This is a genomic window from Bradyrhizobium cytisi, from assembly GCF_008123515.1.
Classification (GTDB): domain Bacteria; phylum Pseudomonadota; class Alphaproteobacteria; order Rhizobiales; family Xanthobacteraceae; genus Bradyrhizobium; species Bradyrhizobium cytisi.
On sequence record NZ_VSSR01000047.1, the window covers coordinates 115,344 to 171,159 of the forward strand.

Annotated in this window: 56 protein-coding genes and 1 other RNA gene (2 of these 57 only partly in view); 41 read left to right on the forward strand and 16 right to left on the reverse strand. The window is 63.9% G+C overall.

Annotated features, from left to right (window positions below; translation table 11 throughout):
- Positions 1–1,126, forward strand: partial view of a di-heme-cytochrome C peroxidase gene (locus tag FXB38_RS27990; RefSeq protein WP_148754154.1) — the 3' portion only. Its footprint begins 557 nt before the window's first position; only the last 1,126 of its 1,683 coding nucleotides appear in the window; its start codon lies off the left edge, out of view; the stop codon is at positions 1,124–1,126.
- Positions 1,127–1,135: 9 nt separating this feature from the next.
- Here FXB38_RS27990 and FXB38_RS27995 read toward each other — a convergent pair whose 3' ends face one another.
- Entirely contained in the window at positions 1,136–1,975 is an 840-nt protein-coding gene (locus tag FXB38_RS27995; protein ID WP_210250954.1) for a class I SAM-dependent methyltransferase, read from the reverse strand.
- A gap of 161 nt (positions 1,976–2,136) precedes the next feature.
- On the opposite strand from FXB38_RS27995, the gene FXB38_RS28000 reads away from it, so the two are divergent.
- On the forward strand, positions 2,137–5,520 hold the full coding sequence (locus FXB38_RS28000) for an AAA family ATPase (protein WP_187435189.1): 3,384 nt from the start codon (positions 2,137–2,139) through the stop codon (positions 5,518–5,520).
- On the forward strand, positions 5,499–6,047 hold the full coding sequence (locus FXB38_RS43070; protein WP_187435190.1) for a sterol desaturase family protein: 549 nt from the start codon (positions 5,499–5,501) through the stop codon (positions 6,045–6,047). Before FXB38_RS28000 ends, FXB38_RS43070 begins: the two co-directional genes overlap by 22 nt.
- Before the next feature lie 34 nt (positions 6,048–6,081).
- Here FXB38_RS43070 and FXB38_RS28010 read toward each other — a convergent pair whose 3' ends face one another.
- Positions 6,082–6,444: a hypothetical protein gene (locus FXB38_RS28010; protein ID WP_148754157.1), complete on the reverse strand. Its 363-nt coding sequence runs from the start codon at positions 6,442–6,444 to the stop codon at positions 6,082–6,084.
- A gap of 259 nt (positions 6,445–6,703) precedes the next feature.
- On the opposite strand from FXB38_RS28010, the gene FXB38_RS28015 reads away from it, so the two are divergent.
- Entirely contained in the window at positions 6,704–6,967 is a 264-nt protein-coding gene (locus FXB38_RS28015) for a cupin domain-containing protein (protein ID WP_246230204.1), read from the forward strand.
- A gap of 97 nt (positions 6,968–7,064) precedes the next feature.
- On the opposite strand, the gene FXB38_RS28020 is transcribed toward FXB38_RS28015, so the two are convergent.
- Entirely contained in the window at positions 7,065–7,298 is a 234-nt protein-coding gene (locus FXB38_RS28020; RefSeq protein ID WP_148754159.1) for a hypothetical protein, read from the reverse strand.
- A gap of 54 nt (positions 7,299–7,352) precedes the next feature.
- Between FXB38_RS28020 and FXB38_RS28025 the strand changes: the two genes are divergently transcribed.
- A complete protein-coding gene (locus FXB38_RS28025) occupies positions 7,353–7,889 on the forward strand; it encodes a response regulator (RefSeq protein WP_347340243.1) in 537 nt (178 codons plus the stop codon).
- Positions 7,890–8,205: 316 nt separating this feature from the next.
- Here the strand turns inward: FXB38_RS28025 and feoB are convergent, their stop codons facing one another.
- The 7 genes from feoB to ssrA form a co-directional block, all read right to left on the reverse strand.
- Positions 8,206–10,077, reverse strand: coding sequence for a ferrous iron transporter B (feoB, locus tag FXB38_RS28030; RefSeq protein WP_148754160.1), 1,872 nt, complete (start codon positions 10,075–10,077; stop codon positions 8,206–8,208).
- A gap of 24 nt (positions 10,078–10,101) precedes the next feature.
- Positions 10,102–10,377 (reverse strand): FeoA family protein, encoded by a 276-nt coding sequence (locus FXB38_RS28035; RefSeq protein WP_148754161.1) that lies wholly within the window; start codon positions 10,375–10,377, stop codon positions 10,102–10,104.
- Between the two features lie 113 nt (positions 10,378–10,490).
- Positions 10,491–10,745 (reverse strand): ribbon-helix-helix domain-containing protein, encoded by a 255-nt coding sequence (locus FXB38_RS28040; RefSeq protein ID WP_148754162.1) that lies wholly within the window; start codon positions 10,743–10,745, stop codon positions 10,491–10,493.
- Positions 10,742–10,930: a DUF4169 family protein gene (locus FXB38_RS28045; RefSeq protein ID WP_148754163.1), complete on the reverse strand. Its 189-nt coding sequence runs from the start codon at positions 10,928–10,930 to the stop codon at positions 10,742–10,744. The genes FXB38_RS28040 and FXB38_RS28045 overlap by 4 nt, the downstream gene beginning before the upstream one ends.
- A 279-nt stretch (positions 10,931–11,209) precedes the next feature.
- On the reverse strand, positions 11,210–12,643 hold the full coding sequence (fumC, locus tag FXB38_RS28050; protein ID WP_148754164.1) for a class II fumarate hydratase: 1,434 nt from the start codon (positions 12,641–12,643) through the stop codon (positions 11,210–11,212).
- An 88-nt stretch (positions 12,644–12,731) separates the two neighbouring features.
- Complete coding sequence (locus FXB38_RS28055) at positions 12,732–13,250, reverse strand: SspB family protein (RefSeq protein ID WP_148754165.1); 519 nt, start codon at positions 13,248–13,250, stop codon at positions 12,732–12,734.
- A 114-nt stretch (positions 13,251–13,364) separates the two neighbouring features.
- Positions 13,365–13,740: a transfer-messenger RNA gene (gene ssrA, locus FXB38_RS28060) on the reverse strand.
- 84 nt (positions 13,741–13,824) lie between these two features.
- Between ssrA and FXB38_RS28065 the strand changes: the two genes are divergently transcribed.
- The 12 genes from FXB38_RS28065 (at position 13,825) to FXB38_RS28120 (ending at position 24,542) form a co-directional block, all read left to right on the forward strand.
- A complete protein-coding gene (locus FXB38_RS28065; RefSeq protein WP_148754166.1) occupies positions 13,825–14,433 on the forward strand; it encodes a chromate transporter in 609 nt (202 codons plus the stop codon).
- Complete coding sequence (locus tag FXB38_RS28070) at positions 14,430–14,960, forward strand: chromate transporter (RefSeq protein ID WP_148754167.1); 531 nt, start codon at positions 14,430–14,432, stop codon at positions 14,958–14,960. The genes FXB38_RS28065 and FXB38_RS28070 overlap by 4 nt, the downstream gene beginning before the upstream one ends.
- 95 nt (positions 14,961–15,055) lie before the next feature.
- The gene (locus FXB38_RS28075; protein ID WP_148754168.1) at positions 15,056–15,817 is read left to right on the forward strand and encodes a tripartite tricarboxylate transporter TctB family protein; all 762 of its coding nucleotides are present in this window, start codon (positions 15,056–15,058) and stop codon (positions 15,815–15,817) included.
- Positions 15,818–15,824: 7 nt separating this feature from the next.
- On the forward strand, positions 15,825–17,339 hold the full coding sequence (locus FXB38_RS28080) for a tripartite tricarboxylate transporter permease (RefSeq protein ID WP_148754169.1): 1,515 nt from the start codon (positions 15,825–15,827) through the stop codon (positions 17,337–17,339).
- 124 nt (positions 17,340–17,463) lie between these two features.
- Positions 17,464–18,447 carry a tripartite tricarboxylate transporter substrate binding protein BugD gene (locus tag FXB38_RS28085; protein ID WP_148754170.1) on the forward strand — a complete coding sequence of 328 codons (984 nt, stop codon included), beginning with the start codon at positions 17,464–17,466 and terminating at the stop codon, positions 18,445–18,447.
- A gap of 170 nt (positions 18,448–18,617) precedes the next feature.
- A complete protein-coding gene (locus tag FXB38_RS28090) occupies positions 18,618–19,412 on the forward strand; it encodes a thymidylate synthase (RefSeq protein WP_148754171.1) in 795 nt (264 codons plus the stop codon).
- Between the two features lie 5 nt (positions 19,413–19,417).
- Entirely contained in the window at positions 19,418–19,903 is a 486-nt protein-coding gene (locus tag FXB38_RS28095) for a GNAT family N-acetyltransferase (protein ID WP_148754172.1), read from the forward strand.
- On the forward strand, positions 19,903–20,418 hold the full coding sequence (locus tag FXB38_RS28100; RefSeq protein WP_148754173.1) for a dihydrofolate reductase: 516 nt from the start codon (positions 19,903–19,905) through the stop codon (positions 20,416–20,418). Before FXB38_RS28095 ends, FXB38_RS28100 begins: the two co-directional genes overlap by 1 nt.
- Positions 20,419–20,578: 160 nt before the next feature.
- Complete coding sequence (gene hflK / locus FXB38_RS28105; protein ID WP_148754174.1) at positions 20,579–21,715, forward strand: FtsH protease activity modulator HflK; 1,137 nt, start codon at positions 20,579–20,581, stop codon at positions 21,713–21,715.
- Complete coding sequence (gene hflC / locus FXB38_RS28110; RefSeq protein ID WP_148754175.1) at positions 21,712–22,608, forward strand: protease modulator HflC; 897 nt, start codon at positions 21,712–21,714, stop codon at positions 22,606–22,608. Before hflK ends, hflC begins: the two co-directional genes overlap by 4 nt.
- A gap of 71 nt (positions 22,609–22,679) precedes the next feature.
- Positions 22,680–22,886: a DUF2065 domain-containing protein gene (locus FXB38_RS28115; RefSeq protein ID WP_057747247.1), complete on the forward strand. Its 207-nt coding sequence runs from the start codon at positions 22,680–22,682 to the stop codon at positions 22,884–22,886.
- A gap of 144 nt (positions 22,887–23,030) precedes the next feature.
- Positions 23,031–24,542 carry a Do family serine endopeptidase gene (locus FXB38_RS28120; protein ID WP_148754176.1) on the forward strand — a complete coding sequence of 504 codons (1,512 nt, stop codon included), beginning with the start codon at positions 23,031–23,033 and terminating at the stop codon, positions 24,540–24,542.
- 125 nt (positions 24,543–24,667) lie between these two features.
- Here the strand turns inward: FXB38_RS28120 and serB are convergent, their stop codons facing one another.
- Entirely contained in the window at positions 24,668–25,573 is a 906-nt protein-coding gene (serB, locus tag FXB38_RS28125) for a phosphoserine phosphatase SerB (RefSeq protein WP_148754177.1), read from the reverse strand.
- Between the two features lie 11 nt (positions 25,574–25,584).
- Between serB and miaA the strand changes: the two genes are divergently transcribed.
- The 11 genes from miaA (at position 25,585) to FXB38_RS28175 (ending at position 38,937) form a co-directional block, all read left to right on the forward strand.
- Positions 25,585–26,526 carry a tRNA (adenosine(37)-N6)-dimethylallyltransferase MiaA gene (gene miaA, locus FXB38_RS28130; RefSeq protein ID WP_148754178.1) on the forward strand — a complete coding sequence of 314 codons (942 nt, stop codon included), beginning with the start codon at positions 25,585–25,587 and terminating at the stop codon, positions 26,524–26,526.
- A 330-nt stretch (positions 26,527–26,856) separates the two neighbouring features.
- A complete protein-coding gene (locus tag FXB38_RS28135) occupies positions 26,857–28,632 on the forward strand; it encodes an acetolactate synthase 3 large subunit (protein WP_148754179.1) in 1,776 nt (591 codons plus the stop codon).
- 72 nt (positions 28,633–28,704) lie between these two features.
- Positions 28,705–28,845 carry a hypothetical protein gene (locus FXB38_RS43075; protein ID WP_187435191.1) on the forward strand — a complete coding sequence of 47 codons (141 nt, stop codon included), beginning with the start codon at positions 28,705–28,707 and terminating at the stop codon, positions 28,843–28,845.
- 11 nt (positions 28,846–28,856) lie between these two features.
- Entirely contained in the window at positions 28,857–29,399 is a 543-nt protein-coding gene (gene ilvN, locus FXB38_RS28140; RefSeq protein ID WP_148754180.1) for an acetolactate synthase small subunit, read from the forward strand.
- 3 nt (positions 29,400–29,402) lie between these two features.
- The gene (locus FXB38_RS28145) at positions 29,403–30,098 is read left to right on the forward strand and encodes a class I SAM-dependent methyltransferase (RefSeq protein WP_148754181.1); all 696 of its coding nucleotides are present in this window, start codon (positions 29,403–29,405) and stop codon (positions 30,096–30,098) included.
- A gap of 45 nt (positions 30,099–30,143) precedes the next feature.
- A complete protein-coding gene (locus tag FXB38_RS28150) occupies positions 30,144–31,019 on the forward strand; it encodes an EamA family transporter (RefSeq protein ID WP_148754182.1) in 876 nt (291 codons plus the stop codon).
- Between the two features lie 7 nt (positions 31,020–31,026).
- A complete protein-coding gene (locus tag FXB38_RS28155) occupies positions 31,027–31,629 on the forward strand; it encodes a LysE family translocator (RefSeq protein WP_187435192.1) in 603 nt (200 codons plus the stop codon).
- Positions 31,630–31,761: 132 nt separating this feature from the next.
- Positions 31,762–32,781 carry a ketol-acid reductoisomerase gene (ilvC, locus tag FXB38_RS28160; RefSeq protein WP_028145443.1) on the forward strand — a complete coding sequence of 340 codons (1,020 nt, stop codon included), beginning with the start codon at positions 31,762–31,764 and terminating at the stop codon, positions 32,779–32,781.
- A gap of 422 nt (positions 32,782–33,203) precedes the next feature.
- A complete protein-coding gene (locus FXB38_RS28165) occupies positions 33,204–36,530 on the forward strand; it encodes a bifunctional diguanylate cyclase/phosphodiesterase (RefSeq protein ID WP_246230207.1) in 3,327 nt (1,108 codons plus the stop codon).
- A 51-nt stretch (positions 36,531–36,581) separates the two neighbouring features.
- Complete coding sequence (locus FXB38_RS28170) at positions 36,582–37,682, forward strand: DUF2336 domain-containing protein (protein WP_148754185.1); 1,101 nt, start codon at positions 36,582–36,584, stop codon at positions 37,680–37,682.
- Positions 37,683–38,085: 403 nt separating this feature from the next.
- Positions 38,086–38,937, forward strand: a complete 852-nt coding sequence (locus tag FXB38_RS28175) for an SDR family oxidoreductase (RefSeq protein ID WP_148754186.1) — start codon at positions 38,086–38,088, stop codon at positions 38,935–38,937.
- Positions 38,938–38,946: 9 nt separating this feature from the next.
- Here the strand turns inward: FXB38_RS28175 and FXB38_RS28180 are convergent, their stop codons facing one another.
- On the reverse strand, positions 38,947–39,567 hold the full coding sequence (locus FXB38_RS28180; protein ID WP_187435193.1) for a hypothetical protein: 621 nt from the start codon (positions 39,565–39,567) through the stop codon (positions 38,947–38,949).
- Positions 39,568–39,672: 105 nt separating this feature from the next.
- Here FXB38_RS28180 and FXB38_RS28185 point away from each other — a divergent pair, with 105 nt between their 5' ends.
- Together FXB38_RS28185 and FXB38_RS28190 are read left to right on the forward strand one after the other, a co-directional pair.
- Complete coding sequence (locus tag FXB38_RS28185; RefSeq protein ID WP_246230209.1) at positions 39,673–40,341, forward strand: TetR/AcrR family transcriptional regulator; 669 nt, start codon at positions 39,673–39,675, stop codon at positions 40,339–40,341.
- 189 nt (positions 40,342–40,530) lie between these two features.
- Entirely contained in the window at positions 40,531–42,243 is a 1,713-nt protein-coding gene (locus FXB38_RS28190; RefSeq protein ID WP_148754189.1) for a sulfatase-like hydrolase/transferase, read from the forward strand.
- A 99-nt stretch (positions 42,244–42,342) separates the two neighbouring features.
- On the opposite strand, the gene FXB38_RS28195 is transcribed toward FXB38_RS28190, so the two are convergent.
- On the reverse strand, positions 42,343–43,902 hold the full coding sequence (locus FXB38_RS28195) for a glycine betaine ABC transporter substrate-binding protein (protein ID WP_148754190.1): 1,560 nt from the start codon (positions 43,900–43,902) through the stop codon (positions 42,343–42,345).
- Positions 43,899–44,681 (reverse strand): ATP-binding cassette domain-containing protein, encoded by a 783-nt coding sequence (locus FXB38_RS28200; protein WP_187435194.1) that lies wholly within the window; start codon positions 44,679–44,681, stop codon positions 43,899–43,901. Before FXB38_RS28200 ends, FXB38_RS28195 begins: the two co-directional genes overlap by 4 nt.
- A gap of 134 nt (positions 44,682–44,815) precedes the next feature.
- Between FXB38_RS28200 and FXB38_RS28205 the strand changes: the two genes are divergently transcribed.
- Positions 44,816–45,634, forward strand: a complete 819-nt coding sequence (locus FXB38_RS28205) for an ABC transporter ATP-binding protein (RefSeq protein WP_148754192.1) — start codon at positions 44,816–44,818, stop codon at positions 45,632–45,634.
- The gene (locus FXB38_RS28210; protein ID WP_148754193.1) at positions 45,634–46,419 is read left to right on the forward strand and encodes an ABC transporter permease; all 786 of its coding nucleotides are present in this window, start codon (positions 45,634–45,636) and stop codon (positions 46,417–46,419) included. The genes FXB38_RS28205 and FXB38_RS28210 overlap by 1 nt, the downstream gene beginning before the upstream one ends.
- A 45-nt stretch (positions 46,420–46,464) precedes the next feature.
- Here FXB38_RS28210 and FXB38_RS28215 read toward each other — a convergent pair whose 3' ends face one another.
- The gene (locus FXB38_RS28215) at positions 46,465–46,914 is read right to left on the reverse strand and encodes a cupin domain-containing protein (protein ID WP_148754194.1); all 450 of its coding nucleotides are present in this window, start codon (positions 46,912–46,914) and stop codon (positions 46,465–46,467) included.
- Between the two features lie 138 nt (positions 46,915–47,052).
- Between FXB38_RS28215 and FXB38_RS28220 the strand changes: the two genes are divergently transcribed.
- From FXB38_RS28220 to FXB38_RS28250, 8 genes are all read left to right on the forward strand, one after another.
- Positions 47,053–48,078: an ABC transporter substrate-binding protein gene (locus FXB38_RS28220; RefSeq protein WP_187435195.1), complete on the forward strand. Its 1,026-nt coding sequence runs from the start codon at positions 47,053–47,055 to the stop codon at positions 48,076–48,078.
- Between the two features lie 29 nt (positions 48,079–48,107).
- A complete protein-coding gene (locus tag FXB38_RS28225; protein ID WP_148754196.1) occupies positions 48,108–48,812 on the forward strand; it encodes an NUDIX hydrolase in 705 nt (234 codons plus the stop codon).
- A 133-nt stretch (positions 48,813–48,945) separates the two neighbouring features.
- Entirely contained in the window at positions 48,946–49,350 is a 405-nt protein-coding gene (locus tag FXB38_RS45090) for an ATP-binding cassette domain-containing protein (RefSeq protein WP_246230211.1), read from the forward strand.
- The gene (locus FXB38_RS45095) at positions 49,313–49,717 is read left to right on the forward strand and encodes an ABC transporter ATP-binding protein C-terminal domain-containing protein (protein WP_246230213.1); all 405 of its coding nucleotides are present in this window, start codon (positions 49,313–49,315) and stop codon (positions 49,715–49,717) included. The genes FXB38_RS45090 and FXB38_RS45095 overlap by 38 nt, the downstream gene beginning before the upstream one ends.
- A complete protein-coding gene (locus FXB38_RS28235; RefSeq protein ID WP_148754209.1) occupies positions 49,717–50,421 on the forward strand; it encodes an ABC transporter ATP-binding protein in 705 nt (234 codons plus the stop codon). The genes FXB38_RS45095 and FXB38_RS28235 overlap by 1 nt, the downstream gene beginning before the upstream one ends.
- A 16-nt stretch (positions 50,422–50,437) precedes the next feature.
- Positions 50,438–51,319 carry a branched-chain amino acid ABC transporter permease gene (locus FXB38_RS28240; protein WP_148754197.1) on the forward strand — a complete coding sequence of 294 codons (882 nt, stop codon included), beginning with the start codon at positions 50,438–50,440 and terminating at the stop codon, positions 51,317–51,319.
- On the forward strand, positions 51,316–52,335 hold the full coding sequence (locus FXB38_RS28245) for a branched-chain amino acid ABC transporter permease (protein WP_148754198.1): 1,020 nt from the start codon (positions 51,316–51,318) through the stop codon (positions 52,333–52,335). Before FXB38_RS28240 ends, FXB38_RS28245 begins: the two co-directional genes overlap by 4 nt.
- Positions 52,295–53,212 (forward strand): polyphosphate kinase 2 family protein, encoded by a 918-nt coding sequence (locus tag FXB38_RS28250; protein WP_148754199.1) that lies wholly within the window; start codon positions 52,295–52,297, stop codon positions 53,210–53,212. The genes FXB38_RS28245 and FXB38_RS28250 overlap by 41 nt, the downstream gene beginning before the upstream one ends.
- A gap of 574 nt (positions 53,213–53,786) precedes the next feature.
- Here the strand turns inward: FXB38_RS28250 and FXB38_RS28255 are convergent.
- Positions 53,787–54,410, reverse strand: coding sequence for a hypothetical protein (locus tag FXB38_RS28255; RefSeq protein ID WP_148754200.1), 624 nt, complete (start codon positions 54,408–54,410; stop codon positions 53,787–53,789).
- A 256-nt stretch (positions 54,411–54,666) separates the two neighbouring features.
- Here FXB38_RS28255 and FXB38_RS28260 point away from each other — a divergent pair, with 256 nt between their 5' ends.
- Positions 54,667–55,816: the 5' portion of a mechanosensitive ion channel domain-containing protein gene (locus FXB38_RS28260; protein ID WP_148754201.1), read on the forward strand. 1,187 nt of this gene lie beyond the right edge of the window; 1,150 of the gene's 2,337 nt are visible here — the first part of the coding sequence; it begins with the start codon at positions 54,667–54,669; its stop codon lies beyond the right edge, outside the window.

Here is a 55,816-nt window from a genome sequence, read left to right on the forward strand (position 1 = left end):
GCGGGTGAAGGCGCCCCCTGCCGATGTGCAGAGCGGATTGCAATGCTTCGGCGGCGTCTTGCAGGCGGCCGCGAAGTTCAACCAGGACGTCGGTGGAAACTCCGGCGATACGGCGGGCGGGGCGGCCAGGCTGGACGCGCACGGCGCCGGCTTGAACCAGCTTCTCGCCGGACCCTTCAGGCTGATGACCGACCCGTCGGACACCGGCGAGACCAGGAATTATGCGCACCTGACCGCGCCGGTGCGATATCCGGCGCTGTGGGACACGCCGCGCTTCAACTGGGTGCTGTACAACGCCTCGATCCGTCAGCCGCTGACGCGCAACATCGTCGAGGCGCTCGGTGTGCTCGCGCCGATCAAGCATGACGCGACGATGCTCACGCCCGACGTGATGCATGGGGTCCAGATGGAGAATGTCGTCTGGGGGCAGCGGAAGCTGATGGATCTGCGCTCGCCGCGCTGGCCGGAAGCCATTCTCGGTGGACTTGACCAGAAGCGGGCGCTGCGCGGCCAGCTCGTCTATGTCAGCGCGTGCGCGAATTGCCACGATGCCGCCCCTGTCGAAGCGGCTTCCGGGGCCTGCAGCGAGATCCAGGTCCCGCTGGTCGATCTCCGCAAGATCGGCACCGATCCCGAGCAGGCGACGACGTTCAACAGCCGCAAGATCGCGCTGTCGAAGATCGGTGGTCCGGACGCGATGTCCAACTACAAGGCCGCCGAGGTTCTCACCGGAAACATCGCCGCGCAATGGATCGGTCGGTCCAAGGATAACGCGGCCAGCGCCGCCGAGATCAATTGCGGCCGTCCAAACCAGTACAGGGCGCCGCTCGCATACCGGGCAAGGCCGCTCAACGGCATCTGGGCGATGGCGCCCTATCTGCACAACGGCTCGGTGCCGTCGTTGAACGACCTTTTGCTACCGCCAGGGCAGCGGCCGAAGACCTTCTATGTCGGCAATTGGGAGTTCAATCCGGACATCGTGGGATACGACATGAAGGCCGAGATGCCGGGCGCGTTCCTGTTCGATACGACCGTACGCGGTAACTCGAATGCCGGGCATATCTACGGAACTGATCTGACCGAGGATGATCGCAAGGCGCTGATCGAATATCTCAAGACGCTCTGAGCGGCCGCTTTAGTCCTTGCGGCAGGTGAAGCAATAATAAGGACAAGTGCCGTCGGCGAAGGACGCATGCAGCTGCGTGCCCGGAATGCCGGCGAACTCGTGCGACACGCCGAGCAGCACCCGCGGCACGATCTCGTCCGCCAGCGCCGTTCGCCGCGCGCCGTCGAGCTCCAGCGCGCGCGCCACATTGGCGGTGATGTCGTCCTCCCGAACGAGGCGCAAGCGCGACCTGACCAGGGACTCGCGCGGATACACGTCCTTCGACCGGTCTTCGAAGCATGCCATCAGAAAAGCACCGCCCGGCCTGAGCACGCGGTGGACCTCCTCCAGAAAGCGTCCCATGTCGCCATAATGCTGCGCACTCTCGACGTTGACCACGACGTCGAAACTCTCGTCCGCGAACGGCAGGCTGAGCGCATTGCCGACGCGGAATGCGAGATTGTCCTGGCCGGCATAGCGCGCCTTGCTGAAGCGGATCGCCGGCTTGCAGATGTCGAGCCCGGTGTAGCTCTTCGGATGGAGGTACCGCGCGATGTAGGACGCGCCGCCGCCGCGGCCGCTTCCGACCTCCAGCACATCCTTGCCCGCAATCGCAGACCCCGACGCCACGTGATGATAGAGCTGGATCGCATAGCGATCGGACTCGTCGGCGGCTTGCAGCGCGACCTGCTCGCCGTTCAGCGGGGCATAGCCGTAGTTGAGGAATCGGATCGCGGCGTCCCTGTCGAGGTTGCTCAGCAGCGAGTACCAGGCGTTGGTGAAAAGCTGGCGCGCCGCGCGCGAATAAAACAGTTTTACGACGGCCGAATGGATCGGGTTTGCCGCTGTCGGATACGGATCCTGCTTCACGGATGAATACTCTCGCGCGAAAATGGGGAACGCTTCCACCATAAAGCATGAGCCAAGGCCCTCAATGCGTCAACAATGGCGACGCTTGCCTGCCACGATTGACTTCATTCCGAGGGGGGATATACTTTAGGTTTAGTACAATTGATGCTGGACTCCGCGCGATGACTGGGCAGGTTGCTGCCTGGTTGGAGAAGGTCGGCCTCCCTCAATACCTGAAGTCCTTTTCCGACCACGGCATTGATTTCGACATCCTTTCCGAGATTACGGATCGCGATCTCGCTACCATGGGCGTCGTGCTGGGGCACCGGCGCAGGCTGTTGCGTTCGATTGTCGAGCTCGACGTTCCGAAGGCGCGTCTGCTCGCACCGAAGATCGACGCCGGCGCGGAGCGCCGGCAACTCACGATCATGTTCTGCGACCTCGTCGGCTCGACTGCATTGTCGCAGCAGTTCGATCCCGAGGAGATGCGCGAGATCCTGCAAGCCTATCGCGAGGCCGCGACCGCGATCATCGCGCGCTATGACGGCATCGTCTCGCGATTGGTGGGCGACGGCATCCTGTCCTATTTCGGCTATCCGTCGGCCCATGAGGACGACGCCGAGCGCGCGGTCCGCGCCGGGCTCGAGATCACCGCGGCAGTCCGGTCCATCGACGTGCAGCCGGGCTTGCGGCTGGAGGTCAGGATCGGCATCGCCACCGGGCTGGTCGTCGTCGGTGATCTCTTCGCAAAAGGCGCCTCGAGCCGGCTCGAGGTGATCGGCGAGACACCCAACCTCGCGGCGCGGATGCAGGCCTTCGCCGAACCGGGCACCGTCATCATCGCGTCCTCGACGCGCCGGCTGCTCGGCAATCTGTTCGAGCTGCGCGCGCTCGGCACGCGCACGATCAAGGGATTCAGCGAGGCGACCGAAGTCTGGGCGGTGGACCGTCCATCGCCGCTCGGGAGCCGCTTCGAAGCCTACCGCTCCGCAGGCCTCGCTGGGTTCGTCGGCCGCGAGCACGAGCTCGACCGGCTGGCCGAGTGCAAGCAGCGGGCCTGGCGCGGCCAGGGCCAGGTCGTGCTGATCTCCGGCGAGCCCGGCATCGGCAAGTCGCGGCTCGCGGCGCATTTCCTCAATGAGCGGATCGCGGCGGAGCCGCACATCCGGTTGCGCTATCAGTGCTCGCCGCATCATCGCGCCAGCGCGCTCTATCCTGTCATCGCGCAGCTGCAGCGGGCCGCGAAGCTCGGCGCCGGCGACAGCAATGCACAGCGGCTGCGCAAGCTGGAAGCGCTGCTCGGGCGCACTGATCTGAAGACGCCGACGTTGGTGCCGCTGTTTGCGGACATGCTCTCGATTGCCACCGACGGACGCTATCCGCCGCTCGACTGGGCGCCACAGCAGCTGCGGCGCAACACGCTTGCCGCGTTGATCCAGCGCTTGCAGCGCCTGTGCGCCGAGGCTCCGGTGGTCTGCATCGTCGAGGATCTGCATTGGGCCGATGCGACCTCGCTCGAGCTGCTCGGGCTCGCGGTCAGGCTTGCCGACCAGCTTCGCCTGCTGCTCGTGCTGACGTTCCGCGACGAATTCGCGCTGCCATGGATGGGCCCGGCGAATCTGACGACGCTGGAGCTCGGACGCCTCAAGGAGACCGACGTCCAGCGCATGATCGCCGAGGTGATCGGAAGCCGCGCGGTCCCCTCCGAGCTGGTCACGCAGATCGCGACCCGGACCGACGGCATCCCGTTGTTCGTCGAGGAGCTGACGCGCACGGTGCTGGAGATGGGCGTTCTCGAAAAGGGGGCGGGGGGCCGCTACAGGATGGCCGGCAGCCTGCCGCGCCTGTCGATCCCCGCGACGCTCCAGGATTCGCTGATGGCGCGGCTCGACCGCCTCGGGCCCGCAAAGGAGGTCGCGCAGGTCAGCGCTGTCATCGGCCGCGAATTCTCCGACGTGCTGCTGCGTGCGATCTCGGACAAGGACGATGCGGAGCTCGATGCCCGGCTCGCCCAGCTCGAAGCCGCCGAGTTGATTTTCCGCAGCGGGGTCGCCCCCGAAGCCGTCTATACGTTCAAGCATGCGCTGGTGCAGGACACTGCCTATGAGAGCCTGCTCAGGAGCAGCCGGCGGCGATTGCACGAGCGGATCGCAGCCGTGCTCCAGGAGAAATTCCCAGACGCCGCCGCAGCAGCGCCCGAAATCGCCGCGCATCATCTCACGCAGGCCGGTCTCGTCGAGGACGCCGTCGAGTGGTGGGGCAAGGCCGGCGATCGCGCGCTGCGCAGCTCGGCCTATCCCGAGGCGATCGCGCATCTGACCAAGGCTATCGGTCTTGCCGAAGGCTTGAGCGAAAGTCCGGCGGGGCAGAGCCGGCGGCTGCAATTGCAGATCGCCTATGGCAACGCGCTGATCGCGACGCGCGGCTATGGCGCGCCGGAGACGTCGGTCGCGTTCGCACGCGCCCGGGAGCTCGCGTCCAGCCTCAAGGGCGCGCCCGAGCGCTTCGCCGCCACGTACGGCCTGTGGGTCGGAAGCCTCGTTCGCAGCGAGCTCGGATCGATGCAGGAGCTCGCGCAGGCATTCCTGCACGATACCGCTGACCGCCCCGATGCGCCGGAGGCGGGAGTCGCGCATCGCGTCTGCGGCATGACGCGCTGGTTCGAGGGCAATTTCGTCGATGCCAGGCAGCATCTCGAGCAGTCGCTCGCGATTGACCGCGACGAGCACGATCGCAATCTCGCCTTCCTGTACGGCCACGATTGCGGGATCGCTGCGGCGATCTACCTCGCGCTGGTGCTGTGGCCGCTCGGCGAAGTCGATCGCGCCGAGCAACTGGCGCAGCAGGCGATCCGCCGCGCGGCCGATAGCGGCCATGTCGCGACGATGGTCTACACGCATTTCCACAAGATCGTGCTCGAGGCGGTGCGCGGCAACCCTGAAGGCGCCAGGCCGCATGTCGATGCCGTGATCGAGCTCAGCCGCGAGCACGGACTTCTGCTCTACACGCGAGCCGGTAAATTCTGGAACGGCTGGATCCGTTGCCGTCTCGGCGAGCGTGCGGCCGGGCTCCGGGAGATGGAGGACTCCATCGCGCTGCCGCTGGTCGGAAAAATGGCGACCGGGCTCTACGTGCCCTTGACCTGGACGCTGCTCGCGGAGGCCAAGGCCGGCGAAGGACAGTTCGACGAGGCGCTCGCGATTCTCGACGAACAGCTCGTCGAGGTGGAGCGGACCGGACAGGAATGGTTCACCCCGGAAATCCAGCGCCGGCGCGGCGAGCTGCTGCTGCGCAAGGATCCCATCGATATCGTCGCCGCGGAGGCGGCGTTCACGCGGGCCATCGAGGCCGCGCGGGCGCAGCAGACCGCGACGTACGAGCTGCGCGCAGCCCTTTCGCTTGCCAGGCTGTATCAGGCGAGCGGAACGGATGCGCAGGCGCGGAGCGTCCTCGGTCCGGTGATCGGGATGTTCGCCAACGCACAGGAGTTGCCGGAGATTTTCGAAGCACGGGCGGCCATGGAGCGTTCCAGCAAGACCAGCCCATGCGCAAACCCATGCGACTGAAAAAGTTCTTGTACTTTGCCGATTTCGTATTCTATCCGCTGGCAAGTGCCGCGCTGGTCGCGGTCGCTTTGCTCTTGAAGGAGCCGCTGCGCTGGGACGAAGCGGCGATCGGTTTCGCAAGCGGGCTGTTGCTCTGGAGCCTCGCCGAATACGTCATTCACCGGTTCGCCCTGCATGGTCCGGCCTATCTGGCCGCGTTGCACGACATGCACCATTCCGATCCGCGCGCGTTGGTCGGCTCGCCGCTGTGGCTGAGCCTGGGATCGATCTGTTGCGGATCGCTGCTGCCGATATGGCTGCTGGTCGGGTTTGGCAGCGCCTGCACCGTCACGGCGGGGCTGATGCTGGGCTACATCTATTTCGGTGCGCTTCACCACATCATCCATCATCACCCCGTGAAGCGCGGCGGCTATCTCTGGCGCCTGAAGCGCCGCCATACGCGCCATCACTATGGCAAGCGGCCGTGCAATTTCGGCGTGGTCACCAGCATGTGGGATCGCGTCTTCGGAACGTTTTGTTCTGAATAGCCGGCTCGATCCTGATTGAATTGCGACGGACGGATCAGCCGCAATTCCAGATCGCGCCGATCGGCGTCCGGGTCCAGCACGGACCGAAGCTGCCGCCATTGTAGCGGGAGCCGCCGAAGCCGGGCCGGCCGAAATAGTGCCATTCGCCGTCAATGTAGCGGTAATAGCTCGGCACGGGATCGATATACCAGGGGCGCTGGTTCTCGCGCGCGTAGCGACGAAAGCCGTTCTTCTGCATGAAGATCGGCTGGCTGTTGCTGAGCGGCTGGCGATAGCCCGGCAGGAAACCGTAGCCATGCCAGCTTTGCTTGGGCTTTTTGGGCGCCGACGCCGCGGGCGCAACGACCGGCAGCAGCGACAGGATGGCAGCAACAAATAGACATAAGAGGCGCGACATGAGCCGACCATAGACAGTCGATTGCGGGAACGCCATTCAAATTCGAGTGGGACTGTTCCTGTCATTCGCGCCAGGATTTATAGAGAACTACCGTGCGCGCAGCCGGACCTTTGCCGGGCTGCGTTCAAATCTGAGGCCGACGAAAAGGTGCTGTATGGCTGAACGTCCAGACGCTCACGCAAGCGCGCCACTAGCAGGCTTTGCCGGTGTCACGCGCAAAATTCTCGAACGCCTTCCATTGCCTGGCAATCAGGAGCTCATGGTCGTCGAGGTCACCTATCCGCCCGGCGGCGTCGCTCCGCTTCACCGCCATCCCGTTGCAGGCGCGACCTACATCGTCGAAGGCGTTGCCGAGTCCGCTTATGGCAGCGACGCGCCCCGGCAGTATCGCGCGGGGGAGACGCTGCAGGACCGCGCGGATCTTCCACATACGCACTTTCGCAATTGCGACCCGGACCGTCCGCTCCGCTTTCTGACGATCTATGTGCTTGAACCCGGGCGGCCCTACACGCTGGAGCCGTGAAGCGTCGCGCCGTTCTCGGCGGAACTGACAGCTGTTCCGCATCAGATACAAAAAGGCCTCGCCGAAGCGAGGCCTCCTCGTTGCACCGTGGCATGACTTAATCGTCATCCCAGTGATGGCGACGGATCACGAAGCCGCGGTCGTAGTCGCGATCGTGGTGGTACCAGCCATGATGCCAGCCGCGGTCATGCTCGTAGAAGCGTGCGCGCGGGCCATAATAATCGTCGCGGTCGCCGCCGACATAGACGCCGACGCCACCCGCATTGGCGATGGTGGGGGCACCGATTGCAAGCGTTGCGATTGCCGCGATAGCGTAAGTCAGCTTCCTCATCTGTTCCTCCTCCTTCTGCATCGTCGAAAGGTCAACTTCTGCCGCCATCGCCTGTTGCTGGAACTGGCAAGAAACTTTCTTGAATGGCTGTTCAGGTTTCATGCGGTCTGCCGCGAGAATGCCAAACCCACGTGCTGGATTGCGCGCGAATTGGAACATGCGCCGCTTCGGATAACCGGCCAGCAAAAGGCAAACATGTCGGGACAGCCTTCGATCCTGATCGTCGAGGACGAATATCTGCTTCAGGGCGTGCTCGAAATGGCGCTGGCGCAGGCTGGCTTTACGTCCGACATCCTCGCCTCCGGCGAGGAGGCGATCACGGTGTTCATAGCGCGCGGAAAAAATCACAAGGCGCTCGTGACCGATGTCTATCTGGGCGGCAAGCTGAACGGCTGGGATCTGGCCCGGCGCATGCGAGAGAAGGATCCAAACCTTCCGGTCGTGTACATCACGAGCGGCGCTGACGCTGCATTGTGGAAGTCACAGGGCGTGCCCAACAGCGTGCTGCTCGAAAAGCCGTTTCAGCCCGAGCGGCTCGTGGCGGCCCTCATGACGCTGCGAGCTGCCGGCGATTCGAGTATCACCGCCTGATACGGTAGATCGCGACATCCTCGCCATATCGATGAAGATTGATGATGGCATCGTGCGCCTGTTTTGCCCGACGGGTCAAGCGCCGCGTAATCCGTAGCGCGCATCGAGTGCATAGGATGGATAGAGCTCTTGCGAAACCCATCGTTGCCTCCGAGCTGAAGCGTGATGGGTTTCGCTTTCGCTCTACCCATCCTACCGGCTACGTCTATTTCTTCGGACGCATCAACGGCTTCGCAAAAGCCACCGGATAACATCCCGGCGCCCCCAATCTACTGTGCATGGGGTTGTTTTCGCCATTTCAGTTTCGAGTGGGACGCTAGCCGGCCCCTAACGCGACCGCGACGTTGTAGGTCAGGAGGCTCGCCGCATAAGCCAGCACCAGCATGTAGGCGAAGGTCGCCGCCATCCAGCCCCAGCTTCCGGTCTCGCGCCGGATCACGGCGAGCGTCGAGGCGCATTGCGGGGCGAAGATGTACCAGGCGAGCATCGACAGCGCGGTCGCGAGCGACCATTTCGTTGCCAGCACCTGGCCGATCTGCTCGGCCGCTTCCTTGCCGCCTTCGATCGCATAGACGGTGCCGAGTGCCGCGACCGCGACCTCGCGCGCCGCCATGCCCGGGATCAGCGCCACCGCGATCTGCCAGTTGAAGCCGACCGGGGCGAGCAGCGGCGCGAGCGCCTTGCCGATGATGGCGGCCAGGCTGAAATCGATCGCGGGCTCGGTCGCGCCCGCGGGCGGCTGCGGGAACGAGGCCAGAAACCAGATCAGCACCATCATCGAGAAGATCGTGGTGCCGGCGCGCTGCAGGAACATCTTTGCGCGGGTGAAGATGCCGATCGCGATCGATTTCAATCTCGGCATCTTGTAGTCCGGCAGCTCGAGCATGAACGGCGCCGGCGCGTAGTCGCGCAGCATGAAGAACTTGATCACGAACGAGACGATCAGCGCGCTGGCGATGCCGGCCGTATAGAGCCCGAACATCACGAGGCCCTGCAGGTTGATGAAGCCCCATACGTCCTTGGCCGGAATGAAGGCCGAGATGATCAGTGTGTAGACCGGGATGCGCGCCGAGCAGGTCATCAGCGGCGCGATCAGGATCGTGGTCAGCCGGTCGCGCTTGTTGTCGATGACGCGCGTCGCCATGATGCCGGGGATGGCGCAGGCAAAGCTCGATAGCAGCGGAATGAAAGCGCGGCCGTGCAGGCCGGCGCCGCCCATGATGCGGTCCATCAGGAACGCCGCGCGCGCCATGTAGCCGAAATCTTCCAGCAGCAGGATGAACAGGAAGATGATGATGATCTGCGGCAGGAACACGATGACGCTGCCGACGCCGGAGATCACGCCGTTCTGCAGGAAGCTTTGCACCAGGCCCTCGGGCAGGGTGGCGTGGACGATGTCGCCGAGCGCGTCGAAGCCCGATTGCAACAGCTCCATCAGCGGCTGCGCCCAGGCGAACACTGCCTGGAACATCACGAACAGGATGAGCGCGAGCACGATGAGGCCGCCGACCGGATGTAGCACGATCGCGTCGATCCGCGCGGTCCAGGTGTCGGGGCTAGCAGGCAGGCTGACGCAGTCCGAGATGATGCGATCGGCCTCGCGCTGGGTGGCGCGCAACTCGGCGACGCTGAGTGCGCGCCAGCTGTTCTCGGCAGGTTCGGCCGCGAGCTTCGCCGAGATCTCGTCGGTCAGCGCCAACAGGTCGGCCGTGCCGCCCTTGCGCACCGCGATCGAGGTGACCACGGGCACGCCGAGCTCCTTGGCAAGCCGCTCGACGTCGACCGAGATGCCGCGGCGGCTCGCGATGTCGAACATGTTGAGCACGAGGATCATCGGCCGCCCGGTGCGCTTCAGCTCGAGCAGCAGGCGGATGGTCAGGCGCAGATTGGTCGAGTCCGCCACGCACAGCACGAGGTCGGGCAAGGTCTCGCCGGAGGCCTTGCCGAGCACGAAATCGCGGGTGATCTCCTCGTCCGGGCTGCGGCCGCGCAGCGAATAGGTGCCGGGCAGGTCGACGACGGAGACCTGGCGGCCCTGCGGGGTGACGAAAAAACCTTCCTTGCGCTCGACGGTGACGCCCGGATAGTTCGCCACCTTCTGCCGGCTGCCGGTCAGGGCATTGAACAGCGAGGTCTTGCCGCTGTTTGGCGTGCCGACCAGGGCGAGATGCAGAAGGGGTAATTCCATGGGATCGGATGTCCGGTCGCGATCTCAGGCGACGATGATGGCCATGGCTTCGCGGCGGCGCACCGCGATGGTGATGTTGTCTACACGAACGGCGATCGGGTCGCGTCCGACCAGCCCCTCGTGCAGGACCTCCACCCTGGCCCCCTCGACGAAGCCGAGCTCGATCAGCCGGCTCTCGAGCTCGATGTCTGAGAGAGCCGAGCCGGCGTCCTTGGCGGAGAGGTGCTGGATGACGCCGGTATAGCCGCGCTTGGCCAGGCCCAGCGGCATCTCGCGGCGCGTATCATGGGTGTCGGTCATGCCCTGTATTTTCAACGCAGGGCATTGAGGTCAAGCGCGCACGCTCGTCGAAACTGCACCTTAGAGGGATTTTAAAGTGCAGATCACGAAGCCGTGGGCGGAGCGCCCCGGCGCTACTGCGCCGCGACCTTTTCCGGCTGGATGGCGGCCATGGCGCGGCTCTTGAAGTAGTCGAGCACGAACAGGCGGATCGCCGAGGACAGATTGCCCTGCTGGCGGGCGCCGTCGATTTCGCCGACGAGCTCGGACAGCGTCATGTTGCGCAGGCCCGAGATCTCCTTCATGCCGTTCCAGAACGCCTCTTCCAGGCTGACGCTGGTCTTGTGGCCGGCGACCACGATCGAACGCTTCACGACGGGCGATTTCATGGCTGCTCCTCGCGATCGATCCGGCGCTGGTCCAGATGCTCCTTCGCCTGGTCCGCGCGGGTCTCCTCCGCCGACCGCTCCGCCTTCGTGCGGCCGAACTTCGTTCGGTTGGCGTCCGCCTGCTTCGCCGAGGCTTCCCGCTCGGCGCGCTTCCGGAAACGATTCAGGTTGATGACGTTCCCCATGCCGCGTCTCCATCACCCGCTCCTCTTCAGGTTGGATGAAATTTCCAGAAACAGGGCGCCGCGTTGCGCCTCGCAAGACTTGATCGTCATTCGCTCGTCCTCGTCAATCGGCCTCGAGGGGCCATCAAACGATGAATTCCGCCCCGTCAGGGGCAGCGGGGCTTTGCGTAGGACGCGCCCCAATGCCACATTGACGGTAATCAAATCCTGTCCTTTAAGCCTTATAATTATGAGCCTTGGGGCTCCGTATCATTACGGATGACTGTCGGAATTCGGAATTCATCCAGGCCGCGTCATCTTCTCCGGCTGCACCAGGCGGTCGAATTCATCCGCCGAGACGAAGCCGAGCCGCAGCGCTTCCTCCTTTAGCGTGGTGCCGTTGGCATGCGCGGTCTTGGCCACCTTGGCTGCGTTGTCGTAGCCGATCTTCGGCGCGAGCGCGGTCACCAGCATCAGCGAACGCTCCATCAGATCCTTGATGTGTTTCTGGTCGGCGCGGATGCCGCTGACGCAATGCTCGGTGAATGAGCGCGCGGCGTCCGCCATCAGGCGGATCGAGTGCAGCATGTTGTAAGCGAGCACGGGCTTGTAGACGTTGAGCTCGAAATGGCCCTGGCTGCCGGCGACCGTGATCGCGGTGTGATTGCCGAACACCTGGCAGCACACCATGGTCATTGCCTCGCATTGGGTCGGATTGACCTTGCCAGGCATGATCGATGAGCCCGGCTCGTTCTCCGGCAGGATCAATTCGCCGAGGCCCGAGCGCGGACCCGATCCGAGCAGGCGGATGTCGTTGGCGATCTTGAACAGGCCTGTCGCGACGGAATTGATGGCGCCGTGCGCCAGCACATAGGCATCGTTCGAGGCCAGCGCCTCGAATTTGTTGGCGGCGCTGGTGAAGGGAAGTTTCGTGATCCCGGCGACGTGCTTTGCAAACAGCTTTGCGAAGCGCGGCTTGGAGTTGAGGCCGGTGCCGACGGCGGTGCCGCCCTGCGCCAGCGGATAGAGGTCCTTCACCGCGACTTTGAGCCGCGCGATGCCGCTCTCGACCTGCGCGGCATAGCCCGAAAATTCCTGACCGAGCGTCAGCGGCGTCGCATCCTGGGTGTGGGTGCGGCCGATCTTCACGATCTTGGCGAACTCTTTCTCCTTATTGCGCAGCGCGCGGTGCAGCTCGCCGAGGGCGGGGACGAGATCGGCGGTGACGCGGCTTGCGGCCGCAATGTGCATCGCGGTCGGGAAAGAGTCGTTCGACGACTGGCTCATGTTGACGTGGTCGTTGGGATGCACCGGCTTCTTGCTGCCGAGGTCGCCGCCGAGCAGCTCGTTGGCGCGGTTGGCGATGACCTCGTTGAGGTTCATGTTGCTCTGGGTACCCGAGCCGGTCTGCCACACGACAAGCGGGAAATGATCGTCGAGCTTGCCCTCGATCACCTCGTGCGCGGCGCGGATGATGGCGTTGGCGCGGCGCTTGTCGAGCAGGCCAAGCTCGAGATTCGACTGTGCGGCCGCAAGCTTGACGATGCCGAGCGCATGCACGAGCGAGATCGGCATGCGGTCGATGCCGATGCGAAAATTCTGGCGTGAGCGTTCGGTTTGCGCCCCCCAATAACGATCGGCGGGGACCTCGATGGGACCAAAACTGTCGGTCTCGATGCGGGTCGCTGGGCGGGCGGTCTTCGCGCGGGCAGCTTTGGCCATGAGCACATCCATTCTGCCGCACGAACGCCGCGCGGCCTCTTCATGTGCTCTTCTATATAGGGAGTTTGGCCGGGTGCGACGGTCTCGCGGCCAACCTGGATCATTTCTTGCGGAAACGATCGAGCCGCACGACCTCGGCGCCACCCTGGTTCGGCGGGGTCGGCTCTTCCGCGGTCTCCGCAGCTTCAGTGGCCGGTGCGGGCACTGCTGCGGCTGATGGTGCCGGGGTCGCCGGCAAATTCTCGCCCGCCACCTCGGCGACATCTGAGGTCTCGAACTGGAGGCCGAACTTCACGGACGGATCGAGGAAGCTCTTGATCGCGCTGAACGGCACGATCAGTCGCTCCGGAATGCCGCCGAAGGACAGGCCGACCTCGAAGCGGTCCTCGAGCACGGTTAGATCCCAGAACTGGTGCTGGAGGATGATCGTCATCTCTTCGGGATATTGCGCGAGCAGCCGCGGCGAGATCTTCACGCCCTCGGCCTTTGATAGGAAGGTGATGAAGAAATGATGTTCGCCTGGCAGGCCATGGGCCGCGGCATCGGTCAGCACCTTGCGCAGCACGCCGCGCAGCGCATCGCGGGCCAGCACATCGTATCGGATATGATCGGTCGCCATGGTGGTCCTGTTGCATTCCAGGAGGCGGGCCCTGCCGGCCCGACTCGCCAAGCCGCAATAGTACCGCGCCTGACGGGTCAGCAGGAGTCCCCGCCGGGAAGGAAATCAGAGGTAAGTGGAGGCTTCTGTTGCCAGGTGCCTCCGAACCCCGCCTAACGGAGCTTAACCCGTTAGGACTTCAGAATGGTCTTTCAAACTGCGTTACGCAGCCTGAGCAACCGGAGCAAAGTTGTCGTTGGCAACTATTGCATAGCCCGATAACGGCGGAACAATACCGGGAAAAAGTTCGCCCTTTACGCCCTCGTCGATCCTATTTCGCCCCCGCCAAAACCCGCCTCTCGGCAGGCTGAAGCCCGAAAATCGGTGGGCTTTGGTGGAGGCGCCGGGTACCGCCCCCGGGTCCGAATGGTTTATTGCGACGACCGTTTATTTCCATAGCCGGCGAACCGGCACCCCCAATATAGGGGGCAAAGGTTTCGAAAGACAGGGGTTTGGCGCGGCCATGGCGATGTTCCCTTTGGATAGGTTCCGGACGGACTTGGCCGCAAAGAGGTCCACGTTCTAAGCTCCTGACATGTCCCCGGATTCAGCACCGGCCGCCCAAGAGCCGGATATTCCTGCCGCCGTTCATGGCCTTCCGCCTAGCCTGTGGGCGCTGTTTCTGGCCTTTGCCAGGATGTCGCTGGCGGGCTTCGGCGGGGTCCTGGTGTTTGCCCGGCGGGCCATCGTCGAGCAGCACCGCTGGATGACGGCGGACGAATTCAACGAGACCTTTGCGCTCTGCCACTTCCTGCCCGGCCCCAACATCGTCAATCTGTCGATGGTGTTCGGGTCGCGGCTGCGCGGGATCGCGGGCGGCGTTGCCGCATTCGCCGGGCTGCTGTTGCCACCGACGCTGATCATGACTGTGCTCGCGATCATCTACGCCCGGTTCGGCGATGTGGATGTGCTGCGCCGCAGCCTTGCCGGCATCTCCTGCGCTGCCGTCGGCCTCCTGATCGCGGTGGTCTTCCGGATGATGACGCCGCTGCTCAAGCGGATGGATGCCGCCGCGCTGATCCTGATGCTCGCGGTGTTCACAGCCATCGGCGTGCTCCGCCTGCCGTTGCGGGCGGTGCTGCTGGTCGCGATCCCGCTCAGCATCGGCGTCACCTCACTGATGCGACGGAAGGTAGCAGCATGACCAGCGAGAACCCGATCTGGGCGCTGATCTCCATCTTTGGTCTGATGTCGCTGTTCGCGGTTGGCGGCGCGGCGGCGGCGGTGCCCGAGATGCACCGCATCGCCGTTGATGTGCATCACTGGATGACCGACAAGCAGTTCGCCGACGCCTATGCGATAGCGCAGCTCTCGCCGGGTCCCAACGTCCTTATCGTCACGCTAATCGGCTATGCCGTTGCCGGCATCCCCGGCGCGCTGGCCGCAACGCTGGCGATGTGCCTGCCGACGGCGCTGCTTGCCTATTTTGTCAGCCGGCTCCTGAACCGGCCGAGCCAATCGCGCTGGCCCGGCCTGATCCAGGCTGCACTGGTTCCGCTATCGATCGGACTGATGGCGGCGAGTGCCCTGATCCTGGCCCAATCGACCGATCGCACCATTGCTGCACTGCTTCTGACCGCGACCGTTGCCCTGATCGCCTCCGTCTCGCGCATCAATCCGCTGTGGCTTCTGCTCGCAGGGGGGCTGTTGGGTTTCGCTGGCATTGTGTGATGAAAATCGCTAGGCAATGATCCGGGCCGGGGATCCATTTTCCAGCCGATTAGAACAACAGTGCTCGTGACTTAGGAGTCGCGGAGGAGACATGCATGGCCGATACAATGGGCCACTCGGCGACAGCCACACGAAACACCTCGGTGGCGATCGGGTTCTGCCTGCTGGCGCTCGCGCCGCAGATTTTCGAGTTCATCTGGTCGATAGGAACCATCTTCGGCTGGGGCGTGGGCCGCGGCCCGGCCACCGTCGTGATCAGCCATGCCACTGCGCTGCTCGCGGGTGCTCCCGGCGCGTTGCTCGGCGCGGTCGGTGGTGACACCAAGAAGGCGTCATCGGATGTGCTGCTGGCGCTGATCTATTCCTATCCGCTGTTCGCGGTGGCGATCCTGACGATCTTCATGACGATCAGGTCGGCACAGGACTATGTCGGCGGGATCGTTCTGATGGCGCTCGCCCTGTTCGCGCTGTGGGCCTCGAGCGATTTGCAGGGGATGCGCGGCTTCTCCTTTGGCGCAGGCACGGCGCCGCGGATGTTCGGCGGGCTGCTCGTTGCGCTTGGCGCCGGCATCGCATTGACGGGACTGTTGGCCGATGGACCGGCGATGGCGCATTACTCCTGGCGCGGGCCGCTGTTCGTGATGGCCTCGATCGTCTTCTTTGCCTTGGCGATCCGTCCGCTTGGGGTGGTGGTTTCGGCGTTCGTGAGCTTCCTGATCGCGGCGATGGGGACGCATGAGACGCGCTGGGTCGAAACGATCATCGTCGGCGCCTGCCTGACGCTCGGCTGCGCACTTCTATTCCCGTACGTGCTCGGGTTGCCGATGCCGATGTTCCCGCGTTTCCTGGCTCAGTGAGGCTGTCATGGAGCTCTTTGCCAACCTCGCTCACGGTTTTGCCGTCGCATTCTCTCCGATCAATCTGTTGATGTGCCTGATCGGCGCCCTCGTCGGCACGCTGGTCGGGGTGCTGCCGGGCATCGGCACCATCGCGACCGTCGCAATGCTGCTGCCGATCACCTTCGGACTGCCGCCGGTCGGCGCGCTGATCATGCTCGCTGGCATTTATTACGGCGCCCAGTATGGCGGCTCGACCACGTCGATCCTGGTCAACATCCCCGGCGAGGCGACATCGGTCGTCACCGCCATCGACGGCCACGCGATGGCCAAGCAGGGCCGCGCCGGCCCGGCGCTGGCGATCGCCGCCATCGGCTCGTTCTTCGCCGGCTGCGTAGCGACCGTGCTCATCGCGGTGCTCGGTGCGCCCTTGACCAAGCTCGCGCTGGCGTTCGGCCCGGCCGAATATTTCTCGCTGATGGTGCTCGGCCTGATCTTCGCGGTCGTGCTGGCCAAGGGCTCGGTGCTGAAGGCGATCGCGATGATCGTGTTCGGCCTGCTGCTGTCGATGGTCGGCTCGGACATCGAGACCGGCGCCTCGCGCATGGCCTTCAACATTCCGGAGCTTGCCGACGGTCTCGGCTTTGCGACGGTGGCGATGGGCGTGTTCGGCTTTGCCGAGATCATCCGCAACCTCGATGCCGGTGCCGAGATGAACCGCGATCTCGTGCAGCAGAAGATCACCGGCCTGATGCCGACCAAGAAGGATTTGGTCGACTCGGCGCCGGCGATCCTGCGCGGCACCGTGCTCGGCTCGATCCTCGGCATCCTGCCGGGCGGCGGCGCGGTGATTGCGTCGTTCGCTGCCTACACGCTCGAGAAGAAGCTTGCGAAGGATCCGAAGCGGTTCGGCCGCGGCGCGATCGAGGGCGTAGCGGCTCCGGAAAGCGCCAACAACGCCGCAGCGCAGACCTCCTTCATCCCGCTGCTCACTCTCGGCATCCCGCCGAACGCGGTGATGGCGCTGATGGTGGGCGCGATGACCATTCACGGCATCGTGCCGGGTCCGCAGGTGATGCAGAAGCAGCCTGATCTGGTCTGGGGCATGATCGCCTCGATGTGGATCGGCAATCTGATGCTGATCATCATCAACCTGCCGCTGGTCGGCATCTGGGTGCGGTTGTTGCGCGTTCCCTACCGGCTGATGTTCCCTTCGATCGTGATCTTCTGCGCGATCGGCATCTACTCGGTGAACAATGCGCCGGTCGACGTCATCCTCGCAGGTGTGTTCGGCTTGGTCGGCTACTGGCTGATCAAGCACGATTTCGAGCCGGCACCGCTGTTGCTCGGCATGGTGCTCGGACCGCTGATGGAAGAGAACTTGCGCCGCGCGCTGCTGATCTCGCGCGGCGACTGGACCGTGTTCCTGACGCGTCCGTTATCGGCCGTGCTGCTGGCGATCGCGGGCTTCCTGCTGGTCCTCACGGTGTTACCTTTCTTGCGGGCCAAGCGCGACGAGGTGTTCACCGAATCCGAGAACTGATCGCGCCTGCGTCGGCGCGCCGCATTCGGAAGTCCAATCGACTTGCGTGACAGCTTCGTGAAATGAGAATGCCGGCCGTGAGGCCGGCATTTTTGTGTTGCAAGGGAACGGCAAGGGGATCGAGATGACGTCTATTCGCACGCTTGCCGCGGGCACATGCGCAGCCGTGCTTGCATCGCTGTGCTCCTTTGTCGCACCGGTTCAGGCGCAGACCTATCCGACCCGCAGCATTACCATGATCGTGCCGTTCGCGGCCGGTGGCCCGACCGACGTGATCTCGCGCATCGTCACGTCGCACATGGCGCAGACGCTCGGACAGAGCATCATCATCGAGAACGTGGTCGGCGCCGGCGGCACCACAGCGACCACGCGCGCTGCGCGTGCGGCCAATGACGGCTATGCGCTGATCACCGGGCATATGGGCACGCACGCCGCCTCCGTGCCGCTCTATCCGAAGCTCGCCTACCATCCCGAGAAAGACTTCGAGCCGATCGCGCTGCTGGCGGGCACGCCGATCCTGATCCTGGCGCGCAAGGATTTCCCGCCGAAGGATCTCAAGGAGTTCGTCGCTTATGTGAAAACCAACGCCGAGAAGGTGAACGCCGCGCATGCCGGCGTCGGCTCGGTCTCGCACGTGTCCTGCGAGCTGCTGCACTCCATCCTCGACATCAAGCCGGTCGGCGTGCCCTTCAACGGCACGGGGCCTGCGATGAACGCGCTGGTGGCGGGCCAGGTCGATTACATGTGCGACCAGATCGTCAACGCCGTGCCGCAGATCAATGCCGGCACCATCAAGGCCTATGCGATCGCAACGCCGGAACGCAATCCGTCGCTGCCGAACGTGCCAACGACGGCGGAAGCGGGCCTGACCACATTCCAGGCCCAGGCCTGGAACGCGATGTTCGCCCCGAAGGGAACCTCGCCCGCGATCCTGGCGAGCCTGAACGCCGCAGCCGTCAAGGCGCTCGACGACGAGACCGTGAAGAAGCGCCTGCTCGAACTCGGCAGCGTCATTCCCACCCCTGGGGAACGGACGCCGGAGGCGCTCGCCGCCCTCGTCAAATCCGAGATCGCGAAGTGGACCCCGGTGCTCAAGCCGGCAAGTTAATCAGTACAATCAAGCCGATAGGCGTGAGGCGGGACGCTAGTTCCGCCCCTTGTCGTTTGCGCCGAGAACACTCACTTTTCCGGGTATAATCGGCGAGACCAGCGAATCGCCGCTGTCGTAGCACGGGGGTGGCCGTTAAGTTTGCCGCCTTCCCAAAGGCTCATTGGCACATGCACCAGTATCAGGACCTGCTCGAGCGGATTCTTTCAGACGGCGCCGAGAAGACCGATCGGACCGGTACCGGCACGCTGTCGGTGTTCGGCCATCAGATGCGCTTCAATCTGTCCGCCGGCTTCCCGATGCTGACCACCAAGCGGCTGCCGCTGAAGGCGATCGTGCATGAGCTGCTGTGGTTCCTGAAGGGCGACACCAACATCAAATATCTGCGCGACAACGGCGTCACCATCTGGGACGAATGGGCGGACGCCAACGGCGATCTCGGCCCGGTCTATGGCCATCAGTGGCGCTCCTGGCCGGCGCCGGATGGACGCAGCATCGATCAGATCGCCAATGTCGTCGACATGATCAAGCGCAATCCGGACTCGCGCCGCCTGATCGTCTCGGCCTGGAATCCGGCCGAGGTCGACAAGATGGCGCTGCCGCCGTGCCACTGCCTGTTCCAGTTCTACGTCGCCAACGGTAAGCTGTCCTGCCAGCTCTACCAGCGCTCGGCCGACGTTTTCCTCGGCGTGCCCTTCAACATCGCCTCTTACGCGCTGCTCACCATGATGGTGGCGCAGGTCACCGGCCTGAAGCCCGGCGACTTCGTGCATTCGTTCGGCGACACGCATCTCTATTCCAACCATTTGGAGCAGGCGCGGCTGCAGCTCACGCGCGCGCCGCGAGCGCTGCCGGTGATGCGGATCAATCCCGACGTGAAGGACATCTTCTCCTTCCGCTACGAGGATTTCGAGCTCGTCGGCTACGATCCGCATCCGCATATCAAGGCAGCAGTCGCGGTCTAGCGCCGATGTCGCTCAACATCCGCCGCGCGCGTCCGGGCGAAGCCGGGCTCATTCTTTCGTTCGTCCGCGAACTCGCCGAGTACGAAAAGCTCTCGCATGAGGTCGAGGCGACCGAGGCGATGATTGCCGGCGCGCTGTTCGGCGCCGACCCGCGGCTGTTCTGCGCGATTGCCGAGTGGAACGGTGAGCCGGTCGGCTTTGCGGTCTGGTTCCTCAATTTCTCCACCTTCAGCGGCCGCCACGGCATCTATCTCGAAGATTTGTATGTGCGGCCGTCGCATCGAGGCAGGGGCCTCGGCAAGGCGCTGCTGGTCTATCTGGCGAAGGAATGCGTCGACAACGGCTGGTCGCGCTTGCAATGGGCGGTGCTCGACTGGAACGCGCCGTCGATCGCGTTCTACAAATCGCTCGGCGCGGCGTTGCTGGACGACTGGACGCTGTGCCGCGTCTCCGGTCCTGCGCTGACGCGGCTTGCAGGGAGCGCGTCCTGATGGAGATCGTCTTCGTCGTTGCGATTGCGGAGAACGGCATCATCGGTGCCGGCAACGCGATCCCGTGGCGATTGAAATCCGACATGGCGCGCTTCAAGGCGCTCACCATCGGCAGGCCCGTGATCATGGGCCGCAAGACCTTTGAATCCTTGCCTGGGCGCCGGCCGCTTCCGAACCGCACCAACATCGTGATCACGCGCGATCCGGCCTATCGCGCCGCCGGCGCTGTCGTCACGACATCGGCGGCGGATGCGGGCGCGGTTGCGCTTGGGGATGCCCTGCGGCGTTCAGCCGCTGAAATCGCCGTGATCGGCGGTGCCGAAATCTACCGGCAATGGCTCGATCGCGCCGATCGCCTCGAGATCACGGAAGTGCATGCGCGGCCCGACGGCGACACGCATTTCGACATCGACAGGGCGCGGTGGGATGAGACCGGGCGCGTCCGCCATCCCGCCGGCCCCGACGACAGCGCCGACTTCTCCTATGTGACATATCGTCGGCGGCGGTCCCATTAACTGCATTCGCCAATGTTTACATTGACTTTTCCGCCCCCGAGCATAGCTCGTGGGTCGGTTAGGCTTGCGTTGTAAGGGTCCTTTCGGTCCCCTATAAAGCCGGACCGGACAATGCGGGCCGGCTTAAGTTCTAGTCCCGGCCTGCCGAGGAGAGCGTCGAATGCCGTGGAAGAATCAGGGCGGTGGCCCATGGGGCTCGGGTCCGAAAGGACCATGGGGCACAGGCCCACAACCGGTCGGGCCGAGGCCGCCGGATCTGGAGGACCTTCTGCGGCGTGGCCAGGACCGGCTGCAGCAGATCATGCCGGGCGGCTATTTCTCCGGCATCGGCATCACGCTGATCCTGCTCATCATCGTCGCGCTCTGGCTGCTGTCGGGCTTCTTCAGGGTGCAGTCTGAAGAACAGGGCGTCGTGCTGCGCTTTGGCAAGCACGTGCGCACCGTGGACCCCGGGCTGAACTACCATCTGCCCTATCCGATCGAGACAGTGCTGCTGCCGAAGGCGCTGCGCGTGTCGACCATTTCCATCGGCATGACCCTGATCGACGATCCCGCCCGCCGCGGCCGCTCGATCCGCGACGTGCCGGAAGAGAGCCTGATGCTGACCGGCGACGAGAACATCGTCGATGTCGACTTCACCGTGCTGTGGCGGATCAAGCCCAACGGCGTCGGCAACTTCCTGTTCAACATCCAGAACCCCGAGGGCACCGTGAAGGCGGTCGCCGAAAGCGCGATGCGCGAGGTGATCGGCCGCTCCAATATCCAGCCGATCCTGACCGGCGCGCGGACGCAGACCGAGACCACCGTGCAGGATTTGATGCAGAGGACGCTCGACGGCTACGGCGCGGGCATCCAGATCGCCCAGGTGCAGATGCAGAAGGTCGATCCGCCGGCACAGGTGATCGACGCGTTCCGCGACGTGCAGGCGGCGCGCGCCAATCTCGAGCAGTTGCAGAATGAAGCCCAGACCTACGCCAACAAGGTCGTGCCGGACGCGCGAGGCCGCGCGGCGCAGATCGTGCAGGCGGCCGAAGGCTACAAGGAGCAGGCGGTTGCCGAGGCCAAGGGCCAGAGCTCCCGCTTCCTGAAGGTGTACGAGGAATACAAGAAGGCGCCCGACGTGACGCGTGAACGGATCTATCTGGAGACGATGGAGCGGGTGCTCGGTGGCTCCGAGAAGCTGATTTATGACGGAGGCTCCTCGGGCCAGGGCGTCGTGCCCTATCTGCCGCTCAACGAATTGACGACCAAGCGGCCCACCACGACGGGTCAGCAGTCGAGCGGAGGCACACGATGAGGTCTCCGGTTACAGGCATTGTCGCGCTGCTTGCGCTGCTGCTGGTGATGATCGTCGCCTACATGTCGCTGTTCACGGTGCAGCAGACCGAGCAGACCATCGTGCTGCAATTCGGTAAGCCGGTGGACGTCGTCACTGACCCCGGGCTGCACTTCAAGGCACCCTGGAACTCCGTGATCAACATCGACAAGCGGATCCTCGACCTGGAAAACCCGTCGCAGGAGGTCATTGCCTCCGACCAGAAGCGGCTCGTGGTCGACGCCTTTGCGCGCTACCGCATCAAGGACGCGCTACGCTTCTATCAGAGTGTCGGCTCGATCCAGGCGGCGAACCTCCAGCTCACTTCGCTCTTGAACGCAGCGCTGCGCCGCGTGCTCGGCGAGGTCAACTTCATCACCGTGGTGCGTGATGAGCGCGAGAAGCTGATGGGACGCATCCGCGAGCAGCTCGACCACGAGGCCGACGGCTACGGCATCGAGGTCGTCGACGTCCGGATCCGCCGTGCGGATCTTCCTGAGCAGAACAGCCAGGCGGTCTACCAGCGCATGCAGACCGAACGTCAGCGCGAAGCAGCCGAGTTCCGCGCGCAGGGCGGCCAGAAGGCGCAGGAGATCCGCTCCAAGGCCGATCGTGAAGCGACGGTGATCATCGCGGAAGCGAACTCGACCGCCGAGCAGACGCGCGGCGTGGGTGACGCCGAGCGCAACCGCCTGTTCGCCGAAGCCTATGGCAAGGATGCTGACTTCTTCGCTTTCTACCGGTCGATGACGGCCTACGAGAACGGACTGAAGAAGGACGACACCCGCTTCCTGCTGCGGCCGGACTCGGATTTCTTCCGGTATTTTGGTAACCCGTCCGGCAAGACGGCGACCGGGACGCCGGCGAAACCGTAAGCTAGACAAGGGCGGCAGGTTTGGCCGCCCTTCGTCCAGACAAGAACAGCACCACGGGAGGTTCCAATCCGATGAGGTCCATTGCGTTCGCCGACTTCCTCATCGGCTTAGGCATCTTGTTTGTGCTGGAAGGCTTGATGTTCGCGGCCAGTCCGAACTGGATGCGCAAGGCCATGAAAAGCGCCATCGCCACGCCGGACAATATCCTGCGGGCGGTCGGGATCGGCTCGGCCGTGGCCGGCCTGATCCTGATCTGGGTGATGCGACGGCCGATCTAGCGGCACAGCCAACGCCAAAGTGAAGGCGGGAGGCGGGTTTTCGCCGTATTATTCGAGTCTTGAGGCCCGTTAAGCTACGCGCTTGCGCCGCGCCCCCGTTCGAGCGCAGTCTTGAGGCCGAATCCTTATTCTCTGGAGACCACAATGACCGCTGCCACCATTGTCACGACCCGCTTGCGCCAACATGCGCGGTTTGGGCTGGCCGCGCTCGCCGTCGGCGCTTTCAGCGTGTTCGGCTCGCCGGCGCAGGCGCGCGGACCGGAGGGCATCGCCGACGTCGCCGAGAAGGTGATCGACGCGGTCGTCAACATCTCGACCTCGCAGACGGTCGAGGCCAAGGGCGGCGGCAGCAACACCATGCCGCAACTGCCGCCCGGTTCGCCCTTCGAGGAATTCTTCGATGACTTCTTCAAGAACCGGAAAGGACCCGGTGGCGGCAGCAAGGGCGGCGATAACGGCAGCGGCCCGCCGCGCAAGACCAACTCGCTCGGAAGCGGCTTCATCATCGACACCTCCGGTGTCGTCGTGACCAACAACCACGTCATCGCCGATGCCGACGAGATCAACGTCATTCTCAACGACGGCACCAAGATCAAGGCTGACCTCGTCGGTGTCGACAAGAAGACCGATCTTGCCGTCTTGAAGTTCAAGCCGCCGAAGCCGCTCGTCTCGGTGAAATTCGGCGACTCCGACAAGCTGCGTCTGGGTGACTGGGTGGTGGCGATCGGCAACCCCTTCAGCCTCGGCGGCACGGTGACCGCGGGCATCGTCTCGGCCAAGAACCGCGACATCTCCTCGGGGCCCTATGACAGCTACATCCAGACCGACGCCGCGATCAATCGCGGCAATTCCGGCGGCCCGCTGTTCAACCTCGAAGGCGACGTCATCGGCGTCAACACCCTGATCATCTCGCCCTCTGGCGGCTCGATCGGCATCGGCTTCGCCGTGCCGTCGAAGACGGTCGCAGGCGTCGTCGACCAGCTCCGCCAGTTCGGCGAATTGCGTCGCGGCTGGCTTGGCGTGCGCATCCAGAGCGTCACCGACGAGATTGCCGAGAGCCTCAACATCAAGCCGGCGCGCGGCGCGCTGGTGGCCGGCATCGACGACAAGGGCCCGGCCAAGCCGGCCGGCATCGAGCCGGGCGACGTCGTCGTCAGGTTCGACGGCAAGGACGTCAAGGACCCGAAGGACCTGTCTCGCGTCGTCGCCGACACCGCGGTCGGCAAGGAGGTCGACGTCGTCATCATCCGCAAGGGCGAGGAGCAGACCAAGAAGGTCACGCTCGGCCGCCTGCAGGATCCCGACAAGGTGCAGGCCGCCGTGAAGACCGACGAGCCGCCGCCGGAGAAGCTGGTGACGCAGAAGGCGCTCGGCCTCGATCTCGCCGTGCTGAACAAGGATCTGCGCACGCGCTACAAGATCAAGGACACCGTCAAGGGTGTGGTCGTCACCAATGTCGATGCCAATTCGGATGCTGCCGAGAAGCGTCTCTCCGCCGGCGACGTCATCGTCGAAGTCGCGCAGGAAGCGGTCGCGAGCGGCGCCGATATCCAGAAGCGGATCGAGCAGCTCAAGAAGGACGGCAAGAAGTCCGCGCTGCTGCTGGTCTCGAACGGCGACGGCGAGCTGCGCTTTGTGGCGCTGAGCGTGCAGTAGTCGAGGCAACGTCCTGTAGGGTGGGCAAAGCGAAAGCGTGCGCACCATCCTTTTTACCGTCGCAGCAAGAGTGGTGGGCACGGCGCAAGTGCGCCTTTGCCCACCCTACGGCGGCTCCGCGTTCGCTACCCCTCGACAAACTCCTCGCGCTTGTACCCCTGCGCATACAGCAGCGCGGTGAGATCGCCGTGATCGATCCTCGCCGCTGCCGCTGCAGCTACTGCCGGTTTGGCGTGATACGCCACGCCCAAGCCCGCCGCCTGGATCATCGCCAGGTCGTTGGCGCCGTCGCCGACCACGACCGAGTCGATGTCGTCGAGATCGAACGAATCCATGAGATCCACCAGCGTCGCGAGCTTGGCCGCGCGGCCCAAGATCGGCTCCTTCACTTCGCCGGTGAACTTGCCGTCGCGCACGACGAGCTCGTTGGCGCGATTCTCCTGAAAGCCGATTTTTGCGGCGACCGCGCTGGTGAACAGGGTGAAGCCGCCGGAGACGAGGCAGGTATAGGCGCCGTGGGCGCGCATGGTCGCGACCAATTCGCGGCCGCCCGGTGTCAGCGTGATGCGTTCGGCCACCACCTTGTCGACGACGCCGGCAGGGAGGTCCTTCAGTAGCGCGACGCGCTCGCGCAGCGCCGGCTCGAACTCGATCTCGCCGCGCATTGCGCGCTCGGTGATGGCGGCCACGTGGGCCTTCATCCCGACGAGATCGGCCAGCTCGTCGATGCATTCCTGGCCGATCATGGTGGAATCCATGTCGGCGAGAAAAAGCTTCTTGCGCCGGACGCCGGCAGGCTGCACCACGATGTCGATGGGCAGGTCGCCGCGAAGCTCGCGCAACCGCTCTTCGATGGCGTGACGGTCGCCTTCGAGGTTACTGTCGGCGCCGAAGGGAATGTCGACCGCAACCCCGTCGAACAGCCAGTGCGCGGGTACCGCTTGCGGCAGCACAGCGCGGGCGCCGTCGACGATGGTCGAGTCGAGGGCGGGATTGTTTGGGTTGCAGATCAGCGTGGCGACGAGGGACATTTGAGGTTTTCGTGAGCGAGAGGCATTCGAGCAAGGCCGTGCTTATCGCAGGCCCGACCGCCAGCGGCAAGTCGGCGCTGGCGCTGGAGCTTGCGCTGAGCGCGGGCGGAATCGTCATCAATGCCGATTCCATGCAGGTTTATCGCGACCTCCGCATCATCACGGCGCGCCCCACGCAGGATGAGGAGGCGCGCATTCCGCATCGCCTCTATGGCCATGTCGATGCGGCCGTGAACTTTTCCGCCGGCGCCTGGGTGGCTGATGCCGCGAAGGCGCTCGAAGAAGCGCGGATTGAGGGCCGCCTGCCGATCTTCATCGGCGGCACCGGGCTGTATTTCAAGGCGCTGACGGCGGGTCTCTCGGTGGTGCCGCCGATCGCTGCGGAAATACGTGAGGACGTACGTGCCCGATTGGAGCGGAACGGCGTCGAGGCGCTGCATGCGGAACTCGCGCGCCGCGATCCGCGTGCGGCCGAACGACTGAATCTCCGCGACCGGACGCGGATCGCGCGTGCGCTCGAAGTGATCGAGGCGACCGGCCGTTCGCTGCTCGACTGGCACCATGAGGGCCAGCCGCCGCTGCTGCCGAAGGACAGTTTTCGCGCGGTGTTTCTCGCGCCCGAGCGCGACGAGCTCTATGCCCGCATCGACGCCCGTTTCGACGCCATGTTGGCCGCCGGTGCCCTGACCGAGATCGAGCAGCTCGCCGCCCGCGGCCTGGACCCACTGCTGCCGGCCATGAAGGCTCATGGCGTGCCTGCGCTGATCCGGCAGCTGCGCGGTGAGCTCAGTCTGGAGGACGCCGCGATGATCGGCCGGGCCGACACACGCCACTATGCCAAGCGGCAATTCACCTGGTTCCGGCACCAGCTTCCCGAATTCGAGTGGGTGAAGCCGGACGAGGCGAGGGGATGGCTCGCGGGCGCCGCCAACGCGGCCCGAGCCTCCCGCTAAACGCGCTTTTGTGCTCGAGTTCTCGATTTTACCTCTCGCCGAACCCCGGGAACAACGCTACATTGCCAAAATCGCGCGGGAACGGCCGCTTTGCCTTGACATCGGGGCTTTGGTCGTTATGTTTCGCGCAACCTTTGGGAAGCTGAGCGCCTGCCATGCGTAATATTATTACCAACCTCCTTATCGTCGTCGTACCCAGGCACACCGCCGGGGGTGGCTAGCTGCCATCCATATGACAGGCGGTGTGCAGGGTCCCTCTTCGGGGCCTTTTTTATTTCCCGAATCAGACACGAACGAAGCCGCTGACAACAGCGCATCCGGAGCAAGCCAATGAGCGACAAGAGCCACGATCCGAACCAGATGACCGGCGCCGCGATGATCGTCCGCGCGCTCATCGATCACGGCGTGACCGACATTTTCGGCTATCCCGGCGGCGCGGTGCTTCCGATCTACGACGAGATCTTCCAGCAGAGCGAGGTCCAGCACATCCTGGTCCGCCATGAGCAGGGCGCGGGCCATGCCGCCGAGGGCTACGCACGCTCGACCGGCAAGCCCGGCGTTGCGCTGGTGACCTCCGGTCCCGGCGCCACCAACATGGTGACGCCGCTGACCGACGCGCTGATGGATTCGATCCCGCTGGTCTGCATCTCCGGCCAAGTGCCGACACATCTGATCGGCAACGACGCATTCCAGGAATGCGACACCGTCGGCATCACGCGCCCTTGCACCAAGCACAATTGGCTGGTGCGCGACGTCAACGATCTCGCAAAAGTGCTGCACGAGGCGTTCTACGTTGCGACCACGGGCCGTCCGGGCCCGGTGCTCGTCGACGTTCCCAAGGACGTGCAGTTCGCCACCGGCACCTATCATCCGCCGCGCAAGTCCGACGTGCACCGCTCCTATGCGCCGCGCGTGAAGGGCGATGCGACGCAGATCCGCAAGGCCGTGTCACTGCTCGCGGGCGCTAAGCGTCCGGTGATCTATAGCGGCGGCGGCGTCATCAATTCCGGTCCCGAGGCAACGAAGTTGCTGCGCGAGCTGGTCGAGGTCACGGGCTTCCCGATCACCTCGACGCTGATGGGCCTGGGTGCGTATCCGGCGTCGGGCAAGAACTGGCTCGGCATGCTCGGCATGCACGGCACCTACGAAGCCAACATGACCATGCATGACTGCGATGTCATGCTGTGCGTTGGCGCGCGCTTCGACGACCGCATCACTGGCCGTGTCGATGCGTTCTCGCCGAACTCGAAGAAGATCCACATCGACATCGATCCGTCCTCGATCAACAAGAACATCCGCGTCGACGTGCCGATCATCGGCGATTGCGGCAACATCCTCGGCGATATCCTGCAGGTGTTCAAGGCCGAGGCGAAGAAGCCCGACGTCAAGACCTGGTGGCAGCAGATCGCGCAGTGGCGCGCCCGCAACTCGCTCTATTACAAGAAGAGCAACGATGTCATCCTGCCGCAGCACGCGATCCAGAGCCTGTTCGAGCTGACGCGCGGCAAGGACACCTACATCACGACCGAAGTCGGTCAGCATCAGATGTGGGCGGCGCAGTTCTACGGCTTCGAGGAGCCGCACCGCTGGATGACATCGGGTGGTCTCGGCACCATGGGCTACGGCCTGCCGGCCGCGATCGGCGTGCAGGTCGCCCATCCCGACAGCCTCGTCATCGATATCGCGGGCGACGCCTCGGTGCAGATGACGATGCAGGAGATGTCGACGGCGGTTCAGTACGAGCTGCCGATCAAGATCTTCATCCTGAACAACCACTACATGGGCATGGTGAGGCAGTGGCAGCAGCTGCTCCACGGCAACCGATTGTCGCATTCCTACTCGGAGGCGCTGCCGGATTTCGTCAAGCTCGCGGAAGCCTATGGCGGCGTCGGTCTCCAGGTCACCAAGCCTGGCGATCTCGAAGGCGCCATCAAGGAGATGATCTCGGTCAAGCGCCCGGTGCTGTTCGACTGCCGCGTCGCGGCGCTCGAAAACTGCTTCCCGATGATCCCCTCAGGCAAGGCGCACAACGAGATGCTGCTGCCGGAGCAGGCCAACGACGAAGCCACGGCCAAGGCGTTCGCCGGCGGCAAGGCGCTGGTGTGAGTTAGCGGAACGATGGTTCAGGAGAGACGAGCGCGCCTTCTTCGCCTCTCCCCGCTTGCGGGGAGTCGCACGATGACCCGAGCAACTGCGAAAAATTCCGCTGTCATCGTCCGGCTTGACCGGACGATCCAGTACGCCGCGGCAGTCGTGGGAATCTCAGGCGCCGGTGATTACTGGATGCCCGCCTTCGCGGGCATGACGAAGAAGTTTTGAAAGGGACGACAATGAACCAGCCCGCATCCGCCTACTTCATCGAGGAGCGCCACGATCCCAACGAGACGCACACGCTTGCGGTGCTCGTGCAGAACGAGCCCGGCGTGCTCGCCCGTGTGATCGGCCTGTTCTCGGGGCGCGGCTACAACATCGAGAGCCTCACGGTCTCGGAGACCGAGAGCCAGACGCACCTCTCGCGCATCACCATCGTCACCACGGGCACGCCGATGGTGATCCAGCAGATCAAACACCAGCTCGACCGCATGATTCCGGTCTACCAGGTCGTCGACATGACCCAGACCAAGCGCTCGATCGAACGTGAGCTTGCGATGGTGAAAGTGCGCGGGCAGGGCGAACATCGCGTCGAGGCGCTGCGGCTGGCGGATGCGTTCCGCGCCCGCGTGATCGACGCCACCACCGAGAGCTTCGTGTTCGAGATCACAGGCAATACGGACAAAATCAACCAGTTCATCGACCTGATGCGCCCGCTCGGCCTTGTCGAGGTGTCGCGCACCGGCGTTGCCGCGATCGGCCGCGGGCCTGAGGGGATGTGACCCATGCTGGCGCGCGACTGGTACTACAACGAACGCAACCGGATGGGCATCGGGCCCGCGGTCGCGTCGATCTACGACAGTCACGATGACGCCGATATCCGGGCGCGCGCTGCGCTGAAGATGCTCGGGGTCCAGCGCGGCTGGCGCATCGCCGACATCGGTTGCGGCAACGGCGTGTTGGCGACCGAAGCCGCGCTGATGGGGGCCGAGGTCGACGCCATCGACATCTCGCCGGCGATGCTGGCGCTCGCCGAGATCTACGCGCGTGATCGCAAGGCGCCCGTGCGCACCCAGTCGGCCGGCCTGCTTTCCTTCGCCTACCGGCCGGACTCTTATGATTTGATCGTCAGCGAATTCACGCTGCATCACCTGCCGGATTTCTGGAAAGCGGTGGCGATGTCGCGGATCTTTCGTGCGCTCAAGCCCGGCGCGACCTTTTACCTACGCGACATCGTTTACGCGTCGATGCCTGACGCCGTCGAGCGCGACGTCGAGCAATGGGCCGACTTCCATATCAAGAACCACGATTTCTCGTGTGAGAGCGTGGTGACGCATATGCGCGACGAATATTCCACCTTCGGCTGGGTGATGGAGCGGATGCTGACCGATGTCGGCTTCACGCTGGTCTCGGCCGACTACCACGCCCCGATGCACGGCACTTATTTCCTACGCAAACCGAAAGCCGGCGAGCAAGGCTAGAAACAACAAGCAGGGCTGCACGACAGGGCAGAACCGGAAACAACAATGAAGCCGGCCGACATCCTCATCGCCCTCATGGTGGCGATCATCTGGGGGCTTGCCTTTGTGGCGAGCCGGATCGCGCTCGACGAGTTTTCGCCGGAGCTGATGACGGCGATGCGCTTTTCCATTGCCGCGGTGCCGTGCCTGTTTATTCCCAGGCCGAAGGTCGCCTGGTCGCTTCTGATCGCGATCAGTCTTACGCTGTTTCTCGGGCAGTTCCTGAGCCAGGCCTACGGCATCGCCCACGGGGTGCCGGTGGGGCTGACCAGCGTCGTGGTGCAGAGCCAGGCGCTGTTCACGATCGGTTTCGCGGCGTTGGTCTTCGGCGAGCGCCCGACGCCGGCGCAAACGCTCGGAATTGTCATTGCGGCCATCGGGCTGCTGATGATCTGCGGCACCGTCGGTTATGATTTCAGCGTCGGCGCCTTCGCGGTGCTGATGATCGCCCCGATCTGCTTTGCTGTCGGCAATCTCCTGCTGCGCGGTGCTCGCGGTGCGCCGATGTTCGATCTGTTCGCATGGCTGTGCCTCACCGCCGCGGTGCCGCTGTTCGCACTCGCGCTCGTCGTGAACGGACCGGTGCCGACCTTCCAGTCGCTGGTCCATATGTCGCTGACCGGCCTCATCTGCCTGCTGGTGATCGGCGCGATCTCCACCAGCATCGCCTATTGGCTGTGGGGCCGGCTGCTGCGTGACTATCCGGCTGCGCAAGTGGTGCCGTTCGCGCTGCTGGTGCCGTTCGTCGGTTCGGCTGCATCCAGCATCGTGTTCGGCGAGCGGTTCGGGCCGCTACGCCTCGCCGGCATGCTGACCGTGATCGGCGGCATTGCGGTGATGGTGCTGGTCAAGCGGCCGCAGCCGCTTGCGAAGATCGCGTGAGGTGAACATGGCCAATTCGCTGTTCTACGCCTTCCTCGCCTTCATGGTGGTGATGTACTTCACCCCGGGGCCAAACAACATCATGCTGCTGGCCTCGGGCTTGACGTACGGCTTCCGGCGTACCATCCCCCACATCGCCGGCATCGTCATCGGCTTCGCCTTCATGGTCGGCGCCGTCGGCCTCGGGCTCGGCACGGTGTTCCTGGCTTATCCGATCCTCCAGACCATTTTGAAATATGCCGGCGCGGCCTATTTGATTTACCTCGCCGCCGTGATCGCCTTCTCCGGCCCGGCGAAGCCGGGCGAGGGGGATGGCCGCGGCCCGATGACCTTCTGGGGCGCGGCCATGTTCCAATGGATCAATGCCAAGGGCTGGGTCATCGTGATCGGGACCATCACCGCCTATGCGGCGATAGCCCAGTTTCCCATCAACATCGCAATCCAGACCTTGATCAGCCTGCTCGTGGGCACGGTCTCGACCGTGGTCTGGGCCTTCTTCGGCACTGCACTACGGCCGGTGCTGACTTCGGACCGGCTGGTCCGCGCCTTCAATATCCTGATGGCGATCCTGCTGCTCGCCTCCCTCTACCCCGTTTTCATGGATGCATGATGTCGCGGATTTCCATGCAGAAACGGGTTTCCCTAGGGGCTGAAAATGCTCTAGACAGCCCCCGAAATCCGCAAATTTCACCCTTCGGACACTGACTATCGGCCGATTCTGGCCCTGAACGAGGAAACGACTATGCGTGTTTATTACGATCGCGACGCCGACCTGAACCTGATCAAGGGCAAGAAGGTCGCCATCGTCGGCTATGGCAGCCAGGGCCACGCCCATGCGCTCAACCTCAAGGACTCCGGCGTCAAGGACGTCGCGATCGCGCTGCGCAAGGACTCGGGCTCGGTCAAGAAGGCTGAAGCCGCCGGCTTCAAGGTGATGGAAGTCGCCGAAGCCGCCAAATGGGCCGACCTCGTCATGATGCTGACCCCGGACGAGCTCCAGGGCGACATCTATCGCGAACACCTGCACGACAACATGAAGAAGGGCGCAGCGCTCGTGTTCGCGCACGGCCTCAACGTCCACTTCAACCTGCTCGATCCGCGCGCCGACCTCGACGTGCTGATGATTGCGCCGAAGGGCCCCGGCCACACCGTGCGCTCGGAGTATCAGCGTGGCGGCGGCGTGCCCTGCCTGATCGCGATCGCCAAGGATGTCTCGGGCAACGCCCATGACCTCGGCCTGTCCTACGCCTCCGCTGTCGGCGGCGGCCGCGCGGGCATCATCGAGACCACCTTCAAGGAAGAGTGCGAGACCGATCTGTTCGGCGAGCAGGTCGTGCTCTGCGGCGGCCTGGTCGAGCTGATCAAGGGCGGCTACGAGACCCTGGTCGAAGCTGGCTACGCCCCCGAGATGGCCTATTTCGAGTGCCTGCACGAAGTGAAGCTGATCGTCGACCTGATCTATGAAGGCGGCATCGCCAACATGAACTACTCGATCTCCAACACCGCGGAGTACGGCGAGTATGTCACCGGTCCGCGCATCGTCACCGCCGAGACCAAGGCCGAGATGAAGCGCGTTCTCGCCGACATCCAGGGCGGCAAGTTCGCCCGCGACTGGATGCTCGAGAACAAGGTCAACCAGACCTCGTTCAAGGCGACCCGCGCCAAGCTCGCCCAGCACCCGATCGAGGAAGTCGGCGCCAAGCTGCGCGACATGATGCCCTGGATCAAGAAGGGCGCGCTGGTCGACAAGAGCAAGAACTGACGGCAACGCCGTCATTCGGGGGACGTGACGAAGTCGCGCCCCCCGGACCTCGATCGATGTTCACTAGCCTCCGGGGTTTGCATGGACGCCTCCCCGGAAGTAACGCGGCGATGCGACGTCCGCCTCGTGCCAGCGTGATCTCGTTGTCGTGCGCGCCGCTGCCCCGCGCCGCGCGAAGCTCCTGCCGAAACCGGCTTCGGTTTTGCAGCAGAATGGATGTTTTCCAGCGAGCTCCCGAGTATTGGGACACCGTTACTGACGTGATTTCCGTGCGACTACGGAGTCCAATTGCGATAGGCAGATCAACCAAATCTTAGTGCGACTGAGCGAGGGTGAACTTTTGCTCGTACCGCAGATGGACAATGCCGAACCCTTGGCGAAGGCCGACCGGATCGCCGGGATCGTCCGTCACGATCCTGGGCTTGCTGTTTTCGCTCGTTGTCGTCGCCCTTTTTCTCGTTGATCTGGGCATCCGCTACCGAGAAGCAGTCGCATCTGCGAAAACCGACGCCCTCAATCTCTCGGCTATTCTGGCCGAGCATGCCGCGGTGACGTTCGAAGACATCGATCGTGTGCTGCTTGAGGCGCGGGCAATCCGCAGGGACGCTTTGTCCGGAAAATACGCCGATGGCGAAGCGGCCAATGTCGCGCTGCGTCAACTGGTCAAGAGCTCGTCGATTCTCGTCGCGGTCGGCTGGACCGATGCGTCCGGCGCGGTCGTTGCGCATTCCTACGACCACACGCTGCCGCGCAACAACATCTCGGACATGGCGCACTTCATCGCGCAACGCGATGGCGCTGGCACCGGATTGTTCGTTGCACCACCCTATCGCTCGGCAGGCGGCGACAAATGGTTCAGTGCGGCGTCACGCCGATTGAACAACCCGGATGGAAGCTTTGCGGGCATCGTCACTGCGCCGCTGGATCAATCTTTTCTCCTGAAGATCTACCGGAAGATCGATCTCGGCCCGAATGGCTCGGTGGTGCTGCTCCACCGCAACGGACGGGTCCTCGCGCGCGTACCGGAACAGAAAGATGTCCTCGGCAAGTCGGTCGCCGGCGGCCCGCTGTTTACCCAATATCTGCCGGTCTCCGAGGTAGGCTCATACGAGCTCACGAGCCCCATCGATGGCGTCGCGCGCATTGCAGCGTACAAGGCCGTTTCCGGCCTGCCGCTGGTTCTGGTGGTGACTTACTCGCGCAGTTACGTGTTGCAGCCGCTGTACCGGCATCTCTACACCTTCGGTCCGCTGGCTGCCGCGATCGTCACCATTATTCTGATCGGTACATTTCTGCTGCGGCGGCAAACGAATGCACTTGCGGCCGCGAGTGCTCGGTTCGACGCTGCGTTGAGCAACATGCCGCATGGGCTCAGCATGTTTGATGCCGACGCGAAGCTGCTGATCGCCAACAGCCGTTATCGTGATATCTACGACCTCACCGAGGCGCAGGTCAGGCGCGGTACGCCGCTGGGCAGCATCGTCGGCGTCTACAAGACGGCGGGAGGCGATCTCGACATTGACGAGTTCCTCGATGGCGCAAGGCGCCGGACCCCGCGGATTGTCACGCTCGCCGACGGCCGGATCATCTCGATCCTGCGTACCCCCATGGCCGATGGCGGCTGGGTCGCCACCCATGAGGACATCACCGAGAAGCGGCGCGACGAGATGCTGCTAGCGGAAAATGCCGCCGAGCTGAAGCTCATCAACATGCGGTTCGATGTCGCTATCAGCAACATGTCCCAGGGGCTCTGCCTGTTTGATGCAGACAAGAATCTCGTGATATCGAACAGCCGCTATCAGCAGATGTACGATCTGCCAGACGAACTCGTCATGCCCGGCACGCCGCTGGAACGGATATTGCAGCACTACGCGGATCGCGGCGAATCCGCCGGCGACCTGACAGTCAATCAACATCTTCAGAAGATGCCGACCCTGCGGCAGCAGGCCTATGAACTGAAAGACCAGCGCCAGGTTCTGATCCAGCGCAAGCCGCTGCCGGATGGCGGCTGGGTCGCGACGCACGAAGACGTCACCGAGCAAAGGCGCGGCGAGCAAATGCTGGCCCAGAAGGCCGCGGAGCTCGAAGCGATCAACATGCGCTTCGACGCCGCCCTCAACAACATGTCCCAAGGGCTTTGCATGTTCGATGCGGACCAGAGGATCGTGGTGTCGAACGCACGCTATAGCGAAATCTACCACATTGACGGTGATCGGATAAAACCAGGAACCATGCTGGCGCAAATTCTCGAGTATCGTCGCGAGCAAGGCACGCATTTCGTCGACGTCGCGCCGGACGTCTATCTCAATCAGAACGTGAAGCAGCTCAGCGAGATCCGGGAACTCGCCGACGGCAGGGTGGTCGCGATTGCGCGTCACATGATGGCGGACGGTGGCTGGCTCACGACCCACGAGGATATCACCGAGCGAGCGAGAGACGAGAAGCGCATCGCATATCTGGCGCAGCACGATCTGCTCACGGGTCTTGCGAACCGCGCCGTGTTCTCCGAAAAACTCGACGATGCTGCAAAGCGGTCGCAGCGTCATGGCGCAAAGTTCACCGTGCTGATGCTGGATCTGGACAGATTCAAGGCGGTCAACGATACGCTCGGTCACGCTGCGGGCGACCAGTTGCTGATTGAGGTGGCGCGGCGGCTGAGTTCATCGCTGCGGGATACCGATGTCCTGGCGCGCCTCGGCGGCGACGAATTCGCGATCATTCAGGAGAACGAAAAAGTTCAAAGCGAAGGCGCGATCGCATTGGCTCTGAGGATCATCGGTCTAATCGAGCAACCCTTCGATCTGGACGGTCATCGCGTCAGCGTCGGCACCAGTATCGGTATCGCCTTCGCGCCGGAGCACGGCGCCGATGCCGAGAGCTTGCTACAGAGGGCGGACTTGGCGCTTTATGCGACGAAATCCGCAGGGCGGAATGATTTCCGCATCTTCCAACCCGAGATGACGGAAGCTGCCGACACACAGAAGTCGATCGAAGGCGAACTGCGCGAGGCGATGGCTCGCAACGAGTTGGAGCTGCACTACCAGCCGATCATTGATGCCGGAACGTGCGCGATGACCGGCTTGGAATGTTTTGTGCGCTGGCATCACCCGTCGAAGGGCGTGCTGGCGCCTTCGCAGTTCCTCGATGTCGCCGAGCAGGCCGGACTGATGCTGCCGCTCGGTGAATGGATTCTGCGACAGGCCTGCCTGGATGCGGCCGCCTGGCCGGCCCATATCCGGGTCGCCGTCAACATGAGCGCTGCCCAGTTCCACAAAGGTAACCTACTGGACGTCGTCCTGTGCGCGCTGGTCGAGTCGGGATTGTCGCCGGAGCGCCTCGAGCTCGAAATTCCCGACGCTGCGCTGCTGGACGGGAATCTTGCGGCTCATCTGCTCACGGTCCGGCAACTAAAGAACCTTGGCGTCGGCGTCGTCCTCGACAATTGCGGTGTGGGCTATTCCGCTGGGAGCTACCTCCAGAGCTTCCCATTCGACAAGTTCAAGATCGACCGGGCGATCGTGCAGGGCTGCGCAACGCGACGGGACTGCGCGGCGGTCGTCGCCTCTGCCGTCGCATTGGCGCGCGGTCTCGATGTCGCCACGGTGGCCAAAGGGGTCGAGAGTCGTGCGCAGTTCGAGGCCCTGCAGGCGGCGGGAGTGGACCTCGTCCAGGGATATCTGTTCGGGCGACCCGTGCCGAACTCGGAAGTCAGTTTCGATTCGCCGTTGCCGGCGCAAAACGTCGCGTGATGTCATGACCTTCGTCGGAACACAGGCAACTCGATCTCCAGGACATGCGAGATGAATTTGGCGAACGGCCTCATCGATCAACTCGAGACAACGCTGGCGAGCCCGGAGCTGTCGAAGCGCGCCGAGCTCCTGCGCCATGTCGCCGATCTCTTCGTGTTCGGCTCGGGCAAGTTCACCGAGGGACAGATTGATCTGTTCGACGAGGTGATGAGCACGCTGCTCCAGAATATCGAATGCGCCGCCCGGGCGACCTTCGGGAGCCGGCTTTCCAGATTGCCTGACGCTCCGCCCCGGACGATCCGCTTGCTGGCGTTTGACGATGCGCCCGAGGTGGCCGCGCCGGTGCTCGAGCATTCGCCACGGCTCGACGAGGTGACGTTGGCGGAGAACGCGCGGACCAGGAGCCAGGATCACCTGCTGGCCATCGCCGGGCGCAGCCAGTTGACGGAACCCGTCACCGATGTCCTCGTCCAACGCGGCAACAATGATGTTGCCGTACGGACTGCCGGCAACGGCGGAGCCAGATTCTCGCCCCAGGGGATGTCCATGCTCGTCAAGCGGGCGCGGGACAATGGCGCGCTCGCCATGTGCATCTGGTCTCGCCCGGATATTCCGCGCGAGACCCTGCTGAAATTGTTCGTCCATGCATCCGAGATGGTGCGGTGCAAGCTGGAAGCTGCCGATCCCCGCCGGGCAGTCCTGATCCGCAGCGCCGTCGCGGAGGCCTCCGACGAGCTTCAGATGACGGCACGGGTGGGCTCGAGCGGGCATGCCCGGGCGATGGCCGAGGTGAGGTCCCTGCACTCTGGGGGAATACTCGACGAGGCCAGGGTGCTCGGCTTCATCGGCGAGCGAAACTTCGACAAGACCGCAATTGCCCTGTCGCTCATGAGCGATCTGCCGATCGGAGCGATCGAGCGTGCGCTGGTCCGCTCCGAGCCCGAGCAAATTCTCATTCTCGCGAAGGCCATCGGACTATCCTGGGACACGACGAAGGCGATCTTGACGTTTCAGCGCGGCTCGGCCCCCGAGGCGAAAGCACGATTGGAGCAGTGCTTTGCGAGCTTCTTCCGGTTGAAGCCGAATACCGCGAAGGCTGCGCTCCAGTTCTATCGGCTCCGCGAGCGGGCCGGCCAGGGTGCTGTCCATTAGCGGAGGCAAACCAAAAATTAAGTGCTTATCCGGTATATTCGAACCGAGATGAGATGGATGCCCCGACACATGCATTCCCTCTCAAGCTTTGTAGCTTCATTCAACTCTTCGATGCTTGAAGCCTCGGCGCAAGACCAAGAACTGACGCTTAAAGCACATTCTTGGTCTCGCGTCTTTTTCAGAGCTTTTTCAGAAACCTTCAATCGCCAAAAGTGCTGCGTCTTCAGAGTCAAGGATTCGGCACTTCATCCGTATTGTCAGGATGCAATCGATCATGTGTCGCGATGTTCTCGCGCCGCTCCACCTTAAGTACCGACATCCGCCGCACCTGCTTGGAGGTGGACGGCATTGCGCACCGACGCCTTCCTCCTACATGACCATGGGAACTATTGGGGGGAAGACCATGCGATCTGTCGTCGTCACCGGCGCGTCCACCGGCATCGGCTGGGCCATCGCGCAATATTTGATTGCGCGCGGCTATCGCGTTTTCGGCAGCGTCCGCAAGCAGGCCGACGCCGACCGGCTCACGGGTGAGTTCGGCCAAAACTTCACGCCGCTGCTGTTCGACGTCACCGACGAGGCCGCCGTGCTGGCGGCCGCGCGCCAGGTGCGCGAGGTGCTGGGCGGCGAGACGCTGGCGGGCCTCGTCAACAATGCCGGCGTTGCCGTCGCCGGTCCCGTGCTCGAATTGTCGGCGGATGATTTCCGCCGCCAGATGGACGTCAACGTCATCGGCCCTGTGATTGCGACGCAGGCGTTCGGGCCGCTGCTCGGCGCAGATCCGTCGCTGAACGGGCCGAAAGGGCGGATCGTCATGATCAGCTCGGTCGCAGGCAAGAATGGCAATCCGCTGTCGGCGCCCTACTGCACCTCCAAGCACGCCATCGAGGGCCTGTCGGAGAGCCTGCGCCGCGAGCTGATGCTGTTCGGCATCGACGTCATCATCGTCGCGCCCGGCGCAGTGAAGACGCCAATCTGGAGCAAGGCCGAGCAGTTCGATATGTCGGTCTACCAGAACTCGCCCTATCTCCCGGCGCTCAACAAGGTCATGGCGTTCATGATGAAGCTCGGCGAGACCGGGCTGCCGGCCGAACGTATCGCCGAGGTCGTCTTCGAGGCCCTCACGGCTGCGAGGCCCAAGGTTCGCTACCAGATCACGCCCGACCGGATGCGGCACTTCATGACGGCCGCACTGCCCAAGCGAACGGTCGACCGCATCATCGCCAAGCGGCTCGGGCTGCTGCCGCAAGGCTGAAGCGGCCGCTCAACCTGCCACGGCCGTCCGTCCGCGCGGATGGGCGGCCATCGCGATCAGCCGCAACGCCATCATGGCCAGCAGCGGAATGAGGAACGCGACATAGAGCGGCATCGCCGGCACGCGCTTGCAGAACGACACCATGAACTGGAACCAGAGATAGTAGCCGCCTACGAGGTGCAGCGCGCGCCAGGCGCGCGGTCCGAGCAGCTCGGCGGTGCGGTCGAATGAGGTCGCGCTCATGGCGATGATGACGGCGTAGCCGATGCCGCCGAAGATGTAGGAGGTTGGTGAGGTCGCCTCCGCAAAGCCGGCCGGGTCCATCTTCGCGAAAACGACGATCGCGAGAGCATGGATGGCGTGGGAGGCCGCAAAGCTCAGGCCCAGATAACGGCGGTTGCGGCGCTGCCAGCGCGTCCAGGCGTTCGGCCACAGCCGCGCCAGCGCCGCGGCACCGAAGGCCAGGCAGAACAGCAGCAGCGAGCTGCGCGCCGTGAAGCGGATGACCATGCGCATGCCCTCGACCTCGAAGTGCCGCATCGAGGCGATCCAGAGGCTTAAGGCAATCAGGCTCAGCGTGAGGACGGCGAGCAGCCGCCAGCCTTCGAACCAGCTTTGCCGTTGCGACATGGTGGTCTCCTCTATCATGTAATCATCGATTACATTTCGGGCGGCGTGATCGTCAATAATGTAATCTCTGCTTACATTCACGTTCGGGTGATGCTAGAAGACGCCATGCCCGCCCGTCAGACCTCCAAGCGTCAGACATCCAAGTCCCGCACCCTTCGCCAGACATCGGAAGCCCGGCCCTATCATCACGGCGACCTCCGCCGCGTGCTGATCGACGCTGCGCTGCAACTGGCGGCCGAGGGCGCCGAGGTGTCCGTGCGCGAGGCTGCGCGCCGGGCTGCGGTGTCGCCGGCGGCACCGTTCCGGCACTTCCCCAACCGCGATGCGCTGATGGCGGCGGTGGCCGGGGAGGCGCAGCGGCGCTTCCGCGTCGAGATCGAGGCCGCGCTGAGGGAAGTGCCATCGGCCGACCCGCTGGCCCGCTTCCGCGCTTTCGGCATCGCTTATGTACGCTGGGCGATACGTAACCCCGCGCATTTCGAGATCATCTCCACCGGCCGCTATTTCGCCCATGGCGGCTCGGCCGAGCTGACGCGCGACAATGCCGAGCTGGTCGCGCTGACCGAGCAGATGCTGGCTGACGCGGCCGAGCAGGGCCTGCTGCAATCGGCGGATCTCAAACGCGTCCTGATCGCCGGCCGCGCCCTGATTTACGGTTTTGCCCGGATGAACCTCGACGGCCATTTTCCGCGCTGGGGCGTGGCGGAGGACGAGATCGAGCGGATGGCGGAGGCGGTGATCGATCTGTTCATCGTGGGGATCGCCAAGCCCTAGCGTGCTCGGCGTGCCGCCTTTCGCCCACCCGCTAACATTAAGCGAAGGTCGGTTCGCTGGTCGCGTTGCTTGTCCGTGACCGTTCAATTACAGTTTTATGACACGGTGCAGGCTTCCGGCTGCGCCGAACGCTGCAGGCCCGCCAGACGGCCTGGCATCACCCGCCGGACCAGAAGTTGCGTGTTGTTGATGGCGTCCGCGCCCAATTCAGGTCCTTCCGCCACCACCGCCGTTCTGGCGAGCGTCGCCGCGCTCGGCATCTGGCGGCTGCTCGCGGTTGCCGCACCGCATCTTGCCGCCCTCGCTCTCATGTACGAGACCGAGACCGATTTCGGCTCGCGCCTGTCCTTCTTGCTCGCCTGGGGCATCCTCAACTTCTTCTGGATCACGTTGTTGCGCCGGCCGGCGCTGTCGGGCGCATTGTCGCTGACCATGGTCGTGGTACTGGTGCTGCTGTCGCGTCTCAAGCACGACGTCGTGCAGATGACGGTCAACTTCATCGACCTGATGATGATCGACCGCGACACGGTCGCGTTCCTGTTCACGATCTTCCCGAACTTGCGCTGGTCGGTGATCGGCGCCGGCTTCGTCACGCTGCCGCTGATGTATGCGCTGTGGTGGCTCGATCCGTTCCGGATCCGCCGCCTGCCGGCGCTCGCCGCGATGCTCGCCTGTCTCGCGGGGGTGGTCGGATATTCCGTCTATCATCCTGATGAAGCTTGGCGCGGCTATTACGACGACGGCTATCTCTCAAAGTTCTTCCGCTCCGGCGTCACCGCCGTCTCCGATTTCGTGCAGTACGGCTTCATGGAGTCGGACGCCTCGACCAATGAGCGGCTCAACATGCCGCTGGTCGACGCCTGCCATCCGGCCGGCCGCCGGCCGAACATCATCATGATCCATGATGAATCGAGTTTTGACATCCGCGCCGCACAGGGCATCAAGGTGCCGCCGGGTTACGGCAGTCACTTCAAGTCCTGGGACGGCAAGGAGCGCGCATTTCTGGCCGAGAGCAATGGCGGGCCTAGCTGGTTCACCGAATACAATGTGCTTGCGGGTCTCTCCTCGCGCTCGTTCGGCCGCTTCGCCTATTTCGTGACGCGTATTGCGTCGGGCCGCGTCGAGCGCGGCCTGCCGCTGGCGCTGCGCCGGTGCGGCTACGACACCATGTCGCTCTATCCCGCCTATGGCGGCTTCATGGGTGCGCGCAGCTTCCAGGTGACGACCGGCGTCGAGCGCTTCCTCGACTCCAGGGATCTCGGCGCGAAGGACGTCGAACCCGACAGCTTCTTCTACGACAAGGCGTTGCGGCTGATGGGCGAGCGGACGCCGAACAAGCCGCTGTTCAGCTTCATCTATCTCGGCGCCAATCATTTCCCCTGGGAGACGCGCTTCCGCCCCGATCTGATGCCGAACTGGCGCCCGCCGGGCAACGCGCCGTCGATCGACGAATATCTGCGTCGGCAGGCGATGAGCGCCGAGCAATACAAGTCCTTCATTGCGGGCTTGAAGAAGAATTTTCCGGGCGAGCCTTTCCTGATCGTGCGCTACGGCGATCACCAGCCCGAGTTCGCGCCCAATCTGCTCGAGCCAGGGCTCGACGAAGGCGCGATCGGCAAGAAGCTCGACGCTTATGATCCGCGCCTCTATGCGACCTATTACGCGATCGACGCCGTCAATTTCGAGCCGGTGAAGAGCGATACGGTGATGGACACGGTCGACGGTCCCTATCTGCCGCTGGTGATCCAGGAGGCGGCCGGCATTCCGCTCGATCCGTCCTTCGCCGAGCAGAAGGAAATCATGCTCCGCTGCAACGGCATCTTCTACGGCTGCAAGGACGGCGCCGAGGCGCGGCGGCTCAACCGGCTGCTGATCAATGCGGGGATGATACACGGGCTTTAAGGCTGTTTGCCCGTCCGAGCGCTGCTCTTTCCCCGTCACCCTGAAAGCTTCACAAGCTCTCAGGATGACGGCTTGGGTACGAGCGTGCGCGGCACAGGCCTACTGCCTGCCGACCTTCTCCCACAGCCACCTCGCCACCACATCCGGCGATGAATTCGCGTCATTGCCGCTGGCGCGCAGGTTTGCTTCGCGCATGGTGGCGATGTCGATCTTGCCGAGCAGCGGGCTCAGCGCCGCTTTGAGCCGCTCGTCGCCGGCGCGCTTCGGCGCAAGCAGCAGGATGGCATCGTAAGGCGGGATCGCGTGCTTGGGATCGTCGAGCGTCACCAGATCGTATTTCGCGATCAGCCCGTCGCTGGTGTAGCCGGCGATCACGTCGACCTCGCCGCTCGCGACCGCCGCATACATGAAGTCCGGCTGCATCTGGCGCTGCGCGCTGAACTGAAGGCCATAGGCCTGTCGCAGCGCCGCCCATTCCGGCCGCGAGAAGAATTCGTAATCGCCGGCAATCGACATCGTTGAAGCGTGCGCGGCGAGATCGGCGATGGTGTGGATGCCGAGCGCGTCGGCGCGCGTCTTCGGCATCACCAGCGCATAAGCATTCTCGAAACCGAGCTCGCCGAGCAGCGTGATGTTGTCCTTTGCGAGCGCCGTCTTCAAATCTGTCACCAGCTCCGCGCGCGGCTTGATGTCGGTGCGGTGCAGCTGGTTGGCCCAGAGCGTGCCGGAATAGTCGACATAGAGATCGATGTCACCGGCCTTCAGCGCCCCGAAGATCACGCTCGAGCCGAGACCGGACCGTGCCGCGGCGGAGAAACCGGCTGCCTGGAGGCGGTCCCTCAGCAGGGCCGAGAGCACATATTGCTCGGCGAAGGTCTTTGCACCGACCACATAGCCGGACGACGAACGTCCCATCGTCGGCACCAGCGTCGCCGCAACCAGCGCCGCGATCCCGATCGCACCGAGCCCGGCACCCAGGCGGCTGCGATTGCGCAGGCCGCTCTCGACGAGGCCAAGCAGCTGATCGACGGCGAGCGCGAGCAGGGCCGAGGCCAGGCAGCCGAACAGCACGAATACCCAGTTCTGGGTCTGCAACCCCGCGAAAATGTAATTGCCGAGGCTGGTTTGACCGATCGGCGTCGACAGCGTCGCGGTGCCGATCACCCACACGGCGGCGGTGCGGATGCCGGCCATCATCACTGGCAGTGCCAGCGGCAGCTCGACCATGACGAGCGACTGCCGCGCCGTCATGCCGACGCCCTTGGCGGCTTCGATCAGAGCGGGGTCGATGCCGTTGAGCCCGGTGATGCCGTTGCGCAGCACCGGCAGCATCGAATAGAGCGCCAGCGCCAGCATCGCCGGCAGGAATCCGAATGCGGAGAAGGAGACGCCGAACCATTTCAGCGTCACGGACGCCGCGAGCAGCAGCAGCGGGTAGAACAGCGCGAGCAGCGCCAGCCCCGGCACGGTCTGCACGATGCTGGCGAGCGCGAGCAGGATGGCGCGCGGCGCCGGGCGGTTGCGTGTGAGGATTGCGAGCGGCAGGCTGACGATCAGGCCGAGCGCGAGCGCGGCGAGGCTCACCCGCACATGATTGCCGAGATAATCGGGCAAATGCGACAGCGCCTCGCCCCAGCGCGGATCATTGAAGAAGCTCATGCCGCACCGCCCTGTGGCAAGAGCGCGTTCAGCCGGTCGACCTGGCGCCGCGGCGTGCTTAGCAGCTCCAGCACATAGGCATCGCTGCTCGTCGAGAGCTCAGACGGCGTGCCCTGCGCGAGCAGCTTGCCGCCGCGCATGACCGCGATGCGGTCGGCAAGCAAAATCGCCTCCGTCATGTCGTGCGTAATCATCACGGTTGTCAGGCCGAGCTTGCGGTGCAGCTCGCGAAAATCCTCGCCGAGCGCATCACGGGTGAGGGGATCGAGCGCGCCGAATGGCTCGTCCATCAGCAAGATGCGAGGCTTTGCTGCCAGCGCCCGTGCCACGCCGACGCGCTGGCGCTGCCCGCCCGAGAGTGCCTCCGGCAGCCTGTCACGATGGGTGGCACGGTCGAGCTGGACGAGCTCCAGCAACTCGTCGACGCGCGTCGCGATCGCCGCTGCCGGCTCGCCCAGCAGCTTTGGCGTGATCCCGATATTGTCGGCGACATTTAGATGCGGAAACAGCCCGCCGCTCTGGAAGACGTAGCCGATCCGGCGCCGCAGCGCGACCGGATCGATATTTTGGACGTCCTCGCCCTCGACCGTGATGATGCCGTCATCGGCCTCGATCAGCCGGTTGGCAAGCCGCACCAGCGTCGTCTTGCCCGAGCCCGAGCCGCCGACGATGGCCAGAAATTCACCCTCGGCGATGTCGAGCGACACGTCGTCGACGGCCCTGAGGGGGCCGAAGCTCTTGGTGACGCGGGAATAGCCAATCATCGGTCTGGACGGCATCGGGCGGGGGCTCACTTCGCTGACCCGCCCGTGGAGGGAGGGGATGACGAGGCCCATGCGTAGCACGCTTGGCGCCTTGATTGAACTTGGTCGCGCGAGCGGCTAAGGCATCAAGCCAAGTTCGGAGGAAACACATGACTACGCCCACGGCAGTGGCGCTGGAAGATGCCAAGGTCGCGTTCCGGCTGGGGGACGGGCGGCTCTATACGGCGGTGGAGAAGGCCCATCTCGCGGTCGCGCAGGGCGAGTTCGTCGCCATTGTCGGCCCGACCGGCTGCGGAAAATCCACGCTGCTCAATGTCGCCGCCGGGCTGCTCAAGCCGGCCGCCGGCAGCGTCAAGATTTTTGATCGGCCGCTCGCCGGGCTGAACCGGGATGCCGGTTATCTATTCCAGGCCGATGCGCTGTTCCCCTGGAAGACGGCGCTCGACAATGTCGCGATCGGGCTCGAGATCAAGGGCACGCCACGCAGCGAGGCGCTGCCGCAGGCGCAAAAATGGCTCACCTCCGTAGGTCTCGGCGCGTTTGCCAACCGCTATCCGCACATGCTCTCCGGCGGCCAGCGCAAGCGTGTGGCGTTGGCGCAGGTCCTGATCCGAGACCCGAAGATCCTGCTGATGGACGAGCCGTTCGGGCCGCTTGATGCGCAGACGCGTCAGGTGATGGGCAATTTGCTGCTCGATCTCTGGAACGCCGACCGCAAGGCCGTGCTGTTCGTCACCCACGATCTCGAGGAGGCGATCGCACTCGCTGACCGCGTCGTGATCATGTCGGCGGGGCCGTCCTCGCGCATCATCGGCGACTGGCGCGTGCAGCTCGCCCGCCCGCGTGACATCTTCGAGGTGCGGATGGACAGGGACTTCCACGCGCTGCATCGAGAGATCTGGAGTGTCCTCAAGGACGAGGTGATGAAAGGCTACGCGCAATCCACCCACGCGGCGGAGGCCGTCTGATGTCGCGCGTCACGCTGCTTGCCTTGCAAGTCCTGGTCGCGATCGTCTGCATCGTGCTGTGGCAGTTGCTGTCGACCGTGCCGGTGTTCGGCAAGATCCTGCTGCCGCCGTTCTTCTTCTCCAACCCGGTCGACGTGTTCGAGCAGATCGTCAAATGGTTCGTCTCCGGGGTGATCTGGAAGCATCTCTGGATCACGCTGGTGGAATCGATCCTCGCCTTCGTGATCGGATCGCTCGGCGGCGTCCTCATCGGCTTCTGGTTCGCGCGCCAGCCGCTGGTGGCCGCGGTGTTCGACCCCTATGTGAAGATGGTCAATGCGTTGCCGCGCGTGGTGCTGGCGCCGATCTTCGCGCTGTGGCTGGGGCTTGGCATCTGGTCCAAGGTCGCGCTCGGCGTGACGCTGGTGTTCTTCATCGTGTTCTTCAACGTCTACCAGGGCGTCAAGGAAGTCAGCCGCACCGTGCTCGACAACGGCCGCATGCTCGGCATGAGCGAGGGGCAGCTAATGCGGCACGTCTATTGGCCGTCGGCGCTGTCGTGGATGTTCTCCTCGCTGCACACCTCGGTCGGCTTCGCCGTGGTCGGCGCCGTCGTCGGCGAATATCTGGGATCGGCGGCAGGCCTCGGCTATCTGATCCAGCAGGCCGAAGGCGTGTTCGACGTCGCCGGCGTGTTCGCCGGCATGTTTGTGCTGTCGGCCTTCGTCATCCTGATCGATTTTGGTGTCACGCTGGTCGAGCGGCGGCTATTGGTCTGGCGGCCGACCGTGGACGGCCGCGGCTAGCGGCAAAAGGGCCCGCGCATCTGCGCGAACCCCGATAGCAAATGCTCAATCCAGCAGCTTGACGTCGTCGGGCGCCTGCGGCGGCGTCTTGATCGCGATCGCCTTGACCTGGCCGCTGATCGGCTTGGTGCCGCCATGCGGCGTGCCCTTCGGGATGATGACGAGATCGCCCGGCTTCACCGTCACTTCCTTGTCGCCGAGCCAGATCGTCCCGGTGCCGTCCAGGATGTACTGAATCTCGTTGGTGTTAGGATGCAGGTGTTTCGGCACATTGCCGACCTGGATCGACACGGTCGAGCCATCAGCGGTCATGAACGTCTTCGAACGGTATCCGACTTGGTTGGCGGGGCCGAGTGCGTCGCCTTCCATGTCGCCGGTATGGATGATCTGCGCGGTGATGTTTTCGGCGGCGAGCGCCGGCCCGAGCAAGTAGGTCGCGCCGCATCCGGCGACAAAGGCAGCGGTGATCGACAGCCCGGCAGCAAGGCGATTCATGGATGATCCTCCCCTCAGAGATTATTGTTGTGGGCGCATGCTATTGCGCCGAAAGGCCAATGGCCAGTGCCACTTAAGCGGTGCTTCTCAAGCCAGTTGCGCTGCTCTATGGTGCCGCCAGCCGAACGGAGGAAACCAATGAAGAACACGATTGCCAGGCTCGCTGGCGCGCTGCTCGCGCTGACGCTCACCACCGGTCTTGCCGCAGCGCAAAGCAAGGTGACCATCGCGATAGGTGGCGGCGCCTGCCTGTGCTATTTGCCGACGGTGCTGGCCAAGCAGCTCGGCGAGTACGAGAAGGCCGGCCTCAATGTCGAGCTGGTCGATCTCAAGGGGGGCTCGGACGCGCTCAAGGCCGTGCTCGGCGGCAGTGCCGACGTGGTTTCCGGTTATTTCGACCATTGCGTCAACCTGGCGGCCAAGAAGCAGGAGCTGCAGGCTTTCGTGGTCTATGACCGCTATCCCGGGCTTGTGCTGGTCGTCGCACCGTCGCATAGCGGGGACATCAAATCGGTCAAGGATCTGGCCGGCAAGAGGGTCGGTGTCAGCGCGCCCGGCTCCTCCACCGACTTCTTCCTGAAATATCTTCTGAAGAAGAATGGGCTCGATCCGGCCGGCACCGCCGTGATCGGCGTCGGCCTCGGCGCCACGGCCGTCGCTGCGATGGAGCAGGGTCAGATCGATGCCGCGGTGATGCTAGATCCCTCCGTCACCGTGCTCCAGGGCACCCACAAGGATTTGCGCATTCTCAGCGACACTCGCACGCAAAAGGACACGCTAGAGACGTTCGGCGGGGAATATCCGGGCGGCGCGCTGTACTCGACACTGGCCTGGATCAATGGACATGAGAAGGAGACGCAGGCGCTGACCAACGCAATGCTGGCCACGATCGCCTGGATCCATTCGCATTCGCCCGAAGAGATCATGGCCAAGATGCCGGACGAGATGGTCGGCAAGAACAAGGACCTTTATCTCGCCGCGCTGAAGAACACGATCCCGATGTTCTCCGAGACCGGCAAGATGGATCCCAAGGGCGCCGACGCCGTGCTGGCGGTGTTCAGCGTCGGTTCGCCCGAGGTGGCCAACGCCAAAATCGACGTCAGCAAGACTTTTACCAACAAGTTCGTCGACCAGGCTAAGAAGACCACGGGGAGCGCCAAATAACTGACGCGAAGGCTTGGTAATCAGGCGTCATGACGTCACTCACCATTCATCGCGTCTCGACGCTTGAACTTGCCGTGCGCCCCGTCGTCTGGCCGTTCGCCGGGGACCGGCGCGCCGAGATCGAGGCGCATTTCGCCGAGCAGCAACGTGCGCGGCCGAAAATCTGGAACGGCCGAGTGCTGCTCGGGCGCGATGCCGTCTTCACCGGCGGTCATCTCGCCGCGACCTATTTCGAGACGGATTTCGCCAGCTTCCTGGCTTGGCGCGACTGGGGCTTTCCTGATCCGGCCGTGTTCAATGGGTTCGGCATGGCCGCTCTACGCACCTCCGACGGCGCCTTCGTGATGGGCGAGATGGCACATCACACCGCCAATGCGGGACGCATCTATTTCGCGTCAGGCACACCCGATCTCGATGATGTCAGGGACGGCACGCTTGACATTCCCGGCAGCGTCGTCCGCGAGCTCGAGGAGGAGACCGGCCTGCTTCCCGCCGATTATTCGGCAGAGGCGGCCTGGCATTGTGTCGTCACCGGCAGCGCACTTGCAATGATACAGATCCTCAACCTGGATATGCCGGGTGAAGCTGCTCGCGCGCGGATCGAAGCCAATCTGGCTCGCCAGGACGAACCGGAGCTTTCGGCCATCCATCTCGTGCGCGGGATGGATGATCTCACGCCGACCATGCCGCGATTTGTCACGGCCTTCATCGCGCAGCAGTTCGCCTCGCGCTGACGCGCGAGGCTTGACATCGCGCGCCCCAGCCCATGTGATGGGCGCAAAAGCAAAACAAAAAATTGCAATGCACAATCGTCCAGGGAGGTTTAGATGCGCCTCCTACAGCAACCAGTAGCGGCGGAGCGGGGCGGTGCTGGAGGTCAGCGGGCTGGTGAAGCGGTTTGGCGGCTTCACCGCTGTCAACAACGTGTCGTTTAGAGTCGAGCAGGGCGAGATTCTCGGTCTGATCGGTCCCAATGGCTCGGGCAAGAGCACGATCTTCAACATGCTCTCCGGCACGCTGGCGCCAAGCTCCGGATCGATCCTGTTCGATGGCTCGGAGATCGCGGGGCTGGTGCCGCACCGGATCATCAACCGGGGCATCGGCCGCACCTTCCAGATTCCGCGGCCGTTCCGGCGGCTGACGATTTTCGAGAACGTCGTGCTTGCCGGCTTCTATGGCCAGGGCCGCCATAGCCGCGTCAAGGCCCGAAGAGGCGGCGGAGCGGTCACTCGCGATGGTGGGCCTGCCGACCGATCGCCACGCCAGCGTTGACGGCCTCGGCGCGGCCGGGCTGAAGAAACTCGAGCTCGCGAAAGCGCTCGCCACCGCGCCAAAGCTTCTGCTTGCCGACGAGAGCCTCGGCGGTCTCGACGATGCCGAGATGGACCAGGCTGCCGACATGCTGCGCAACATCCGCGACGAGCTCGGCATCACTATCATCTGGGTTGAGCATATCATGGGCGTCCTGATGCGCGTCGTCGACCGCGTCATGGTGCTCGACCACGGCGAAAAAATCTCGGAAGGCCTGCCGAGCGCGGTTGCGGGCGATCCGCGCGTCATCGAGGTCTATCTCGGCACCGATGCCGAGACTACGCAGGCTGCGGCCGCCGAAGCGCGCCGCCGCGCGGGAGGCCAATGATGCTGGAGCTTCGCGGCGTCAATGCCGGCTACGGCACGTTCCAGGCGCTGTTCGACCTCAATCTCGACGTGAAGGCCGGTGAGGCCGTGGGCGTTATCGGCCCGAACGGCGCCGGCAAGACCACGCTGATGCGTGTCATCTCAGGCCTGATCCGTCCCTCGCGCGGATCGATTGCCATGGAGGGCGCCGACGTCGTCGCGACGCCAGCGCACAAGATCGTCAGCCTTGGGATCGCGCATGTTCCGGAGAACCGGCGGCTGTTTCCGCAGCTCACGGTCGACGACAATCTCAAGATGGGCGCCTTCATGAAGGAGGCGCGCGGCCATTATGCCGAGCGGCAGGAGGTCGTGTTCGACCTGTTTCCGCGGCTGAAGGAGCGCCGCCATCAGATGGCCGGCACCATGTCCGGCGGCGAGCAGCAGATGTGCGCGATCGGCCGCGCGCTGATGTCCAATCCAAAGCTCCTCCTGCTCGACGAGCCGTCCGCCGGGCTGGCGCCGGTGGTGGTGCAGCAGGTGTTTGAGCTCATGAAGCGGATTCGCGCGCGCGGACTGACGGTGCTAATCGTCGAGCAGAACGTGCAGCAGGTGCTGCGCGTGGTCGACCGGGCCTATCTGATCGAAGCCGGGACGATCCGCGCCTCAGGCACCTCGGCCGAGATGCTGGCGAGCGACACGGTCAAGGAAGCTTATCTCGGGGTGTGAAAGGGCGGGCGAGGGCATGCAGGCGTTCCTGGACATTTTCGACATCTATCTGCTGGAGGCCGTGATCAACGGCATCCTGCTCGGCGGCGTGCTGGCGCTGCTCGCGCTCGGGCTCAATTTGATCTTCGGCGTCATCGACGTGACCTGGATCTGCTACGCCGAGCTCGTGATGATCGGCATGTACGCGATGTACTTCCTGGTCCAGTATTACGGCATCAGCTATTTCATCGCAGCGCCATTGACCATTCTGCTGGTCGCGATCCTCGGCGCCTTGCTGCATTATCTCGTGATCGCGCCGCTGTTGACGGCGCCGCCGATCAACCAGCTGCTCGCGACCGGCGGCGTGCTGTTCGTGCTGCAGAGCTTTGCCACCGTCGCCTTCGGCATCGACTTCCGCAACCTCGGCATCCGCCTGCCGGTGCTCGCCTTCGGCGACATGAATTTCAGCTACGCGCGACTTCTGTCATTCCTGGCGGCGCTGGTCGGCATGGTCGCGGTCTATCTGTTCATGACCCGCACCTTCACCGGCACCGCGATCCGCGCCATCTCGCAGGATCGGCAGATCATGGCACTGATGGGCGTCGACACCAAACGCATCTATCTCATCACGTCCGCGATCGGCGGCGGGCTGGCCGGGCTCGCCGCCTGCCTCTTGGTGTTGCAATACGACGTGCATCCCTTCGTCGGCCTCTCGTTCGGGCCGATCACCTTCCTGATCTGCGTGCTCGGCGGCCTCGGCAATTTCATCGGCGGCTTCATTGCGGCCTTCGTGTTTGCCGAGATCATCTCGCTCGGCGGCCTGTTCTCCGATCTCGAATGGGGCTACGTGCTCGCCTTCGCCTTCTTCATCGTCATGATGTTCATCCGGCCCGCGGGCCTGCTCGCGAGGCGCCGATGATGGGGCAGGGCCGGCTTGTCGCATGGGGATTAGGACTGACCGCGCTGGTCGCGCTGCCGTTCGTGTATCGCGATCCCTATCACCTGCACATTCTGGTGCTGATCCTGATCTGGTCGTTCGCCTACACGTCGTGGTCGATGATGGGGCGGTTCGGCCTGGTCTCGCTCGGGCATGGCGGCTTCATGGGGATCGGCGCCTATGTCACCGCGCTGCTGTGGAACCATCTCGGCCTGTCGCCATGGATCGGGATTCCCGTCGGCATGGTCGCGGCCGGCGCGCTGGCGCTGATCGTCGGTTATCCCTGCTTCCGCTTCCGCATCACCGGGCATTACTTCGTGCTGGTGACGCTCGCGCTCTCCGGCATCGTGCTCCAGATCATCACGGCCACGCGCGACTATACCGGCGGTTCGCTCGGCTACACCCCGAACCGCGCCTCGGGCAACAAGCTGTTGGCGCTGCAATTCGATGACAAGACGACCTGGTATCTGATAGCGCTTGCGGTATGGCTCGGCGGCATCGTCGCCTGGCACCTGATCGATCGCAGCATGAGCCGCTACGCGCTCGAGGCGATCTCGGAGGACGAGGATGCGGCTGCCGCCGCCGGCGTCGACGTCACCGCGGAGAAACTGAAGATCACCTTGATCAGCGCTGTGATGACGGCACTGGCGGGCGCGATCTATTGCCAGTACCAGATGTTCATCACGCCCGACACCGTCTCCGGCATCGCGGTGTCGCTCCAGATGGTGTTCGCGGCCATCGTCGGCGGTCTGTTCGTCTCGCTCGGCCCGACCGTCGGCGCCGTCATCACCATCCTGCTCGCCGAAACCCTGCGCATCGGCTTCGGCACCAGGGCGGTCGGCTGGGACAATCTCGTCTACGGCGTGCTGCTGGTGCTTTTCATCATATTCCTTCCGAAGGGCATCCTTGGTAGCCTGCTCGACCGATTGAAGTCGCAACGCAAGGTGCCCCGCGCTCATGAGCAAAAAGCCGTCCAGATCGCTCGCCCAGGAACTTGACCGCTACATCACGCCATTCCGGCACGACGGGTCCGGCAAGTTTCGCCTGAAAGGCTACAAGACCAACGAGAAGGGCGATCTGGACAAGGAGGCGGCGCAGGAGATTCTCGACGCCAACAAGAAGCGGCTGGTCGCGTTCCAGGAGAAGCTCTACGCCCAGGACCGCTGGTCGGTGCTGATCGTGTTCCAGGCCATGGACGCCGGTGGCAAGGACAGTGCGATCAAGGCGATCTTCGAGGGCATCAACCCGCAGGGTTGCGAGGTGACTTCCTTCAAGGCACCGAGCAGCAAGGAGCTCGACCACGATTTCCTCTGGCGCCACGTCCTCGCGCTGCCGGAGCGCGGCCATATCGGCATCTTCAACCGCTCCCATTACGAGGAATGCCTGGTGACGCGCGTGCACCCGGAGATCCTCGCCAGGGAGAAGCTGTCGCAAAAGCTCGTGACGAAAAATATCTGGAAGGAGCGGTTCGAGGACATCTCCGCCTACGAACGTTATCTCTCCCGCAACGGCACCCTGGTGCTGAAGTTCTTTCTCAACGTCTCCAAGGAAGAGCAGCGCGCGCGTTTTCTCGACCGGCTGGAGGAGCCGGCCAAGCAGTGGAAGTTCTCGATGGGCGACATCGAGGAGCGCGCCTTGTGGCCGCGCTACCAGGCGGTCTATCAGGACATCGTGCGCCACACCGCCACGCGGCATGCGCCGTGGTATGTCGTGCCCGCCGACCACAAATGGTTTGCCCGCGTGGTGATCGGCTCCGTCATCGTCGCGGAGCTCGAAAAACTGGACCTGCGCTTTCCCCGCGCCGACAAGGCTTCGCTGGCGGAGTTCGAGAATGTGCGCAAGGCGCTGGAGAAGGAGGGGAAGGGGAAGCGGTAAGCGTGCCCACCAATCTTCGTTCGGACAGGAGAGATGGTGGGCACAGCACGAGTGCGCCTTTGCCCACCCTACGATTTCTGCGCAAGTCGGCTGTCAGTACGCCCGATCTCGAAAACAACCCCATGCACAGTAGCCGATGATCGTGAAATCAATGACTTGAATGACAGCGCAAATGATATTCGGATTCAAAGAATTTCGTTTGACCCGTCGGGCAAAACAGGGGCATGATGTCACCATTGCGCCGGTGCGGCTCTGATGTGGTCAGTCGTCGCGGAACCGCTCTGCAAATGTGATGCTCAGGCCATTTGATCCCGCTTGACAGTTTTATGTCACAGGAGGAGCATGCCGATGGTCGCAAACAAGCGACGCGTAACGTCCACCTCATGAGCAAGGGGAGGTCTATGACTCCACCTCCGCAAATCCAGCCGCGTTAAGTGCGATGGAGCTCGTTCGGACTATCGCATAGCGGCGAAAACCGCGAACGGCACGCCGGGTAAAGGTTTAGTGGGCTGCAGTCAGTAAGGCATGGCCCCTACCTACCCGGCGCTGTGCGTTTTGCACCCTCGCGCATCGGCTACGCCTTCTTCTGCACGCCGAAGAGATCACCGAGCCATTGATAATACACCGGCTGCTTGTCATGCAGCGTGGCGCGATTGTTGGGGGGACGGTCGACATTGCCCCAGAGATAGAGGCTTCCGGTCACCGCGAAGAACTCCTGCACGTTCTTCAGCACGTAGGCGTCCAGCGGATAGAGCTCGTCCTGCCTGGCGATGCCGTAGAAACGGACGAGGTCCGGATTCTCCAGCGCGCCCGGCAGGACGCGAAAATGATAGGCGTGGAGCAGCTCGTGCAGCAGCACCGGCTTCTCCGGCGCAACGACGGCCGCGTCAACCGTGACGCCCTTGACCTTGGACGTGAAGTGCCCGCCGCCGTCGCCCTGTCCGGGCTTGACCGAGACCGGCTGGCTCTTGAAGAAAGTCATGATCTCGGGCTTCGCGCCGCATTCCACGACGATGTCAATCTGATGCTTCAGCGACGCGACGACCTCCATGATATAAGGCGGGTCCTGCGCGGCGCTGGTGTCGACCGTGATGCCGCGATAGGTGAAAGTCGGTCCATTCTGCGCGACCGCTGATGGCAGGCCGAGCACGACCGCGGCTCCCGCAAGCACGAGCCGGCGCCGATCGGAATCTGTCATGTGATGCCCCCGAATTCCCACCCGCAATCTCGCATGCTTTTGCGACATTGACCACGAAGCGGTTCCATCACATCTGCGTTGCGGGAAATGCCCAAGGAAATGCCCAAGGAAATGCGAGAGGAAATGCCAAGAGATGGTCGCCTCACCGGCAAACTTCCGACACAGGTTGGGGGCGAATAGCCTCCATCCGGCATGACGCAGTGCTTCGTGCGGTCCCGATTCCGCCGGCGCATTTCATTTATTTTGAGGAATCCGCGTGTCGCATAAGCTTGCTTCGGCGCTTGTCGCTGTCTTCTTTCTCGTCCTTTCGTTCGTCTCCCCAGCCCACGCAGAGCCGCCTGCGCCGGCCGCCAATAGCACGGCCGCACTGTCGCCTGACGAGGCCAGGCGGGCGCTGGAGACGCTCCAGGACGACAAGAAGCGTGCGCAAATGATCGATACGCTGCGCGCGATCGCGAATGCGTCCGGTCCGCAGCAACCGGCGCCCGCGCCCGAGCAGAAGTCACCGATCCCGCTATCGGCTGACGGCCTCGGCGCGCAGCTTCTGCTCACCGTGTCAGAGGAGATCGGCGAGATCTCGCGCGATGTCGCCGACATGGCGCGGACGCTCACGCATTTCTCGGCGTTCTACTACTGGATCGTGCGCACCGCGAATGATCCCGACGCCTATAATCTCCTGATCGAGATCGCCTGGAAGCTGGCGCTGGTGTTCGGCTGCGCGCTTGCAGCCGAATGGGTGATTGTCCGCCTGATGCGGCGCCCCGTAGCCTTCCTCGAAGGGCGGGTGCCGCAGACAGCGCACTTGCCAGCTCAGGCGCTGCTCATTGCCGGTCCACCGTCGTCGGTCGCCGACGTCACTCCCGAGCCGGAATTGCACAAGCGCAGGCACAGCCTCGCGCGGGTCTGGCAGCTGTTGCTGCGGCTGCCCTTCGTGCTGGGGCGGCTGTTGCTCGAACTGCTGCCGGTGGTCGTTTTCGTTGGCATCGCGACCGCACTGCTCGGAACAGAGATCGGCGAGCCCGCGACCGTCCGCCTCGTGATCCTTGCCGTCGTCAACGCCTATGCGTTCTCGCGCGGGCTCATTTGCGTCGTCCGCGCGCTGGCAGGCCCGTTCGGCCTGTTTCCGGTGCGCGCAGAGACGGCAGCCTATATCGAGATCTGGGCGCGTCGCATCGTCGGCGTCGCCGTAACCGGCATTGCCTTCGCCAACGTGGCGCTGCTGCTCGGCCTGCATCGCGCCGGCTATGCCGCGCTCATTCGCATGGTGATGCTGGTCGTGCATCTCTTCGTCGTCGTCATCATCCTGCAATGCCGGCGCCAGGTCGCCGACGCCATCCGCGCACCCGCGGACCGGCAGGGGATCGCCGCGCGCCTGCGCAACCGCATCGCCGGCGGCTGGCATTATC

What these genes read in the sequence shown, in the direction of transcription:
- FXB38_RS28085 (WP_148754170.1), top strand. Translation starts at nt 17,464, where the DNA reads ATGACGTCTATTCGCACGCTTGCCGCGGGCACATGCGCAGCCGTGCTT.
- FXB38_RS28080 (WP_148754169.1), top strand. Translation starts at nt 15,825, where the DNA reads ATGGAGCTCTTTGCCAACCTCGCTCACGGTTTTGCCGTCGCATTCTCT.
- ilvC (WP_028145443.1), top strand. Translation starts at nt 31,762, where the DNA reads ATGCGTGTTTATTACGATCGCGACGCCGACCTGAACCTGATCAAGGGC.
- FXB38_RS28035 (WP_148754161.1), bottom strand. Translation starts at nt 10,377, where the DNA reads ATGACCGACACCCATGATACGCGCCGCGAGATGCCGCTGGGCCTGGCC.
- FXB38_RS28185 (WP_246230209.1), top strand. Translation starts at nt 39,673, where the DNA reads ATGCCCGCCCGTCAGACCTCCAAGCGTCAGACATCCAAGTCCCGCACC.
- fumC (WP_148754164.1), bottom strand. Translation starts at nt 12,643, where the DNA reads ATGGATGTGCTCATGGCCAAAGCTGCCCGCGCGAAGACCGCCCGCCCA.
- FXB38_RS28255 (WP_148754200.1), bottom strand. Translation starts at nt 54,410, where the DNA reads ATGACAGATTCCGATCGGCGCCGGCTCGTGCTTGCGGGAGCCGCGGTC.
- serB (WP_148754177.1), bottom strand. Translation starts at nt 25,573, where the DNA reads ATGTCCCTCGTCGCCACGCTGATCTGCAACCCAAACAATCCCGCCCTC.
- FXB38_RS28245 (WP_148754198.1), top strand. Translation starts at nt 51,316, where the DNA reads ATGATGGGGCAGGGCCGGCTTGTCGCATGGGGATTAGGACTGACCGCG.
- FXB38_RS28120 (WP_148754176.1), top strand. Translation starts at nt 23,031, where the DNA reads ATGACCGCTGCCACCATTGTCACGACCCGCTTGCGCCAACATGCGCGG.
- FXB38_RS28075 (WP_148754168.1), top strand. Translation starts at nt 15,056, where the DNA reads ATGGCCGATACAATGGGCCACTCGGCGACAGCCACACGAAACACCTCG.
- FXB38_RS28225 (WP_148754196.1), top strand. Translation starts at nt 48,108, where the DNA reads ATGACGTCACTCACCATTCATCGCGTCTCGACGCTTGAACTTGCCGTG.
- FXB38_RS28040 (WP_148754162.1), bottom strand. Translation starts at nt 10,745, where the DNA reads ATGAAATCGCCCGTCGTGAAGCGTTCGATCGTGGTCGCCGGCCACAAG.
- FXB38_RS28095 (WP_148754172.1), top strand. Translation starts at nt 19,418, where the DNA reads ATGTCGCTCAACATCCGCCGCGCGCGTCCGGGCGAAGCCGGGCTCATT.
- FXB38_RS28235 (WP_148754209.1), top strand. Translation starts at nt 49,717, where the DNA reads ATGCTGGAGCTTCGCGGCGTCAATGCCGGCTACGGCACGTTCCAGGCG.
- FXB38_RS28045 (WP_148754163.1), bottom strand. Translation starts at nt 10,930, where the DNA reads ATGGGGAACGTCATCAACCTGAATCGTTTCCGGAAGCGCGCCGAGCGG.
- FXB38_RS28070 (WP_148754167.1), top strand. Translation starts at nt 14,430, where the DNA reads ATGACCAGCGAGAACCCGATCTGGGCGCTGATCTCCATCTTTGGTCTG.
- FXB38_RS28190 (WP_148754189.1), top strand. Translation starts at nt 40,531, where the DNA reads ATGGCGTCCGCGCCCAATTCAGGTCCTTCCGCCACCACCGCCGTTCTG.
- FXB38_RS28055 (WP_148754165.1), bottom strand. Translation starts at nt 13,250, where the DNA reads ATGGCGACCGATCATATCCGATACGATGTGCTGGCCCGCGATGCGCTG.
- FXB38_RS45095 (WP_246230213.1), top strand. Translation starts at nt 49,313, where the DNA reads ATGGTGGGCCTGCCGACCGATCGCCACGCCAGCGTTGACGGCCTCGGC.
- FXB38_RS28155 (WP_187435192.1), top strand. Translation starts at nt 31,027, where the DNA reads ATGGCCAATTCGCTGTTCTACGCCTTCCTCGCCTTCATGGTGGTGATG.
- FXB38_RS28175 (WP_148754186.1), top strand. Translation starts at nt 38,086, where the DNA reads ATGCGATCTGTCGTCGTCACCGGCGCGTCCACCGGCATCGGCTGGGCC.
- FXB38_RS28150 (WP_148754182.1), top strand. Translation starts at nt 30,144, where the DNA reads ATGAAGCCGGCCGACATCCTCATCGCCCTCATGGTGGCGATCATCTGG.
- FXB38_RS28200 (WP_187435194.1), bottom strand. Translation starts at nt 44,681, where the DNA reads ATGCCGTCCAGACCGATGATTGGCTATTCCCGCGTCACCAAGAGCTTC.
- FXB38_RS28015 (WP_246230204.1), top strand. Translation starts at nt 6,704, where the DNA reads ATGGTCGTCGAGGTCACCTATCCGCCCGGCGGCGTCGCTCCGCTTCAC.
- FXB38_RS28210 (WP_148754193.1), top strand. Translation starts at nt 45,634, where the DNA reads ATGTCGCGCGTCACGCTGCTTGCCTTGCAAGTCCTGGTCGCGATCGTC.
- FXB38_RS28180 (WP_187435193.1), bottom strand. Translation starts at nt 39,567, where the DNA reads ATGTCGCAACGGCAAAGCTGGTTCGAAGGCTGGCGGCTGCTCGCCGTC.
- FXB38_RS28000 (WP_187435189.1), top strand. Translation starts at nt 2,137, where the DNA reads ATGACTGGGCAGGTTGCTGCCTGGTTGGAGAAGGTCGGCCTCCCTCAA.
- hflK (WP_148754174.1), top strand. Translation starts at nt 20,579, where the DNA reads ATGCCGTGGAAGAATCAGGGCGGTGGCCCATGGGGCTCGGGTCCGAAA.
- FXB38_RS28020 (WP_148754159.1), bottom strand. Translation starts at nt 7,298, where the DNA reads ATGAGGAAGCTGACTTACGCTATCGCGGCAATCGCAACGCTTGCAATC.
- ilvN (WP_148754180.1), top strand. Translation starts at nt 28,857, where the DNA reads ATGAACCAGCCCGCATCCGCCTACTTCATCGAGGAGCGCCACGATCCC.
- FXB38_RS43075 (WP_187435191.1), top strand. Translation starts at nt 28,705, where the DNA reads ATGACCCGAGCAACTGCGAAAAATTCCGCTGTCATCGTCCGGCTTGAC.
- FXB38_RS28170 (WP_148754185.1), top strand. Translation starts at nt 36,582, where the DNA reads ATGAATTTGGCGAACGGCCTCATCGATCAACTCGAGACAACGCTGGCG.
- FXB38_RS28220 (WP_187435195.1), top strand. Translation starts at nt 47,053, where the DNA reads ATGAAGAACACGATTGCCAGGCTCGCTGGCGCGCTGCTCGCGCTGACG.
- feoB (WP_148754160.1), bottom strand. Translation starts at nt 10,077, where the DNA reads ATGGAATTACCCCTTCTGCATCTCGCCCTGGTCGGCACGCCAAACAGC.
- FXB38_RS28100 (WP_148754173.1), top strand. Translation starts at nt 19,903, where the DNA reads ATGGAGATCGTCTTCGTCGTTGCGATTGCGGAGAACGGCATCATCGGT.
- FXB38_RS28135 (WP_148754179.1), top strand. Translation starts at nt 26,857, where the DNA reads ATGAGCGACAAGAGCCACGATCCGAACCAGATGACCGGCGCCGCGATG.
- FXB38_RS43070 (WP_187435190.1), top strand. Translation starts at nt 5,499, where the DNA reads ATGCGCAAACCCATGCGACTGAAAAAGTTCTTGTACTTTGCCGATTTC.
- FXB38_RS28065 (WP_148754166.1), top strand. Translation starts at nt 13,825, where the DNA reads ATGTCCCCGGATTCAGCACCGGCCGCCCAAGAGCCGGATATTCCTGCC.
- hflC (WP_148754175.1), top strand. Translation starts at nt 21,712, where the DNA reads ATGAGGTCTCCGGTTACAGGCATTGTCGCGCTGCTTGCGCTGCTGCTG.
- FXB38_RS28215 (WP_148754194.1), bottom strand. Translation starts at nt 46,914, where the DNA reads ATGAATCGCCTTGCTGCCGGGCTGTCGATCACCGCTGCCTTTGTCGCC.
- FXB38_RS28250 (WP_148754199.1), top strand. Translation starts at nt 52,295, where the DNA reads ATGAGCAAAAAGCCGTCCAGATCGCTCGCCCAGGAACTTGACCGCTAC.
- FXB38_RS28090 (WP_148754171.1), top strand. Translation starts at nt 18,618, where the DNA reads ATGCACCAGTATCAGGACCTGCTCGAGCGGATTCTTTCAGACGGCGCC.
- FXB38_RS28010 (WP_148754157.1), bottom strand. Translation starts at nt 6,444, where the DNA reads ATGTCGCGCCTCTTATGTCTATTTGTTGCTGCCATCCTGTCGCTGCTG.
- FXB38_RS28240 (WP_148754197.1), top strand. Translation starts at nt 50,438, where the DNA reads ATGCAGGCGTTCCTGGACATTTTCGACATCTATCTGCTGGAGGCCGTG.
- FXB38_RS28115 (WP_057747247.1), top strand. Translation starts at nt 22,680, where the DNA reads ATGAGGTCCATTGCGTTCGCCGACTTCCTCATCGGCTTAGGCATCTTG.
- FXB38_RS28205 (WP_148754192.1), top strand. Translation starts at nt 44,816, where the DNA reads ATGACTACGCCCACGGCAGTGGCGCTGGAAGATGCCAAGGTCGCGTTC.
- FXB38_RS28145 (WP_148754181.1), top strand. Translation starts at nt 29,403, where the DNA reads ATGCTGGCGCGCGACTGGTACTACAACGAACGCAACCGGATGGGCATC.
- FXB38_RS28195 (WP_148754190.1), bottom strand. Translation starts at nt 43,902, where the DNA reads ATGAGCTTCTTCAATGATCCGCGCTGGGGCGAGGCGCTGTCGCATTTG.